Raw genomic sequence first — 55628 nt, forward strand, 5'->3', positions numbered from 1 at the left:
CAGCGGGTTGGCCGCGGCCCGGTCGTGGAACTCCTCGAACTCCGGGTGACGGAACTCCGCGTTGTCGTCCAGCGACACCTTCCCGTCGAGGGCGACGATCTCGCCCTCGCCGGACCTGACCAGCGGGTTGACCTCGACCAGCAGCGCGTCGGAGGCGACGAAGGCCTGCCACAGCAGCCGCAGGACGCCGGCCACCTGGTCGGCGACGTCGGCCGGGAAGGCGGCCTTCTCGACGATCTCGCGGGCCTTCTTCTCCGTCACGCCCTCGTTCGCGTCCACCGGGACCTTCGCCAGGGCCTCGGGCTTGGTCGCGGCGACCTCCTCGATGTCCATGCCTCCCTCGACGGAGGCCATGGCCAGGAAGGTGCGGTGGGTGCGGTCGAGGAGGAACGAGACGTAGTACTCGTCCCGGATGTCGGCCGTGGGGGCCAGCATCACCTTCTGGACCGTGTGGCCCTTGATGTCCATGCCGAGGATGTCCGCCGCGCGCGCGACGGCCTCGTCCGGGGTGGCGGCCGGCTTGACACCACCGGCCTTGCCGCGGCCACCGACCTTCACCTGGGCCTTGACGACCGCCCGGCCGCCCAGCCGCTCGGCCGCCGCGCGTGCGGCCTCGGGCGTGTCGACGACCTCGCCGGCCGGCACCGGCACACCGTGCTTGGCGAAGAGATCTCGTGCTTGGTACTCGAACAGGTCCATTGAAGTGGCCTCCCAGCCACTGGCGCGGCTCATGTCAGCGGGCGAACCGGTCGGGAGCGCGCGAGTGGGAACCAGACGACGGAGCCGCTCACGGAAGCGTCGGCGGCACAGCGAGCATAGGGTCAACAGAATACTGTATGCAATAGTTGGGCATGAGCCCCGGTCCCGCGCGAGCCGTGGGCCGCGAGCCGCCCCCTGACTCTGGACACCCACCATCGCATTGCATACAGTATCCAGCCTCCTACTGAGAGGAGTCCATCGTGAAGATCGCAGTCCTCGGAGCCGGTGCGATCGGTGCGTACGTCGGGGCGGCTCTGCACCGGGGCGGCGCCGAGGTGCATCTGATCGCCCGCGGTGATCACCTGCGGGCCATGCGGGCCGACGGAGTCCGGGTGCTGAGCCCCCGCGGTGACTTCGTCGCCCGGCCGCACGCCACGGACGACCCGGCCGAGATCGGTCCGGTCGACTACGTCTTCCTCGGGCTGAAGGCCCACTCCTACCCGTCGTGCGGGCCGCTCATCAAGCCGCTGCTCGCCGACCACACCGCCATCGTGGCCGGCCAGAACGGCATCCCGTGGTGGTACTTCCACCAGCTCGCCGGGCCCTACGAAGGCCGGCGGGTGGAGGCGGTCGACCCGGGCGGCGCGACCAGTGCCGTCCTGCCGCCGGAGAGGGCCATCGGCTGCGTCGTCTATCCGGCCACCGTCATCGAGTCCCCCGGAGTGATCAGGCATCTGGAGGGCACCCGGTTCTCCCTCGGTGAGCCCGGGGGCCAAGTCTCCGAACGCTGCTCGGCGTTGAGTGAGGCTCTGATCGCCGGCGGGCTGAAGGCCCCGGTCGAACCGAACCTGCGCGACGACATCTGGATCAAGCTGATGGGTAACGTCGTGTTCAACCCGCTCAGCGCGCTCACCAGGGCGACGATGGTCGAGATCTGCCGGCACACCCAAACCCGGCGCCTGGTCGTCCAGTTGATGGAGGAGACCCTCGACATCGCGGCCCGGCTAGGCAGTACGCCGGACATATCGATCGAGAAGCGACTGCGCGGCGCCGAGGGGGTCGGGCACCACAAGACCTCGATGCTCCAGGACCTGGAGGCCGGCAAACCGCTCGAGCTCGACGCCATCGTGACGGCGGTGGTGGAGCTCGCCGACATCACCGGTGCGGAGGCGCCCACGCTGCGCGCCGTCCACGCGGCCACCGACCTGCTGGCGCAGTGCAGTACACAGGGCAGCACCGCAGCACGGAACGGTGCCACGCCTGGAGCCGTACCCGCCTGAGCCGGGCCGCCACCACTGGCTCCGCCCCGCGGCACCGCACACAGGCCACCGCCTCGTCTCCCCGTCGCCACGAGGGGAGATGAGGCGGTGGTGTGTGGAACGGACCGGTCAGTCGCCGGCTGTCTCGTCCCGCCGGCCGGCCGGCCTCAGCGCGGCGACGATCACGGGAGACAGGCCTTCCGCTCCCCCGTCGACGAACTCGGCCAGCCTCGCGCGCATCCTCGGGTCCCAGAACCGCTGGATGTGTCCCGCGACCGCCTCGGCGGCCTGCTCGTCCGGCAGGTGCCCGAAGGCCGCGGCGATGTCGTTCGCCATCCGGTGTTCCGGCGGCACGCCGCCCGCCATCTCAGTCCACCACCGCGTGCCGGTCGTCCCGGAGCCGATCGGCGGCGTGCCCGGCGAGCGGGCGGGCGAGTCCCACCTGCACGGCGGTCACCTTGTACTCCGGGCAGTTGGTCGCCCAGTCCGAGTTCTCCGTGGTCACCACGTTGGCGCCGGTCACGGGATGGTGGAACGTGGTGTAGACGACCCCCGGCGGCATCCGGTCGGACACCTGGGCACGCAGTGTCGTCTCCCCGACACGGCTGGTCAGCGTCACCATGTCCCCGTCGCCGATGCCGCGCACCTCGGCGTCGTGCGGGTGCAGTTCCAGCAGGTCCTCGGGGTGCCATGCCACGTTGCCCGTACGTCGGGTCTGCGCCCCGACGTTGTACTGGCTCAGGATGCGCCCCGTGGTCAGTACGAGCGGGAAGCGCGAGGTGGTCCGCTCGTTGGTCGGCAGATAGGCGGTGACCACGAACTTCCCCTTGCCCCGGACGAATTCGTCGACGTGCATGGTCGGCGTCCCCTCCGGCGCCTGCTCGTTGCACGGCCACTGGATGCTGCCGAGCTTGTCCAGGGAGGCGTAGGAGATACCGCGGAAGGTCGGGGTGACCTGGGCGATCTCGTCCATGATCTCGCTCGGATGGCCGTACGCCATGGGGTAGCCCATGGCGGCGGCGATCTCGCAGACGATCTGCCACTCGTGCTTGCCGGTCTTCGGCTTCATCACCGCGCGCACCCGGTTGACCCGGCGTTCGGCGTTGGTGAAGGTGCCGTCCTTCTCCAGGAACGAGGCGCCCGGCAGGAAGACGTGGGCGAACTTGGCCGTCTCGTTGAGGAAGAGGTCCTGTACCACGACCAGTTCCATGGCCTCGAGCGCGGCGGTGACGTGCTTGAGGTTCGGGTCGGACTGGGCGATGTCCTCGCCGTGCACGAACAGGCCGCGGAAGGAGCCGTCGATCGCCGCGTCGAACATGTTGGGGATCCGCAGTCCGGGCTCGGCGAGGATCGTGCGGCCCCACAGGTCCTCGAAGACGGTGCGGACCGCGTCGTCGGAGACATGGCGGTAGCCGGTGAACTCGTGCGGGAAGGAACCCATGTCGCAGGAGCCCTGGACGTTGTTCTGCCCGCGCAGTGGGTTCACACCGACGCCGTCGCGGCCGATGTTGCCGCACGCCATCGCGAGGTTCGCCATACCCATGACCATGGTGGAGCCCTGGCTGTGCTCGGTGACGCCGAGCCCGTAGTAGATGGCCCCGTTGGGCGCCTGCGCGTACAGCCGGGCGGCAGCCCTCAGTTCCTCGGCCGGCACACCGGTGATGGGCTCGGTGGCCTCCGGGCTGTTCTCCGGGCGGGAGACGAACTCCGCCCAGTCGTCGAACCCTTCGCAGCGGTCCGCCACGAAGGACTTGTCGACCAGGTCCTCGGTGACCACCACGTGCGCCATGGCGTTGATGACGGCGACGTTGGTGCTCGGCGTGAGCTGCAGGTGGTGTGCCGCTTCGATGTGCGGCGAGCGCACCAGGTCGATGCGGCGCGGGTCGACCACGATGAGCTGCGCGCCCTCGCGCAGCCGGCGCTTCATCCGCGAGGCGAAGACCGGATGGCCGTCGGTGGGGTTGGCGCCGATCACCATGATCACGTCGGCCTGGGCCACCGAGCGGAAGTCCTGCGTGCCGGCGGACTCGCCGAAGGTCTGCTTCAGTCCGTATCCCGTCGGGGAGTGGCAGACCCGGGCGCATGTGTCGACGTTGTTGTTGCCGAAGGCCGCGCGCACCATCTTCTGGACGACGTAGACCTCCTCGTTGGTGCAGCGCGAGGAGGTGATGGCGCCGATCGCGCCGGAGCCGTGGCGCTCCTGGATGGAGCGCATCCCCCGGGCGACCGTGCGGATGGCCTCGTCCCACTCGACCTCGCGCCACGGGTCGTTGATCCTCTCCCGGACCATGGGCTTGAGGACGCGGTCGGGGTGGGTCGCGTAGCCGAAGGCGAAACGGCCCTTCACGCAGGAGTGCCCCTCGTTCGCCCCGCCGTCCTTGTAGGGCACCATCCGCACCAGTTCGTCACCGCGCAGCTCGGCCTTGAAGGAGCAGCCGACGCCGCAGTACGCGCAGGTCGTGATCACCGAGCGGGACGGCATGCCGAGCTCGACGACCGACCGCTCCTGGAGCGTCGACGTCGGGCAGGCCTGGACGCAGGCGCCGCACGAGACGCACTCGGAGTCCATGAACAGCTCGCCCGCCCCGGGTGAGACCTTGGAGTCGAATCCGCGGCCCTCGATGGTCAGCGCGAAGGTGCCCTGCACCTCGCCGCAGGCCCGCACGCAGCGGGAGCAGACGATGCACTTGGACGGGTCGAAGTCGAAGTACGGGTTGCTCCGGTCGGCCTCGGCGTCCAGGTGGTTCTCGCCCTCGTACCCGTACCGGACCTGGCGCAGCCCGACGACCCCGGCCATGTCCTGCAACTCGCAGTCGCCGTTGGCCGGGCAGGTCAGGCAGTCCAGCGGGTGGTCGGAGATGTACAGCTCCATGACACCCTGGCGGAGCTTCTCCACCTTGGGCGTCTGGGTGCGCACCCGCATGCCGTCGGCGACCGGCGTGGTGCAGGACGCCGGGGTGCCCCTGCGTCCGTCGATCTCCACCACGCACAGCCGGCAGGATCCGAACGCCTCGAGGCTGTCGGTGGCGCACAGCTTGGGTATGTCGATGCCGGCGAGCGCCGCCGCCCGCATCACCGACGTGCCCTGGGGGACCGTCACGGGCAGTCCGTCCACTTCCACCGACACGGTCGGCTCCCCGGGCCTTTCCGGGGTTCCGAAGTCGGGTTCCTTGAGAAGGCTCATGCCGTGTCCTCCGTCCTCGCGCCGCTCGTCCGTGCGGAGCGCACCGCCGCGCGTGCGTCGCGGGCGAGGAAATCGTCAGAGAAGTGTGTGATGGCGCTGCGCACCGGCATCGGCGTCAACCCGCCCATGGCGCACAGCGAACCGTCGGTCATCAGCTCGCAGAGGTCTTCGAGCAGGGCCAGGTTGTCGTCCCGGTCCTCGCCCGCCACGATCCGGTCGATCACCTCGACACCGCGCACCGAACCGACGCGGCACGGCGTGCACTTGCCGCACGACTCCACGGAGCAGAACTCCATCGCGAAGCGGGCCTGCGCGGCCATGTCCACGGTGTCGTCGAAGACCACGACGCCGCCGTGGCCGAGCATCGCGCCGGCCTCGGCGAACGCCTCGTAGTCCATCGGCAGGTCGAACATGGACGTCGGCAGATAGGCGCCCAGCGGTCCGCCGACCTGCACCGTGCGCACGGGGCGTCCGGAGAGCGTGCCGCCGCCGTAGTCCTCGACCAGCTCGCGCAGGGTGACGCCGAACGCCGTCTCCACGATGCCCCCGCGCGCGATGTTGCCGCCGAGCTGGAAGACCTGGGTGCCGCGCGAGCGCTCCACGCCGAGTTCCTGGTACTCCTTCGCGCCGCGCGCCAGGATCACCGGCACGGTGGCGAGGGTGAGGACGTTGTTGACCACGGTCGGTCTGCCGAAGAGACCCTCCACCGCCGGGATGGGCGGCTTCGAGCGGACCATGCCCCGCTTGCCCTCCAGGCTCTCCAGCATGGAGGTCTCCTCGCCGCAGATGTACGCGCCGGCGCCGACCCGGACGTGCAGGTCGAAGGTGAGGCCGGAGCCGAGGATCCGTTCTCCGAGCCAGTTGTTCCCGCGCGCGATCTCGATCGCCGCGCGCATCGTGGCCACGGCGTCGGGGTATTCCGACCGGATGTAGACGTAGCCCTCACGTGCTCCGACCGCGTGCGCGGCGATCGTCATGCCCTCGATCAGCATGAACGGGTCGCCCTCCATGACCATGCGGTCCGCGAAGGTCCCGCTGTCGCCCTCGTCGGCGTTGCAGCAGACGAACTTCAGCTCGTCGGAGCACTCGGAGACGGTCTTCCACTTGACGCCGGCCGGGAATCCCGCGCCGCCCCGGCCGCGCAGGCCGGACTCGGTGACCTCGGCGATCACCTCGGCGCGCGGCAGCCCCAGCGCGCACCGCAGCCCGGCGAGGCCACCGTGTCGCAGATAGTCCTCGGTGGAGAGGGGATCGGTGATCCCGATCCTGGCGAACGTGACCCGCTTCTGCCGGGCCAGCCACGGCAGTTCGTCCACGACGCCGCGCCGCAGCGGATGGTCCCCGCCGTCGAGCAGGCCCGCGGCGAAGAGGCCCTCCACGTCCGAGGGGGCCACCGGTCCGTAGCCGACCCGGCCGGCGGGTGTCACCACCTCGACGAGCGGCTCCAGCCAGAGCATGCCGCGGGAACCGTTGCGCACCACCTCGACCGGCCGGTCCTGGCCGGCGGCGGCCCGCCGGACGGCGTCCGCGACCGCGTCCGCTCCCACGGACCGTGCCGCCGAGTCGCGGGGGACGTACACCGTCACCGGAGTGTTCGAAGCCACCGTCACGACGACACCGCCTCGTCGAGGATCGAGCGCAGGCGATCCGCGCTCACTCGTCCGTACATGTCCTCGTTCACCTGGATGGACGGCCCGAGCGCGCAGTTGCCGAGGCAGAAGACCTGTTCCACGGTGACCGAACCGTCCGCCGCCGTCTCCCCCGGTGCGAGGCCGACCCGGTCGCGGGCGCAGGCCACCAGGGCGTCCGCGCCGAGGGCCTGGCAGGCTTCGGCACGGCAGATGCGCACGGTGGTGCGGCCCGCCGGTTCGCGGCGGAAGTCGTGGTAGAAGGAGACCACTCCGTGCACGTCCGCCCGGGACAGGTTGAGTTCGTCGGCGAGCAGCGCGACGCACTCCTGCGGCACATGGCCGAGTTCCGCCTGGATGGCGTGCAGTATCGGCAGCAGCGCGCCGCGTTGGCCGCGATGGGCGGCCACGATCGCGCTGATCGCGGCGCGCACCGGTGCGTCACTCACGCTCGTGGTCATGATCGCCCCCAGTCACCGGCGTGCGCGGAAGTCGAGCGCGAGGCCCTCGCCGCTGTCGTACGAGTTTGGTTTCGCGAACACATGAACCCTTGCCCCTCGTCCTGCGGATGCGCAGAGGCGGTGACCAGCGGCACAGCCGCTTCCAGCGACCCGGTCGATGCACGGACAACGCTCTGCAGCATAATCACATACTTGCAGTTTGTATACAGTGTTCAGGTTCGTGGAGCATGCCCTTCCGCGCCCCACGAAGCACGGCGCGCCGGCCCTACGCGCGCACCTCGGCCCCGACCGGCTGGGCGAGTGCCGCGCCGGGGGCCGGCAGTGCGGCGAGCCACGGCAGCACCGCACCCAGCACGGTGCTGATCCCGCCGCCGCTCGGCCCGAGCATCGCACCCGCCGGCACCAGGACGGGGTCGGCGCAGACGGTGGACGACGCGCTGCCGCGCGGGCCCTCCCCGTCCGGCCGTGCGGGTACGAACAGCCCGGGGGCGTCCGCCGGCACCAGCCAGAGGGTCAGCCCGTCGCGCCCGTCGGCCGGCCGGGAGGACCACACGTAACTGTCGGCCTCCCCCGCCGCGACCACGTTGTGCTTCCGGGCGCGCAGCGCCACCACGTCCCCCGTGCGCGTCGCCGTCGAGGGCGGACCGGGAGGCGCGCCGTGCCCACCGGACTCGACGACCTCCGCCAGGGCGAGGGTACTCAGGTGGTGCCCGGTGGCGATCTTCCGGCGCACCCAGTGGATGCCGTGGGCCTCGATGACCGCGACGGCCGCGTAGTGGGACCTGAGCACGGCACCGGTGGCCGGGCAGGCCCGGGACACCTCGGCCACCACCTCGGCGGCCTCCGTCAGACCGAGGCCCTGGCCGCCGAGGCCGGCGGAGAGGGTGAGCGCCAGCAGCCCGGAGTGCCCCAGCGCGGCGACCGAGGCCCGGGGGAAGGCGCCGTGCGTGCGGACCCGTTCGGCCCCGGGCTCGATGACGCTGCTCATGACGTGGGAGAGAGCGGTGCGGTACGACATGGGGCGGCCCCTTGAAGTCACATCCAACGCAGATTGCATACAGTATGCTCTCTACGGCGAGAGTCGACCACCCTCGAGTGCGCGAATCCACCCCCTGGGCAAAATCACGCGCAGGCGACTGGACAGCCACCGCCCGATCAGCCGATGATTGCATACAGTATTCGTTGCCTGTATGCAGGACGTCTGTGTTCGGGACACCCGTATTCAGGACGGGGAGCTCGGCGACTCCCGTACGGCCAGACGCACCAAACCGTGTACAAGTGAGGTGATCCCCATGACCAGGGCTCTTGAGGGCGTGCGCGTCCTCGACATGACACACGTCCAGTCAGGCCCCTCCGCCACCCAGTTGCTCGCCTGGCTCGGTGCGGACGTCGTCAAGCTGGAGGCGCCGACCGGCGACATCACCCGCAGGCAGCTGCGGGACCTCCCCGACGCCGACTCCCTCTACTTCACGATGCTCAACTGCAACAAGCGGAGCATCACCCTCAACACCAAGACCGAACGCGGCAAGGAACTCCTCACCGAGCTGATCCGGCGCTCCGACGTCATGGTCGAGAACTTCGGACCGGGCGCCGTCGACCGGATGGGCTTCACCTGGGACCGCATCCAGGAGATCAACCCGCGGATCGTCTACGCCTCCATCAAGGGGTTCGGTGAGGGCCCGTACACGACCTTCAAGGCGTACGAGGTCGTCGCGCAGGCCATGGGCGGCTCGATGGCGACCACGGGCTTCGAGGACGGGCCGCCGACGGCCACCGGCGCGCAGATCGGCGACTCGGGGACCGGGGTCCACCTGGTCGCCGGCATCCTCGCGGCGCTCTTGCAGCGCGAACGCACCGGGCGCGGCCAGCGGGTCAACGTGGCCATGCAGCACGCGGTGCTCAACCTCTGCCGGGTGAAGCTGCGCGACCAGCAGCGCCTGGCGCACGGCCCGCTCGCCGAGTACCCGAACGAGGACTTCGGCGAGGAAGTGCCGCGCTCGGGGAACGCCTCCGGAGGCGGCCAGCCCGGCTGGGCGGTCAAGTGCGCGCCGGGAGGCCCCAACGACTACGTGTACATCGTGGTGCAGCCGCCCGGCTGGAAGCCCATCACCGAGCTGATCAACCGCCCGGAACTGGCCGAGGACCCCGACTGGGCCACCCCCGAGGTCCGGCTGCCCAAGCTGGACAAGATGTTCCAGCTGATCGAGGAGTGGAGCAGCACCCTGCCCAAGTGGGAGGTGCTAGAGGCCCTCAACGCCCACGGCATCCCCTGCGGCCCGATCCTGTCCACCAAGGAGATCATCGAGGACCAGTCGCTGGCCGCCAACGAGATGATCGTCCCGGTCGAGCACCCCGAGCGCGGCACCTTCAAGACCGTCGGTTCGCCGCTGAAGCTGTCCGACTCCCCCGTCACCATCACCAGCTCCCCGCTGCTCGGCGAGCACAACGAAGAGGTCTACGCCGGCGAACTGGGCCTCGACGAAGAGGAACTGAAGCTCCTCAAGACGAACGGAGTGATCTGAGCGATGCCCCTGAACCATGCCTCAGCCGACCGCGACACCGTGGCGAAGGTGCTCGCCACCGTGCGCGCCGAGGGCCGCAGCGCCCTGACCGCGCCCGAGGGCAAGCGGATCGCCGACGCGTACGGCATCGCCACCCCCGGGGAGGCCCTGGCGCGCGACGCGGACGAGGCGGTGGCCCATGCCGGCGCCTTCGACGGGCCGGTCGTCCTGAAGATCGTCTCCCCCGACATCCTGCACAAGACCGACGCCGGCGGTGTGGTCGTCGGTCTGCACACCGCGGAAGAGGTGCGTGCGGCGTTCGACCAGATCATCGCCAACGCCAAGGAGTACGACCCGAAGGCCCGGATCACCGGTGTGCAGGTGCAGCAGATGCTGCCGCCCGGTCAGGAGGTCATCATCGGGGCGGTCACCGACCCCACCTTCGGCAAGGTCGTCGCCTTCGGCCTGGGCGGGGTGCTGGTCGAGGTCCTCAAGGACGTGACCTTCCGGCTGGCGCCGGTCGCTGAGGACGAGGCCGCCTCCATGCTGGACTCGATCGGGGCGGCCGAGATCCTGCGCGGCGTGCGCGGCGCGGCCGCGGTGGACCGCGAGGCGCTGGCCCAGCAGATCCGCAGGGTCTCGCAACTGGTCACGGACTTCCCGGAGATCGCCGAGGTGGACCTCAACCCGGTGATCGCCACCCCCGAGGGCGCGCTCGCGGCCGACATCCGCGTGATCCTCGCCGAGAACGCGCCGGCCCCGCGGGCGACGTACAGCCGTGAGGAGATCCTGACCGCGATGACGCGGCTGATGCAGCCGCGATCGGTGGCGGTGATCGGAGCCTCCTCCGAGGCCGGCAAGATCGGCAACTCGGTGATGCGCAACCTCATCGACGGGGGATTCTCGGGCGACATCCACCCGGTCAACCCGAAGGCCGACGAGATCGAGGGCCGCAAGGCCCACGCCTCCGTCCTGGACATCCCGGGCGAGGTGGACGTGGCCGTCTTCGCGATCCCCGCGAAGTTCGTACCCGCCGCGCTGGAGGAGGTCGGCGCCAAGCACATCCCCAACGCCGTCCTGATCCCGTCCGGGTTCGCCGAGACCGGCGAGCACGAACTCCAGGAGCGGATCGTCGCCATCGCCCGGGAGCACGGCGTACGGCTGCTGGGACCGAACATCTACGGCTACTACTCGCCGTGGCAGGACCTGTGCGCCACGTTCTGCACGCCGTACGACGTCAAGGGCCCGGTGGCGCTGACCTCCCAGTCCGGTGGCATCGGCATGGCGATCCTCGGCTTCGCCCGCACCACCAAGACCGGTGTCTCCGCGATCGTGGGCCTCGGCAACAAGTCGGACATCGACGAGGACGACCTGCTCACCTACTTCGGCGAGGACCCGAACACCAAGTGCATCGCGATGCACCTGGAGGACCTCAAGGACGGCCGGGCGTTCGTCGAGGCCGCCCGCGAGACCGTGCCGAAGAAGCCGATCGTGGTGCTCAAGGCCGGGCGCACCTCGGCCGGAGCGAAGGCCGCCGGCTCGCACACCGGAGCCCTGGCCGGCGACGACGCCGTCTACGACGACATCCTGCGGCAGGCCGGCGTGATCCGCGCGCCGGGCCTGAACGAGATGCTCGAGTACGCGCGGGCGCTGCCCGTCCTGCCCACCCCGCAGGGCGAGAACGTCGTCATCATCACCGGCGCCGGCGGCTCCGGCGTGCTGCTCTCCGACGCCTGCGTGGACAACGGGCTGAGGCTGATGGAGATCCCGGACGACCTCGACGAGGCGTTCATGCGGTACATTCCGCCGTTCGGCGCGGCCGGGAACCCGATCGACATCACGGGCGGCGAGCCGCCCTCCACCTACGAGGCGACGATCCGCCTCGGTCTGGAGGACCCGCGGGTCCACGCCCTGATCCTCGGCTACTGGCACACCATCGTCACCCCGCCGATGGTCTTCGCCGAACTGACCGCGCGCGTGGTCGCCGAGGCGCGGGCCAAGGGGATCCACAAGCCGGTGGTGGCCTCGCTCGCCGGGGACACCGAGGTGGAGGCGGCCAGCGCCTACCTGTTCGAGCGCGGGGTCGTCGCCTATCCCTACACCACCGAACAGCCGGTGGCCGCTCTCGGCGCCAAGTACCGCTGGGCCAGGGCCGCCGGACTGCTTCCGGCCGACGGGTAACCGCCCGGCGGCCGACGGGTTGCGACGGTCAGGGGGCGCCACCTTCGCGGTGGCGCCCCCTGACCGTTGCCTGCGTACGGGTGCGGTGCGTGGCCACGCCCGGCGTCACTCCCCGGAGCCGGCGCGCTCGTGGTAGGTGACGCGGGTCTGCTCCGTGTGCGCCCGCATCAACTGCTGCGCGCGCTGCTCGTCCCCCGCCTCGATCGCGTCGATCAACTCGCGGTGCTCGCGCCAGGAGCGCTCGCCGCGGGTCCGCGCGATGGGCGTGTAGAACCAGCGCATGCGGCGGTCCACCTGCGCGGACAGTTCGGCGAGCACGGAGTTCGCCGCGAGTTCCATGACGTACGAGTGGAAGGCGGCGTTGGCGGCGACCACCGCGTCGACGTCGTCGGACCGCAGGGCCCGCTCGCCCTCCTCGCACAGCTCGCGCAGCCGCGCCGGTGCCTCGCCCCCGGCGCCGGCCGCCGCCAGCCGGGCCGCCTCGGCCTCCAGCAGGCCGCGTACGACGAGCAGTTGGTCGGCCTCGTCCTCGGTGGGCTCGTGCACGAACGCGCCCTGCGCCGGGCGCAGGTCCACCCATCCCTCGGTGTTGAGCCGCTGGAGCGCCTCGCGCACGGGCTGGCGGGAGACGCCGAGCTGCCCGGCGAGCTCGGTCTCGACCAGGTGCTGACCGGGCTTGAGCACCCTGGTGATGATGAGTTCGAGGAGGGCCTCGTAGACCCGCTCGCGCAGCGGACCCGGCCGCTCCAGCTTCGGCACGGTTCCGCTCGGCAAACCCGCGGACAGCATGGCTTCCATCCCCTGATCAGCGGCCCGACCGAGCCTGGGAGTGAGATTGACTTTCGTCTACAGTCTACCGACGCACCGCCGCGCACAGGACTCACATCGACTGTGACCCAGTTCACATCACACAGGCGTCGCGGAATTCCGGAACGGCGTCGGCGCCACCGGGTGCCCACCCTCACGACGGGCGGTTTTCGCCTCGGAGACGCGGGCAGGCGGGTGGTTGAGCGCCAGGGAAAGGACCGACATGAGCGCCGCAGAGAAGGCCAGGGCCACCACCGAGCAGGTGGTCGGGAAGGCCGTGAGGAAGGTGGCGCACGCGCTGCACAACGAGACCACGGCGGCCAAGGGAGCCGCGCTGGAGGCGCGGGGCAAGGCCCGCGCCGCCAAGGAACGGTCGAAGAGCGGCCTCGGAAGCTGAGCACGCGCGCACACGCGCACGGACGGGGGCGCGGCGCGCTGCCGCGGGTCCGGCACGCCGGACGGAGCGCGACGCGATGAACCGGACAGGATCCACGACACGACGCCGTCCGACGCGACGGCACGACCGAGGGGGCCGGCAGCCCAAGCCGCCGGCCCCCTCGGTCATGCCGCGAGGGCGCTCGTCCGCAGGGGGCGGCGCGGCGCGACCGCGGTGTCCGCGGGTCCGACGCGGTAGGTGGTCCTGGTGGAGTCGACGAGGGGCTCGCCGAACGTGATCCGTCCGCTGGAGTGCAGCATGTCGCACAGGTCGGTGGGCAGCGCGACGTAGCAGCTTCCCCGGCCGGTGCGGGGGTCGAACGGCTGCCAGTAGCTGTACCTGCGACGTCCGCCCGCGTGCACGGTGAGGAACACCAGCGTGCCCGGGTCGGAGACGATGCGCAGCAGGTCAGCACCCGTGGGGCTGAGGGGGGCACCGGCACGGCCGTGGTGGTGCAGGACGACGGCGTGGGCCGGGCCGGGTATGGACTGCATCAGCGGTGGCCTTCCTCGAGGCTGGGACTGAAGATCACTTACCCAGCTCGGGCGATGTTGATCTCTCTTTCCCGCGGCATTTTCCAGCATGTCACTGACAATGCGGCCGCGACACGCCGTACCGGCGTGCGGTCCGCCACGGCTCGCGATCACGCGACGCCCCCCGGGGGACACGGGCCGGGAACACCGCCCACTCGAATCCTTGCTAGTGCATCCGGCATCGGGGATACTGAATACAGTATTCCCGAAGCCACTCGTGACGTTCAGGGAGGATCCCGACCATGACCAACGCTTCGTTGCCGGAAACAGGGCTGGGGGACGCTGACGATCCGGCCGCTCTCACCGACGGGATCCACCTGGTCGCCGAAGCGCTCAGGCGCAACGGCGTCCAGAACATCTACGGCGTCGTCGGCATCCCGATCACCGACCTGGCGCGCGTGGCACAGGCGTCGGGCATGCGTTACATCGGCTTCCGCCACGAGAGCGACGCCGGGCACGCGGCGGCGGCGGCCGGGTTCCTCACGAAGAGGCCGGGCATCTGTCTGACGGTCTCCGCCCCGGGCTTCCTCAACGGACTCGTGGCCCTCGCCAACGCCACCACGAACTGCTTCCCCATGGTCCAGATCTCCGGGTCGAGCGAACGGCACCTCGTCGACCTCCAGCGGGGCGACTACGAGGAGATGGACCAGCTGGCGGCGGCGAAACCCTTCGTCAAGGCGGCCTACCGGGTCCACCGGGCCGAGGACATCGGCCGCGGGGTGGCCCGCGCGATCCGCACCGCGGTCTCCGGGCGCCCCGGCGGTGTCTATCTCGACATCCCGGCCGCGGTTCTGGGAGAGGTCATCGACAAGGAGCGGGGCGCCGCGTCGCTGTGGGAGGTCGTCGACCCGGCGCCGCGTCAGCTGCCCGAACCGGCGGCCGTGGACCGCGCGATCGACCTGCTCGCCGGCGCGGAGCGGCCCCTGGTCGTCCTCGGCAAGGGCGCGGCGTACGCGCAGGCGGACGAGCAGATCCGGGAGTTCGTCGAGACGACCGGCGTGCCCTACCTGCCCATGTCGATGGCCAAGGGCCTGCTGCCCGACGACCACCCGCAGTCGGCGGCCACCGCCCGGTCACTGGCCCTGCGCAGGGCCGACGTCGTGATGCTCGTCGGCGCGCGCCTGAACTGGCTGCTCGGTCACGGCGAGGCACCGCAGTGGGACCCGTCCGCCAAGTTCATCCACGTGGACATCGCGGCCACCGAAATGGACAGCAACCAGCCCATCGCGGCCCCGCTCGTCGGCGACGTCGCGTCCGTGATGGAGGCCCTGATCGAGCGGAGCAAGCCCGGCCGGATCTCGGCCGCCCAGCAGTGGCGGGAGGAACTCGCGGCGCGCTCCGCGCAGAACGCGGCCAAGATGGCCAAGCGCCTGGAGGCCGCGAAGACCGCGCACCCGATGAAGTTCCTCGGCGCGCTCCAGGCGATCCGCGACGTGCTGCGTGAGAACCCCCGGGCCTACGTCGTCAACGAGGGCGCCAACGCGCTCGACCTGGCCCGCAACACGATCGGCATGCGGATACCGCGCCACCGGCTGGACAGCGGTACCTGGGGTGTCATGGGCATCGGCATGGGCTACGCCATCGCCGCCGCCGTCGAGACCGGAGAACCCGTGGTCGCCATCGAGGGCGACAGCGCCTTCGGGTTCAGCGGCATGGAGATCGAGGCCGTCTGCCGCTACAACCTGCCCGTCGTCACCGTCGTCCTCAACAACAGCGGCGTCTACCGCGGCGACGAGGCCTCCACCTCCGCGGACCCCGCGCCCACCGCCCTCAAGGCCCGCCACGACCTCATGATCCAGGCGTTCGGCGGCAAGGGCTACCAGGCGACGACGCCCGACGAGGTCGCCACCGCCCTGCGGGAAGCCCTGGCCTCGGGCGCCCCGGCGCTCATCGACTGCGTGATCGACCCCTCGGACGGAACCGAGAGCGGCAACATCGCCCACCTCAACCCCAAGGGCATCACCGTCCAGCGCTGACCGCCCCCCGCAAACCCCCGCATCCACAGTCCCGTCGCGGTCTTCCGGGACATTGAACAAGGAATGCCACCGCACCCCGTGCTGACCCGCGCCCCGGCGGGTCAGCAGGGGATCCTCCATGTTCGGACACCCCCTCAGCGCCTGACCCACACCAGGGCGTCGTCGGTGACGGCGGCGGTGATCACCCGCTTCCCGGCCGGCCGGACGCTGATGGCCGGCACTCGCCACCGGAACGCCTTCAGCTTCACCGTGGACTCCCGTGACCGGGGCCTGACCGGCAACGCGGCGAGGAGCTGACCCGTGCTGGCTGGAGCACTACGTGGTCAGGGGCCCCGCTGCGCCGTTCGGTGGGGTGAGGAGCCGGTCCGGGGCACGAGGGCGGTCATGACGGTCTGCCCGCGGCTCGGGCTCAGGGACGTGGGCCTCGCCCTGTCGGCGGCGCATCAACGCGACATGGCCCTGCCCACCGGCAGCCTCGTGCGGGACGCCCTGCGCGAAGCCGTCGCGGCGGGCTGGTCCGAGCGCGACTGGGCCACGCTCGCCGAGGTCGCCCGGCGAAGGGCTGGCCGCTGATACACACGGCAGCCCAACCCGTGGTCGCGCCGCACCATGGTCACGTGAGGGGCGACGTCGCTCGCGGCGTCGGGCAGAACGGCCGGGCTGGTGGCACCTGGGGTCCGTCGGAGTGGTTGTGCCGCATCGACCGGTCCGGGCCGGTGCCATTGGTGGAATACGGCTCGGGATACGCGACCCGGTCTTCGGGACACGCGACCCGTTCTGACGCCGAGGCACCGGTCCGGCACAGCGAGGAGTGAAGGCTCATGGCAGTGTGCGAGGTCTGCAACAACGACTACGAGATGGCGTTCGAGGTGCGCGCGAGCGACGGCGTCCACATCTTCGACAGCCTCGAGTGCGCGGCCCAGCGGATCGCCCCGACCTGTGACAACTGCGATTGCCGCATCCTCGGTCACGGGCTTCAGGCCGACGGGCGCTTCTTCTGCTGCGCCAACTGCGCACGCCAGCGCGGAGTCGCGCAACTCGTCGACCACGCCTGACAGTCCCCTCGGAGGGAGGAACCCGTGGATCTGCCACTCAAGGCCCACCACATCGTTCCACGGCTGGCGACCGGGGCGTTCATCCTCCATGCGGGACTGGGCAAGCTCTCGGCGGACGAGCAGACGGAGCAGGGCCTGCACGCGATGGCCATCCAGGCCTACCCGTTCCTGGGCAGGCTCTCTCCCCACCGCTTCACCCGGCTGCTCGGCACCGCGGAGGTGACACTGGGCGCGGCGCTGCTGGCACCACTGGTGCCCAGCGCCGTCGCCGGGGCGGGGCTGACAGCGTTCTCCTCGGGCCTGGTCGGGCTCTACCTGCGTACGCCCGGCGCCCACGCCAAGGGCAGCCCGCTGCCCACCCAGCAGGGCATCCCGCTGGCGAAGGACACCTGGCTGCTCGCCATCGGCCTGGGTCTGCTCACCGACCGCGCGTCCTGGTCATGGCCGCGCCTGCGCGCCCGGCGACGGTGTGCCCGCCGCAGGTAGCCGCACCGCTCAGAATGCGGCTCCCCGAGCATCACGCCCACGTCGGGACCGGGCGGTGACGTGCCGTCCGGCCACTACTGTGGGGGTATGCGCGGCGGCGTGGTGACGCTGTTCCTGTGCGGCGACGTGATGCTCGGCCGCGGCGTCGACCAGATCCTCCCGTGCCCCGGCGATCCGGCCCTGCGGGAGCCCTGGGTCCGCGACGCCCGGTCCTACGTCGAGCTGGCGGAGACGGCGAGCGGCCCGATTCCCGCCCCGGTCCCAGCGGCGTGGCCGTGGGGCGAGGCCCTGCCGGTGCTGGCGGCCGCCGCCCCGGACGTACGGATAGTGAATCTTGAGACGTCCGTGACACGCAGCGACGCGTTCGCGCCGGAGAAGGAGGTCCACTACCGGATGCACCCGGCCAACCTGCCCGCCCTGGAGGTGGTCCGGCCCGACGTCTGCGTCCTGGCCAACAACCACACACTGGACTTCGGCCGTGCGGGGCTGCTGGAGACGCTGGACTCCCTGACGGGCGCGGGACTGCCGGTCGCGGGCGCCGGCCGGGACGCGGAGTCGGCGTACGCGCCCGTGGTGTGCCCGGTCGCGGACGGGGTCCGGGTGCTGGTGTTCTCCCTGGGGATGACGTCCAGCGGCATACCGCGGAGCTGGGCGGCGACGGCGGACCTCGCCGGTGTCGCGTACGTCCCCGCGGCGACGGCGGAGGCGGCCGCGGCGGTCGTCGAGCACGTACGGCGGGTGCGGTCTCCGGGCGACATCGTGGTCGTCTCGGTGCACTGGGGGTCCAACTGGGGCTACCACGTCCCCCGGGAACAGATCCGCTTCGCTCGCGCGCTGGTCGACGGCGGTGTCGACGTCGTCCACGGGCACTCCTCGCACCACCCCCGTCCCGTCGAGGTGTACCGCGACCGGCTGATCCTTTACGGCTGCGGCGACTTCATCGACGACTACGAGGGCATCTCCGGCTACGAGCAGTACCGCGACGACCTGCGGATCGCCTACTTCCCCTCGCTCACGGCGGCCACGGGACGGCTCGCGGACCTGCGCATGGTGGCACTGCGGGCCCGGCGGATGCGGCTGGAGCCCGCCACCGCGGAGGACCGCGCATGGCTGCGGGCGACCCTTGGCCGGATGAGCACGGGCGTGGCCATCACCCGGGAGCCGGACGGCACGCTCAGGGCGGCACGCACGACGACGACCGCGCAGGAGCCGTAAGGGCCCGTGCGGCAGGGGAGCACTCCCGGACGCGCGTCCCCCACCAGGAGTGGCCGGCCGGCGTCCGCGCCGACCGGCCACGACCGGGCGCCGGACGTACCGTCGGACGTATGGACGATATGCCCCGGCGCATCGACCCCTCGACGGACCGGACCGCCGCGGCGATCCTGCTCGGCTGCCTCCCCGACGAGGTCGGCTACTGCCCCCGCTGCCACGGACTGACCCACCGCTACGGGCGCGACGCCCAGGTCCTGTGCCCTGCCTGCAGGACGGCCGAGGGCACGGCCTCCAAAGGCTCTACCGACTGACCCGGCCGTGGTCCTTCCGGTAGACGGCGAGGAGGAAGAGCCAGATCCCGCTGACGGTCGGGAAGCAGGCGACCGCGTGCCTGAGCCGCTTGAGCGGAATCTCACCGGCGACCGCGACGGTGGCCGAATGCAGCAGCTCGCCGACCCCGGGGCCGAGGATGGCGACCCCCCGGGAGGACTTCACGGTCGAGGTCGGCCACCATCCGGGCGTGGCCCTCGTAGTCGTCGGCGTAGAGGTCGGTGCCCTGGGCCGCGTCGAAGTCGAGGTCGACGGTCTTGACCACATCGCCCATCTGATCCCCGACCCACCGCGGCCACACCGCCGTCTGCCCGGGCCGCCGAGGCGGTGCCGCTGTCCGGCCCACGGCCCCGGGGCCACACCGCCATCCGATCCCCGACCCGCCGTGGCGACACCGCCCATCCGATCCCCGACCCGCCGGGGCGACACCCGTCTAATCCCCCGCCCACCGGGGTCGGGCCGCCATCTGACCCACGGCTCCCGGGGCCGCACCACCGTCCGATCCACGACCGGCCGGGGCGACACCGTCAGTCCGATCCCCCGCCCACCGGGGTCGGGCCCGCTGCCCTCCGGGGGTCGCACGGCCGTCTGCCGCGGCCTCCGGGGCTGCACCGCCGTCGGTCCCCCGCCCACCGGCTCGGGCCGCCGTCGGCCCCGAGAACACGGGCCGGCGGCGGGGCGTCACCCGATCAGGTTCCGCGGCGGGGCCGGGCGCCTGTCCGGGTCAGCGGAAGACGCCGCTGTAGGCGTTGAGGGCGGGCTGACCGCCCAGGTGGGCGTACAGGACGTTGGAGTCCTTGGGGATGTCCCCGCGTCGGACGAGGTCGATGAGTCCGGCCATGGACTTGCCCTCGTAGACGGGGTCGATGATCATGCCTTCGAGGCGTCCGGTGAGGCGGATGGCGTCCAGGGTGGACTGGACGGGGATGCCGTAGAAGTCGCCGGCCCAGCCCTCCAGGAGGGTGATCTCGTCGTCGCGCAACTCCCGCCCGAGGCCGATGAGTTCGGCGGTGTTGCGGGCGATCTTCTCCACCTGGACGCGGGTCTCGTCGATCTTGGCCGAGGCATCGATGCCCAGCACGCGGCGGGGCCGGTCCTGGCCCGCGAAGCCGGCGATCATGCCCGCGTGCGTGCTGCCGGTGACGCTGCACACCACGATCGTGTCGAAGAAGACCCCGAGTTCACGTTCCTGCTGCTGGACCTCGTAGGCCCAGTTGGCGAAGCCGAGGCCGCCCAGGGGGTGGTCGGATCCTCCGGCGGGGATCGCGTACGGAGTGCCGCCGGCGGCGCGGACGTCCTCCAGGGCCTGGTGCCAGCTGTCCTTGAACCCGATGCCGAACTCCGCCTGAACCAGGCGCACATCGGCGCCCATGACGCGGGACAGCAGGATGTTGCCGACCTTGTCGTTGACCGCGTCCGGCCAGTCCACCCAGCTCTCCTGGACCAGGACGGCCTTCAGACCCACCTTCGCGGCGACCGCGGCCACCTGCCGGGTGTGGTTGGACTGGATGCCGCCGATGCTGACCAGGGTGTCCGCGCCCTTTTGGAGCGCGTCGGGGACCAGGTACTCGAGCTTGCGGGTCTTGTTGCCGCCGAAGGCCAGCCCGCTGTTGCAGTCCTCCCGCTTGGCCCAGATGCGGGCACCGCCGAGATGGTCACTGAGCCGGTCCAGCGGGTGGACGGGGCTGGGGCCGAACAGCAGGGGGTGGCGCTCGAAGGACTCGAGGGTCATCTGTGGCTCCTTGCGGGGTGCGTCCGCCGTGGGGATGTGGGTCCTGCATGGGTCGTTCATGGGTCGTACGGAGTGTGGGTCGTACGGAGTGCTGGGTCAGCGCGGGAAGGCATCGCCGCCGGGTCCGCCGTCCGGCTCGTCGGCGTCGGCGTCGGGGAGCACGGTGTCGAGCAGCGGCAGCAGCGTCTGCCAGTTGGTGCGAGTGGCGGCGACGGCCCCCTCGACGTCTCCGGTCTCGCACAGCGCGATGATCCGTTCGTGCTGGGCGACCGAACCGCGGCCGCTCAGCGAGGAGAAACGCAGTCTCTCCACCCGCCGCAGCACCGGCGTGAACTGCTCCAGGACGGTGCGGACGGCCGGGTTGGCGCAGGCGGTGACCGCGACGCCGTGGAAGGCGTCGTCGGTGTCGATCGCCGCGTCGACGTCGTTGCGGCGCAGAGCGTCGGCAAAGCGCGCGTTGGCGTCGCGCATGGCGTCCAACTCGGCGGCGGACAGGTTGGGCATCGCCTCGCGGACGGCGAGTTCGTGCATGGCCGCCGTCACCGACTGGGCCGCACGCGCCGCACGGACGTCCAGGGGGCTGACCATGGTGTAGCGGCCGGGCTTCGTCCGCACCAGGCCGGCCTGCTCCAGACGCGCCAGGGCCTCCCGCACCGGGGTGCGGCTGACACCCAGCCACTCCACCAGGTCACCGTCGTTGAGGCGCTCCCCAGGTGCGAGCGTGCCGTCGACGATGGCGTCCCGGATGGCCCGATAGGCGTTGTCGCGGAGAAGCGACCTGGAGACGAGCCCGCGGCTCTGTGGCACCGGCATGCAACATATTGCACGCTGCATGACAGAGCGCTGTCAAGAGGGCGCTGCTGCGGATCCTTCCGAGACGGGCGCCGCCGTCGCGCGAAGGCTTGTTAGCCCACCTGGCTGGACTGACGGAGCGGGTCACCGGTCCGCACCAGCTCGCGTGCTTCCATCGTCAGCAAGGCGGCCCTGGCGCCCGCACTCACCGGGGTGCCGGCTGGCGCGCGCTCCGTCCGCCGTCCCGGCCCGGTGTTGATCGCCGACGAAGGCCGGCCCGCCTCGTCCCCCGCTGGGCGGCCGGCGCTGCCGTGAGGCTCGCCGGGAGCCATCGCCGGGCCGTGGACACCACCGACGTCGTACCCGATGCCCAAAAGGAACCGACTGATGACCACGGACAACGAGACGGCCATGTGCCCGTTCGACTTCAGCGAAGCCCTGGAGTTCGATCCCGCCCTCGCGGACCTGATGTGTCGCGATACCCCCACCCGGATCCGCCTGCGCTACGGCGACGCGGACGCCTGGCTGGTCACCGGCTTCGACGCCGTCAAACAGGTGACCACCGACCATCGGTTCAGCCGGGCGGGCATCATCGGCCGCGACTACCCCCGGATGACGCCGGAGCCCATCGTGTCGCCCGAGTCGATCAACGTGATGGACCCACCGCACAGCAGCCGTGTCCGCCATCTGGCCTCACAGGCCTTCACCCAGCAGCAGGTGGAGGGCATGCGGCACCGGATCGTCCGGCTCGCGGACGATCTGCTGAACCGCATGGAGAAGGAGGGCTCGCCGGCGGACCTGGTCCGGCACCTCTCCGACCCGCTTCCCCAGCACACCGTCCTGGACCTCCTCGGCATCGAGCGGGAGGAATGGCCCCGGATCCAGAAGGCCGTGCACCAGCTGCTCGTCGTCGGCCCGGACACCAAGGAGGCCGCGGCGGGCGCCAAGGCGGATCTGACGGCCTACTTCGGCGAACTCGTCGCACAGCGGCGGAAGTCGCCCGGCAGCGACCTCATCAGCGCGATGGCCGCGGCGCGGGACGGCAAGGAACAGCTGGACGACAGGGAACTGGCGGTCATGACGCTCATGCTGGCGCTCAGCGGCCAGGACACGGCGACGTGCGAGATCAGCAATATCGTGTACCTGCTCCTGACCCGGCCCGAGCTGGCGGAACGTGTCAGGAGCCGGCCAGAGACCCTGACCGACGTGCTGCACGAGCTGCTCCGCCACATCCCGTTCCGCAAGGGGGTCGGAATCCCCCGGGTGGCTCTCGAGGACGTGGAGCTGGGCGGTGTGCGGATCCGGGCGGGCGACTACGTCCACGTGTCGTACCTGACGGCCAACCGCGACCCGGAGCGCTACACGGACCCGCACGCCATCGACGTCGACCGGCCGAACTGCCCGCACATGACGTTCGGCTGGGGCGGGCACCGGTGCATCGCGATGCCGTTGGCCATGGCAGAGCTCGAAGTGGCCATCGGGCGGCTCATGGAGCGCTTTCCGGAGCTGCGGCTCGCGGTGCCACCGGATGAGGTGCGCTGGGACACGAAAACGATCAGGCGGTTTCCCCTGGAGCTGCCGGTGGCCTGGTAGGTACGCCCACCAGGCAGGGCAGCGCGGAGGCCGCACGGGCCTCGGCGGATCGGACCGCGGGGGCTCGGTGCCGCCTCGCGACAACCTCGGGCTCGACTACCAGGACCTGGGCAACATCATCGGAGTTCTCGGTCTGGCCTGGGGATCGCTTCTCATAGGCGGCCTCTCCGACCGGCTGGGCCGGCGCAGGATCCTGGCCGGCTCGATCGTGTTCTTCTCGGTCTGCTCACTGCTGACCGGACTCCTCGGCGGACTCGCCAGCCTCCTGATGGTGCGGATCGTCATGGGCGTCACCGAGGGCGCCTCCACCCCGACCGCGGTGACCGCCACGGCGGAGGCGTCCCGGCCGGGCTGCGGACCCGTTGCGACCCGCTGGGACCTCGAGGCGGAAGGACTTCTTCCGGCCCGTGTGGCCGGCCGGGGCGGCCGTCACCCGTGATCGGCGCAGCAGGGCGTGGGGTCGGGCACCTCGAAGGGGGCGAGGAGGCCGCCCGCGGCGGGCACGAGCGGAAGCACGAGCTGTCCGCCCTGCCACAGGGGGCGCACGTGATCGCGAGTCGTCACCGAGGTGTCCGGCTCCGGGCCGCTGCCGGGGCCGGACGGCGCGCCGACGACGGTGACCCGGTCGATCGCGGTGTGCTGAAGGAGGTGGCTGAGCGGAACCGTGCCGACGAGGTGCCGCACACCGGGGTAGACGACGGCACGTCCCTGCTCGCGGGTGTGCTGCTCGGCCGCCGCCAGCGCGGCGCCGTCCGCGTACGGCGCCGGGCCGTGCCGCAACGCGCCGAGGGCCGCGCCGGACGGTGGCCGGTCCTCGTCCGAGAGGAGGGTGACGAGCCGGTGCCACACCGAGGCCGCGGTGTCCGCGTCCGGCAGCGCCAGGGAGACGGCTATGTGCGGCCGGTCGCCGTCGCGGACCGGGTGCGTGCAGGCGACGGTGGCGTCCGGCAGGCCGAGCCGCGCCACCAGGTCCTGGGCGAGGTGATCGGCGCCGCGCAGGTCCGCCGACCCGGCGTCCACACCGATCACGGTGGGAACGCCGGGTCCGCCGGGCGTACCGGTCATGCGGGCAGGACCCACATCGGGTTGGAGTAGAACCACAGGTCCTTCCACGGATCGGCGTCGCCGACCACGTCCATCGCCGGTCCGGCCGGGTCCACGGCGGCACCGCGCAGACCGACCGCCGTGCGGTTGCCGTCAGTGCCGCGCAGCCGCACGTACACCGGCTTGTCCACGCGGCCGAGGGAGTACGTCAGACGCACCGAGCCGGTGGACTTGTTCACCTCGAAGGACTTGACGACCTTCGTGTCCGGGGTGATGAACGCGTCCTTGTCGGAGACCCGGCCGGTGACGTCACCCTGGATCACGTCGACCCGGGCCAGCTTCGGCACGAACTGCGCCCAGTTCGGGCCGTTGGCGAGGCTGATCTCGACGACCAGGTCGACCTGGCTGCCGCGGCGTACGTGCAGCACGTCGCCGAGGGTGACGGCCTTGCCGCCGGAGCGCAGCTGGGCGTCGAGGCCGCTGATCAGCCCGCCGTGGTCGACCCAGACGCGGCCGGCGCGGATGCCGTCCATGACCGCCTGGTAGGAGAAGGAGGCGGCACCGACGTGAGTGCGGGAGTACTGGCCGGGCCAGTAGTCACCGTCGCTCAGGTTCAGTCCGCCGCCGTGGACGGGGTCCTCGTAGCGGCCGTTGGCGTTGAAGTCGCTGCCCGGCCCGCGGACCGAGGAGTCGGCGTAGACGCTGTGGGAGTCGGAGTTGGCGGTGATCCACCAGGGCTTGCCCTCGGCCAGCAGGCTGTCCCACAGACCGCCCACGGTCGCGGTCATCCAGTCGAAGCCGCCCCAGGTGCGGTAGCTCTCCAGCGGGTAGCCGGAGAAGGAGCCGGCGCCGGGGCTGTTGTCGTAGTAACCCCGGCCCGAACCGGGGCCGTTGGGCGCGGGCAGGCCGGCGGCCTGGTGGCCGGGGGCGCCCTCCATGCCGACGGCGATCGTCGGCTGCGCGTCGCGCCAGGCACGGATCTCGTGCGGGGAGTCGATGCCCTTGCGGGCGGGGTGGTTGGCCAGGAACAGGGCGTCCTTGACCTTGCGGCGCTGGACTTGCTCGGCGAGGAAGTTGACGCCCGCGATGGCGAGCGCCTCGTTGGCGGGGGTACTGGCGGTGGCCTTCTTCACTGCCCCGTCGAAGGAGTTCTCGAACTCCTTCAGCACGGCGACCTCGTTCGAGCCGGGGTGGACGAAGACGGTGCCGTGCTCGGCGGCCGGGATGTTCCACTCCAGGCCCTGGAAGACCAGCGTGTCGGTGATCTGCCCGCGGGCGGCGACGATGTCCGGGTTGACCTTCTCCACGCCGATCTTGGCGTGCTGCTCGCTGCCGTGGTCGGTGATGACCATCCAGTCGAGGCCGTGCGCGTTGGCCTGGCGCACGTGGTCGACGACCCGGTACTTGCCGTCCGAGCTGTACTGGGTGTGGATGTGGTGGTCGCCGGCCAGCCACAGGTATCCCCCGGACCGGGCGGGCTGCGAGGACTGCCGGCTCTGGCCCTGGTCCTGGCCCTGGGACGCGGCCGCCTGCCCGGCGCCGGCGAGCACGCTGCCCGCCGCCAGTCCTGCGCCGAGCAGACCGGTACGGCGCAGCATGGACCGGCGGGACAGCTGGTCGGGCGTCAACTCGGTGTCGGGGACCTCCAGGTCGAGCGCCGGCGGGAGGGACCGGCCGCCCGTGCCGTGCCCGTGGTCGTGGTGGTGATGCCCGTGGGCGTGACTGTGGCCGTGGCCCATGTCCGAACTCCTGCCGTCTGTACGTTCAAAGCGTGTCCGAGCGGCGCCCATGCTGGGCCCCTGCCGCCAACACGGTGAGAACGGCCGGTGACATCGACGGGTACGGCGGGCGGCACCCGAACATGGGAGGGGGCCGACAGCGGTGGCGGCGCCTGCTCCGGCGCCGTCGGACCGATCGGAACAGGCCATGTCCGGGGTCGAGGACGCACGACGGTCACGCGGTGGTCGCCCGACGGCCGGCGCCCGGGCCTATCGGGTGCCCGCCAGCCGGGAACCCGCCGGGGTGCGGTGGTAGAGCACCGCGCGTCCGGAGCGGGCGCGGGCGACGAGACCCGCCTTGTGCAGTACGCCCAGATGGTACGAGACCGTGGCGGGGCTGAGGAAGTGACGTTGTGCCAGCTGCGCGGTGGAGGCCGGGCGCGCCAGCGCGGTGAGCAGTCCGGCACGGGTGGGACCGAGCAGTCCGGCCAACTCGGCGGACACAGGCTCCGGAGCGGTGACCCGGTCGCGCACGGGACAGGCGACCATGGGCGGCCTGCGTCCGCCGCGCACCGGGTCCACGGCCACGGCCGGCTGTGCCACCACCAGTGACGGCACCACGATGAGCAGGGGCACGGCCAGCTCCACGGTGAACCGGCTGTCGACTCGCAGCGTGCCGTCGGACCACGCGATGCCTGGATGCAGGGAGTTGAAGAGCGCGGCGGCGCCGTGCCGGGCCAGCACACCGGCGCAGCGGTCGACCTCCGCTTCGAGGACCGCCCGTGCGGCCTCCCAGTACGGGGCGAAGGCCAGGTCCCAGTAGCGCCCCAGTTCCTCCGCGACCTGCCGGGCGACGTATCCGCCGCCGCGGGCCATGGCCCGTCCCACCCGCGGGGGCACCTGCGCACCGGCCAGGCCGTTGTGCGGACGGCCGTCGCGCAGCGTCTCCAGTTCGAACAGGACCCGATCGGGCGGGGTGTTCCGGACCCGCTCCAGTTCCTCCTCGACGGTGGGCGAGGGTCCGGTGGGATGCGGGCTGAGGAAGTCCGGCACGTAGCCGCCGCCGTCCAGGGCCAGTTCCGACAGCAGCGGCAGCCGTGCCCTGCGCAGCACGCGTCTGGCGCGCGCGACCCACGGATCGGTGTCCGTGGCCGGGCGAAGGCCCCACGGGAGCAGCGTCGCCGCGACCTCGTGCAGCGGCGAGACGGCGAACCGGGTGCGGGCCAACCCCCCGGCATCCACGATGAGTTCGATCACGACCCCGCCCCCTGCCGCCGCATCGTGCCTCTTCCGTTCTGCTTCCGTTCCGATTCGGTTCTGCTTCGAACGTGCTCGAATCCTCGCACGGAAGCTCGCACCGGCAGGCCTGTTCGGCGCAGGCTGGTGCGGCACCGAACGCCGGACACCGGATGCGGAGGAAACCGGATGCCGGGAACACGGGGGACGCGGGGGACGCCGGGGACGCCGACGACACGGGCCGACGACACGGGGGTGCGGGGAATGCGGGGTTGGCGGGGGATGCGAAAGGTCCCGAGAGGGCGCGGGAACGGGAGACCCGCGAGGCTGGGGACGGCCGTACTGGCCGCCGTCAGCCTGCTGATGGTGTCGGGGACGTGCACGTCCGCGGCACAGGACCGGGCAGCCGCGGCGCCGGCCGGGGAGAGCGGGGGACTCTCCGGCGCCGCGGCCTGCCCGGGCCTGAAGGGCTTCACCTGCGCCACGCTGACCGTCCCGCTGGACCACAGCGGCGGTGTGCCGGGCCGGCTGGGCCTGAAGGTCGCGATGGCGGACAACGTCAAGGCCCCGAAGGGCGTGCTGCTCTTCCTCACGGGCGGTCCGGGGCAGCCGGGCGTGCCGTTCGTCGAGCGACTGAGCCAGAAGCTGACGCCGGTCCTGAAGGACTACCGGTTCGTCATGATCGACCAGCGCGGCACCGGCGACGCCGCGTTGCAGTGCCCGCAGTTGCAGGCGGAGATGGGCTCGTCCGACCTGACGCCGCCCACGGCCCGGGCGGTGACGGACTGCGCCGCGGCCATCGGTCCGAACCGCCGCTTCTACAGCACCCGTGACACGGTCGCGGACCTTGACCTGCTGCGCCGGGCCCTGGGCGTGCGCAGGATGACGCTCGACGGCGTGTCGTACGGCACGTACACCGCGGAACGGTACGCCCTGGCCCACCCGCAGCACGTGGCCCGGCTGGTCCTGGACTCGGTGGTGCCGCAGACCGGTTACGACCCGATGGACCGCGCCGCCCTGCGCGCCGCGCCGGGCGTGCTGACGGCGGCCTGCCGGGCGACGGGCTGCACCACGGACCCGGCGGCGGACCTGGCCGAGGTGGTCGCCCGGTACGGCAACGGCGTCGACGTGATCGACGCGCTGACCACCTGGGAGTTCGTGGACCCGGACTACGCGGCGATGATCGACGCGCTGCACAAGGCGGCGAACGGCGACCCCGGACTGCTGCGGGGCCTGATCGCGGGTGTGCGGGAGGGAAGCGCGGCGAGCGCCGAGGAGCTCAGCCAGGGGCTGCACGCCTCCACGCTGTGCCTGGACGGGCGTTACCCCTGGGGCAGGGCGGACGCTTCGGTGGCCGGACGCCAGCAGGCCCTGGAGAAGGCCGGTGCGGAGCTGACACCGGCCGACTACGGCCCCTTCGACGCCGCCACGGCGACCGGCCTCGGCTCGATGCTGAGCTGTCTGCACTGGCCGCGCACGCCGGTGCCGCCGCTGCCGCCGGAGCACCGCAGGCTCCCGGGCGTGCCGGTCCTGCTGCTCGGCGGGGACCGGGATCTGTCGACCCCGCTGGAATGGCTCCACGACCAGAAGAAGCTGACGCCTCGGGCCCAGGTCGTGGTGGTGCCGGGTGCGGCGCACTCGGTGCAGAGCCGGGCGGCCGACGACAGGGGCCGCCAGGCGGTGTTCGACTTCCTGCTGGACCGGCGCTGACAGCTGTGCCCGTACGACGGCGAAGGCCCCGGCCGGGAACCGGTCGGGGCCATCCCGTGCTCAGATGGCGCCGGTGAAGGTGTCGCACTGGGCCGGGGAGCCCGTGGTGTACCCGGTGGACCCGCTGCTGCGAGCTGCCGTGGGTCCAGCCTTCCCGGTCGACGCGGCCCTGGGTGCGTTCCTGGACAAGATCCAGGTCATCGCGGAATTCCATGGGTCGTTCGTCTCCCGGGGATTGGTGATCGCCCATTCCGCCCGGTGTCGTGGACTGGTCGTGTGAGGGTGGGCGGCGGCGCCCCACAGACGCCCCACAGACCGTCAGTTCCGCGGCCCGCGGGCGGACCAGGACCCTACGGCTCAGCGCGCCGCGGGGCCTTCGGCCGGTCCGCGGCGCCGCCGGCTGGTGCCGCGGCAGGCAACGTTCGCCCGTCAAGGAGCGGCCTCCGGCGCGTGCTCTGGAGGTCCCCCCTGCTCGAAGGGCTTGGAGCGTGCCGGCCGGAAGCCCTCGTACTGGACGTACTTGGGCTCTCGGCCGGTGCGGCGAGTGGGGGTCCCTCCTGCTCGAAGAGCTCGGGGGGCGTGCCGGGCGTCGCGGCGGGGCACGTTGTCCGTCGGGGCACTAGAGACTGAGCGTGACCGCGGCGGCCACGCCACCCAGGCCCAGGGCGACGGCCGCCTCGCTCCACCCGCCCGAGCCCCATCGGAAGAACCGGTCGACGGCCAGCCGGCCCGGGCCGATGGCGGCGATCCCCAGGGCGACGACGGCGATGCACACGTTGTATTCCACGCCGCCCTCCGTGTCCCAGAGGCCGTGGACGACGGTGACGGTCGCCATCGCGTTGATCATGACTCCGATCAGGGCGGCGGCCGCGAGTGGGATCAGCAGCCCGCAGGCGAGACCGAGGCCGCCCAGGAACTCCGACAGACCACCGATCGCGGCGAACAACTTTCCCGGGCGGTAGCCGAGGGCGGCGAACCCCTGGCCGGTCGCGGTCAGGCCGCGCCCCCCGAAGAGCCCGAACAGTTTCTGCGCGCCGTGCCCGGCCATCAGCAGGCCGAAGGTGAGCCTGATGAGCAGCAGACCGCAGTCGGCGGCGGTCACCGTGCCCGCGGCGGCCTGCTGCCCCACTGGTTCCGCGGAACGAGAGAGACGGTACAGAATGCGGTTCGTCAACATGGGAGTGCTCCGGTAGGAACGCCGGAACGGGCATTGGCCCCCAACTCGGACGCGCCGAGGCACCGGTCACGGGCGAGCCGCGCCCAGCGGCGCGCGTCCGCCCAACCCCCTGTTCCGATCCTTCCGCAGCGGGCACGGTCGTGCATCCGGGCCTGTCCGCACGTCGCCGTGCGGTGATTCCTCGCAGTACGCCCCGGCTGTCCGCGGTGACAAGTCGGGCGTTCCGGTGGCTTCCGGCCAACCACTGGGGAAACGCTTGCCCCTTGGGCGGTCCCACATCTTGTTGCAGGGCAATCTACGCGCGTATCTTTCCAGCCGACCCACGAGTCTCCTCTCACCTCCCACGGTTCAGTCGCGTCTTCTTTTCTCAACTCCACGAAAGAGCCCACGTGTCTTCACACATACCGCTGTCCCTGCGCGGCAGAGCCGCCAAGGTCGGCCTCGTCGCACTTCCCCTCGGTATCGCCGGTTCGCTGATCGCCCTTCCTCTCACCGCCCAGGCGGCGTCCCCGGACGCCGTCATCTCCGAGGTCTACGGCGGCGGCGGCAACTCCGGCGCGCCCCTCACCCACGACTTCGTCGAGCTGGGCAACGCCGGCAACGGATCGTTCGACCTGAGCGGCTGGTCCGTCCAGTACCTCAGCGGCTCGCCCTCGGCCAGCACCAAGTGGCAGGTCACCCCGCTCACCGGGGCCATCCCCGCGGGCGGCACCTATCTGATCCAGGAGGCCAAGGGCACCGCGGGCGACGCCGCCCTGCCGACGCCCGACGCGACCGGCACCATCAGCATGTCGGCGACCAGCGGCACCATCGCGCTGGTCCACTCCACCACCGCGCTCACCTGCCTGACCGCCGAGGACTGCGCGGCCGACGGCAGCATCAAGGACCTGGCGGGCTTCGGCACCGCCGTGGTGCGCGAGGGCAACCCCGCCACCGGTGCGGGCAACACCACCTCCGTCTCGCGCGACGCCGCCTTCACCGACACGGACGACAACTCGGCCGACTTCACCGGCTCCGCGCCCAGCCCGCGCAACAGCACCGGTGAGGGCTCCGGCGACCCGTCGCCCTCCCCCACCCCGTCGCCCACCGACACCGCGCCCGGCAGCCTGCGCGTCCACGACATCCAGGGCACCACCCGGGTCTCCCCGCACAACGGCGAGTCCGTCACCAACGTGCCCGGCGTGGTGACCGGCGTGCGCAGCACCGGCACGAAGGGCTACTGGATCCAGGACCCCGACGCGGACGCGAACCCGGCCACCAGCGAGGCCCTCTTCGTGTACACCGGCTCCGCCACCCCCGTCGTCAAGGTCGGCGACTTGGTGCTGGTCTCGGCCAAGGTCAGCGAGTACTGCCCCGGCGGCCAGAGCGGCGGTGCGCAGTCCGTCACCGAACTGACCAACCCCAAGGCCGTCGTTCTGTCCTCCGGCAACCCGCTGCCGGAGGCGGAGGCCGTCGACTCCACGACGCTGCCCGACGCCTACGCCCCACAGGTCCAGGACGGAAGCATCGAGTCCCTGGAGCTGACACCCGACAAGTACGCCCTGGACTGGCTGGAGTCCCGTGAGGGCATGCTGGTGCAGATCGGCGACTCCCGTGTGGTGGGCGCCAGCAACGCCTACAACGAGACGTGGATCACCACCAAGCCCCAGCAGAACCCGTCCTACCGCGGCGGCACCGTCCTCACCGGCTACGCCGACCCGAACTCCGGGCGCCTGCTCGTCACCTCCCTGACCGGTGACAAGCTGCAGGCCAACGTCGGCGACACCCTCACCGGGACGACCTCCGGCCCCCTGGACTACTCCAACTACGGCGGCTACAGCGTCCAGGCCACCAAGCTCGGCAAGACCGTCTCCGGCGGGCTGACCCCGGACGTGGCGAAGCCGGGCAAGGCGGACGAGCTGTCCGTCGCCACCTACAACGTCGAGAACCTCGCCCCGTCGGACCCGCAGCGCAAGTTCGACCGGCTGGCCCAGGCCGTCGTCAAGAACCTGGCCACCCCGGACATCCTGAGCCTGGAGGAGATCCAGGACAACAGCGGCGCCACGGACGACGGCACGGTCGCGGCCGACAAGACCGTCGCCAAGTTCGTCGACGCCATCAAGGCGGCGGGGGGCCCGGCGTACGACTGGCGCTCCATCGACCCGGTCAACGACCAGGACGGCGGCCAGCCCGGCGGCAACATCCGCATCGTCTACCTCTTCAACCCCGAGCGGGTGACCTTCGTGGACCGGCCGGGCGGCGACTCCGCCACCGGCGTCCAGGCGGTCGCCGAGGGCAAGAAGGGCGTCCGGCTCTCGGTCTCGCCGGGCAGGATCAACCCCACCTCCAGCGCCTGGAAGAGCAGCCGCAAGCCGCTGGTCGGCGAGTTCACCTTCCGCGGTGAGCAGGTCTTCGTCGTGGCCAACCACTTCAACTCCAAGGGCGGCGACCAGCCGACGCACGGCGTCTTCCAGCCGCCGACGCTGAGCTCCGAGGTCCAGCGCACGGCGCAGGCCAAGGAGGTCAACGCCTTCGTCTCCGACCTGCTGTCCAAGGACAAGAAGGCCAAGGTCGTCGTCCTGGGCGACCTGAACGACTACCAGTTCTCCAAGCCGCTGGCCACGCTGACCTCCGGCGAGATCCTCACGGATCTGATCAACGCCCTGCCGGCGAACGAGCGGTACAGCTACGTGTACGACGGCAACTCGCAGACGCTGGATCACATCCTGGTCTCGCCCAACATCAAGAAGCCCTCCTACGAGGTCGTCCACATCAACGCTGAGTTCTACGACCAGATGAGCGACCACGACCCGCAGGTGGTCCGGTTCAAGTAGCCGCTCCCCCCGGCACGTTCGGGTCACGGACCCGGCACCTCGCGATGAGGTGCCGGGCCCGCGTCGTGAGATCATGAGGGCCCGAACTACTACAGCCCCGTAGAGGAGCGGCACTCGCATGTTCGACCAGCTGAAGAACCTGAAGGGCAAGGTCGAGGGCATCGCCGAAGCCCACGGCGACAAGATCTCCGACGGCCTGGAGAAGGTCGGCGACTTCATCGACGGCAAGACCGGCGGCAAGCACAGCACCACGATCGACACCGTCGTCGACAAGGCACAGGACGCCGTGGACAAGCTGGGCAGGCACAAGGACTGAGCGCACGGCGGCACCCGCCCGTGTGACCTCTGGTGCGGTCCGTGCGCTTGGCTGGTGGCACCTGTGACTCGGGTGCCGAGAGCCGGCGACCTGGCGGCCGGCACACCCGGGGCGTCGGACGGCGCCGGCGCCGTGACGGTCCTCCCGGGCGGCCTCGACGGACCGGCCGCCGCCTCGAAGGTGACGATCACCAGGACAGTCCCGGGGTCCCCGATTCCTCCGGGCCCGGAGACGACTTCGGCGCCTCGACCGCGTGGGGCGACGTCGACGGCGACGGCCACGCCGACCTCGCGATCGGCCGGCCGTACGACCAGGAATCCGGCGGCGCGGCAGGGGCCAGGTCACCATGGTCCGCGGCGGTGCGGCGACCGGGCTCACCACCACCGCTGTGAAGGTCGTCCGCCAGGACGGTGTGGGCGTGGCGGGCGCCGACCGGGCCGTGACGGCTTCGGCGAGGCGGTCTCCGTGGGGGACCCCGGCGGCTACGCGGACGTTCTTGTCAGCGCCCCCTGGCGAAGGCCTCGCCCCCGTCGCCCTGCGCGACACCGCCCTGGGCACACCCGCCGGCGCCCGCCTCGGGCAGAACCTGGCGCCCTGACGGTCACGCCGCGACCGGTGGGCGTGTTCACCGGCCGCGGCGGCCAGGGCCGGTGCTCATCCCTTGCGCAGATCCCGGACCCGGCGGATCTTGCCCACCGAGCGCTCCAGGCTCTCCGGCTCGACCACGCACACCTCGACGCTGATGCCGACGGAGTCCTTCACACCCTTGGTGATCGTCCTGGCGGCCGTCTCGCGCTGCTCCGGGCCGGCGCCGGGACGGGCCTCGATGTGGACCGTCATGTGGTCCATGCGGCCGCGCTGGGTGAGCTGGATCTGGAAGTGCGGGGCAACACCGGGCACGCGCAGCACGACCTCCTCGATCTGACTCGGGAAGACGTTCACACCCCGCAGGATGATCATGTCGTCGCTGCGGCCGGTGATCTTCTCGATGCGGCGGAAGGCGGGGCGTGCGGTGCCGGGCAGCAGGCGGGTGAGGTCACGCGTGCGGTACCGGATGATCGGCAGGGCTTCCTTCGTCAGCGAGGTGAAGACCAGTTCGCCGCTCTCGCCGTCGGGCAGCACGTCACCCGTGATCGGGTCGACGACCTCGGGACAGAAGTGGTCCTCCCAGACGTGCAGTCCGTCCTTGGCCTCCACGCACTCCTGTGCCACACCGGGACCCATGACCTCCGACAGGCCGTAGATGTCGACGGCATGGATGTCCATGCGCTCCTCGATCTCGCGGCGCATCGCCTCCGTCCAGGGCTCGGCGCCGAAGATGCCGACCTTCAGGGAGCTGGTGCGCGGGTCCACGCCCTGCCGCTCGAACTCGTCGAGCAGGGTCAGCATGTAGGAGGGCGTGACCATGATGATCTCGGGCTCGAAGTCCCGGATGATCTGCACCTGACGCGCGGTCATGCCACCGGAGGCGGGAATCACGGTGCAACCGGCGCGCTCGGCTCCGTAGTGCGCGCCGAGGCCGCCGGTGAACAGGCCGTAGCCGTAGGAGATGTGGACCTTGTGGCCGCGCCGGCCGCCCGCGGCGCGGATGGAGCGGGCGATGAGGTCGGCCCACGTCGACAGGTCGTTCTCGGTGTAGCCGACCACGGTGGGGCGGCCGGTGGTGCCGCTGGAGGCGTGGATGCGCCGGACCTCGGACATGGGGACGGCGAACATCCCGAACGGGTAGGTGTCGCGCAGGTCGGCCTTGGTGGTGAAGGGGAAGCGGGCCAGGTCCTCGAGGGAGCGGCAGTCGTCGGGCGTCACGCCGGCCTCGTCGAACTTCCTGCGGTACAGCTCGACGTTGTCGTAGGCGTGGCGGAGGGTCGCGCGGAGCCGGCCGAGCTGCAGTTCGCGGAGCTGCTCGCGGGTCAGGCGCTCGCCACTGTCCAGCAGCTCGTCCGGGAGGGGCTGTCCCAGCCGGGGCCCCTCATCCACCGGGGCCGTGACTTCGCTGCTCATTGCGACTCCTTCGTCTTCTCGCTTCGTAGGCTGCGGCTGCGCCCGCGGAACTCCGCGATCACCTCGCCCGCCCGTCTCCCGCCGCCACCCTCGACGGACCGCGCTTCGCGCGGGCTGTCGCTGATGCGCCGGACGCTCACGTCGTAGATCCCGCTGCGGCCGTACCGGGTGCGCTCGCAGGCTGTCGCCACGAGGACGTCGCCCTCATGGGCAGGGGCGATGAAGACGATGTCGGCCGCCGCCGCGACCGTCACGGGCCCGTGGCTGTTGCAGGCGCAGGCGAACGCCGTGTCGGCGAGCAGGAAGAGATAGCCGCCGTGGGCGATCCGGTGCCCGTTGACCATCGCCGGCGTCACGGTCATCCGCACCTCGGCGGTCCCTTCGCCGTGGTGCGTCAGCTCGATGCCGAGATTCCGGGATGCCAGGTCCGCGGCGAACATCTTCTCCACCGGACCAGGATCGACGTCAGTGGCCTGCGTCACGATTTCCACCACCTTGTGTACCGACCGAACATTCGGTTAGCGTCGGCAAAGCCAAGTAATCAAGCATCACCACTGCCTGTCAAGAGGTGGACCGCATGCCCCACACCACTCCCGAGCCCGTCGACTTCTTCGCCCGCCACCGTGAGCTGCTGGAGACGGCGGTCGCGGCCACCGGGAGCCGGGACCACTGGACTCCGTACCCGGAGTCACCCAGCAAGTCGGTGTACGGCGAGGAGGCCCCGAAGCTCGGTGAGGCCGCTTTCCGGGACCAGTTGGGCAAGCCGTTCGAGCTGCCCGGGCACCCCGGGGAGGGGACCGTGCAGGCCTCCGAGACCTCCCCCTACGGCTTCGCGCTCGGAATCAGCTACCCCAGGGTCTCGCCCGAGGAGGCGGTGGCCGCCGCCAAGGCCGCCACGGGCCCGTGGCGCGAGGCAGGCCCCGATGTACGCGCCGGCGTCGCGGTCGAGATCCTGGCCCGTCTGAACGCCGCGAGCTTCGAGAACGCGCACGCCGTACAGCACACCACCGGACAGGCCTTCGTCATGGCGTTCCAGGCGGGCGGCCCGCACGCGCAGGACCGCGGTCTGGAGGCCGTCGCCTACGCCTGGGCGGAGCAGAAGCGGCACCCGCGCTCGGCGCGCTGGACCAAGCCCCAGCGCAAGGGCGGGGACCTGGTGATGGACAAGAAGTTCACGCCGGTCGGACGCGGTGTCTCGCTGCTGATCGCCTGCAACACCTTCCCCACCTGGAACAGCTATCCTGGTCTGTTCGCCAGCCTGGTCACCGGCAACCCCGTGGTGATCAAGCCGCACCCGGGCGCCGTGCTGCCGCTGGCGCTCACCGTGCGCACCGCGCGCGAGGTCCTGGCCGAGGCCGGCTTCGACCCCGATGTCGTGGTCCTGGCCGCCGAGGAGCCCGGCGAGCGGACCGCGGGCTTCCTCGCGCTCCACCCGGACGTGCGCATCATCGATTTCACCGGCTCCACGGAGTTCGGCGACTGGCTGGAGACCAACGCCCGCCAGGCGGCCGTGTACACCGAGAAGGCGGGCCTCAACACGGTCGTCCTGGACTCCACGGGCGACTACCGCGGGCTGCTGGGCAATCTCGCCTTCTCGCTGTCCCTGTACAGCGGTCAGATGTGCACCACCCCGCAGAACCTGCTGATTCCCCGTACCGGCATCGCCACCGACCGGGGCGTCAAGAGCGCCGACGAGTTCGCCGACGATCTGGGGGCCGCACTGGACAAGCTGCTCGGCGACCCGGCCCGGGCGGTCGGCACGCTCGGCGCCATCGTCAACGACGGCGTGCTCGACCGGCTGGAGAAGGCGGCGGCGCTGGGCACCACGGTGCACGGCTCGCAGCCGGTGGAGCACCCCGACCACCCGCGGGCCACCGTCCGTACGCCGCTGGTGGCGCGCCTGGACGCGGGGGCGGACGAGGAGACGTACACCCGCGAGTGGTTCGGGCCCGTCTCCTTCGTCATCGCCACCGACTCCACCGAGCACAGCCTGCGGATCTTCCGTGAGACGGTGCGCGCGCACGGCGCGCTGACCGCCGCCGTGCACTCCACGAGCGAAGAGGTCCTCGCCGCGGCCGAGTCGGCGGCCCTGGACGCGAGGGTGCACCTGTCGGAGAACCTCACCGGCGGGGTGTTCGTCAACCAGTCCGCCGCGTTCAGCGACTTCCACGGCAGCGCCGCCAACCCCGCGGCCAGCGCCACCCTGTCCGACCCCGCGTTCGTCACCGGCCGCTTCGCGACGCTCCAGTCGCGCCGCCCCGTCGCCATCGAGGAGAGCACCCATGCCTGACGAGGTCTATCTGATCGACGGGGCCCGCACCCCGCAGGGCCGCTACGGCGGCGCGCTGGCCTCCGTGCGCCCCGACGACCTGGCGGCGCTGGTGGTCGGTGAGGCCGTGCGCCGCGCCGCGATCCCGGCCGAGGCCGTGGACGAGGTGATCCTGGGCGCCGCCAACCAGGCCGGCGAGGACAACCGCGACGTGGCGCGCATGGCCGTCCTGCTCGCGGGGCTCCCGCACACCGTGCCCGGCTACACCGTCAACCGGCTGTGCGCCTCGGGCCTGACCGCGGTCGCGTCGGCGGCCCAGGCGATCCGGTCCGGCGAGGCCGACCTTGTCGTCGCGGGCGGCGTGGAGTCGATGACCCGCGCGCCGTGGGTGATGGAGAAGCCGGGCACCCCGTGGGCCAAGCCGGGCGAGCTGCACGACACGTCCCTGGGCTGGCGCTTCACCAACCCGCGTTTCGCGGCCGCCGACCGCGCGGTGCCCGCCGGGGCAGGCCCTGAGACGGTGAAGACGACCCTGTCGATGGGTGAGACGGCCGAGGAGGTCGCCACCCTCGACGGCATCACCCGCGCCGACTCCGACGCCTTCGCGCTGCGCAGCCACCGGCGGGCCGTCGCCGCGCAGGAGGCCGGGCACTTCGACCGCGAGATCGTCCCGGTCCCGGTGAAGGACGGCCTGGTGGAGCGCGACGAGGGGCCGCGCCCGTCGACCACGCTGGAGAAGCTGGGCTCCCTGCGCACCATCTTCCGCAAGGACGGCATCGTCACCGCGGGCTCGTCCTCCCCGCTGTCCGACGGGGCGGCGGCCCTGGTCGTGGCGAGTGCGGCGGCCGTCGACCGGTACGGGCTCACCCCGCGCGCCCGTGTCGTCACCTCCGCCTCGGCCGGGGTGCAGCCCAACCTCATGGGCCTGGGCCCGGTCCCCGCCACGCGGAAGGCGCTGGACCGCGCCGGCTGGCAGACCGCCGACCTCGACGCCGTGGAGCTCAACGAGGCCTTCGCCGCGCAGGCCCTGGCCGTCGTACGCCGGCTCAAGCTGGACGAGGACAGGGTCAACGCCGACGGCGGTGCCATCGCGCTCGGCCATCCACTGGGCTGCTCCGGCGCCCGCATCCTGCTCACGCTGCTCGGTCGCCTGGAGCGCGAGGACGCCCGCCGTGGCCTGGCGACGCTGTGCGTGGGCGTGGGGCAGGGCGTGGCGATGCTGGTGGAGCGGGTATGAGCCGGGACGCCTACGAGACGCTGCTCGTCGAGGAGCGCGAGGACCGGGTCGTGGTGACCCTGCACCGCCCCGAGGCGCGCAACGCGATCAGCGGGCTCATGATCCGTGAACTGCACGCGGTCTGCGACCTGTTGGAGGACGACCCGAAGCTGCTGCTGCTCACCGGCCACGGCAACGTGTTCGCGGGCGGCGCGGACATCGCGGAGCTGCTGCGGCGGGGCCGGGACGAGGCGCTCCAGGGGATCAACAGCCGTCTGTTCGAGCGGGTGCGCAGGCTGCCGATGCCGACCGTGGCCGCCGTCGACGGCTGGGCGCTGGGCGGCGGGGCGGAACTGTCCTACGCCTGCGACATCCGTATCGCGGGACCCGACGCCGTCTTCGGCAATCCGGAGCCGGGGCTCGGCATCCTGGCGGCGGCCGGGGCGTGCTGGCGGCTTCCGGAGCTGGTCGGCGAGTCGGTCGCCAAGCAGGTGCTGCTCGCCGGGCGGAACCTGGACGCCCGGGCGGCCCTGGCCGCGGGCCTGGTCATCGACGTCGTTCCGGCGGAGAAGCTGCTGGACGAGGCGCACGCGCTGCTGGACCGCATGGCGCGGTCCTCCGCCACCGCGCTGCGTCTGACCAAGCTCGTCGTCGACGCGCCGGGCGCGCACCCGGTGGCCGACGACCTGGCGCAGGCCGTGCTCTTCGAGGGTCAGGACAAACAGGACCGCATGACGCGTTTTCTGGCGAAGAAGAACAGGAGCAAGGCATGAGCAGTCCGAGCGTGCCCGCCGTCGTCGGTGTGATCGGCGGCGGCCGGATGGGAGCCGGCGTCGCGCAGTCGTTCGCCGCCGCCGGCTCGTCGGTGACCGTCGTGGAGAACGGCGCGCAGGCCGCGGCCGCCGCCGTGGACCGGATCGCCACCGGGCTGCGGCGCGCCGCCGAGCGCGGCCGCCTGGCCGAGCCCGCCGAGCAGGTGCTCGCCCGGGTCACGGCCGTGGAGTCCGTGGACGGGCTGGCGCCGGGCACCGAGCTGGTCGTCGAGGCCGTGCCCGAGAACGTGGCGCTGAAGGCCGGGCTGCTCGCCGCGGCCGAGGCGGCGGTGGAGGGCACGACCGTGCTGGCCACCAACACCAGCTCCCTGTCGGTCACCGAACTGGCCTCGGCGCTGAAGGCGCCGGGCCGCTTCCTGGGCATGCACTTCTTCAACCCCGTGCCCGCCTCGAAACTGATCGAGATCGTCGTGGCGCCGGACACCTCGCCCGAGGTCGTACGGGCCGCCCTGGACTGGACCCACGCGCTGGGCAAGAAGGACGTCGTCGTCAAGGACTCCCCCGGCTTCGCCAGCAGCCGTCTCGGCCTGGCGCTCGGCCTGGAGGCGATCCGCATGGTCGAGGAGGGGGTGGCGGAGCCGGAGGCGATCGACGACGCGATGAGCCTCGGCTACAAGCACCCCATGGGTCCGCTGCGCCTGACCGACCTGGTCGGGCTCGACGTCCGCCTGGCCATCGCCGAATACCTGCACGCCACGCTCGGAGAGCGGTTCGCCCCGCCGCAGCTGCTGCGCGACAAGGTCGCCCGGGGCGAACTGGGCCGCAAGTCGGGGCAGGGGTTCTACACATGGCAGTGACCCCGCCGGAAGCGGCCTCGCCCGACGCGGCGGGGCAGGGTGTCGGCTACCGCGTCGAGGACGGCGTCGCGGTCATCGAACTGCGCAGGCCCGCCGCGGGCAACGCGCTCGACGCGGCCCTGCGGTCCGGGCTCCTGGCCGCCGTCCGCCGGGTGGCCGGCGACGGGGACGGCGAGCCGGTCCGCGCGGTGCTGCTGACCGCCCAGGGCCGGAACTTCTGCGTCGGACAGGACCTCAAGGAACACGCCGAGGCCCTCGAGCACGGCCCGGAGTCGGCGTTCGCCGTGGTGCGCGCCGAGTACAACCCGCTGGTGGAAGCGCTGCACGCGCTGCCCCTGCCGGTGGTCGTGGCGGTCGAGGGAGCGTGCGTCGGGGCCGGGCTGGGGCTCGCGCTGTGCGCCGACGTGCGGGTGGCGTCGGAAGGCGCGCGCTTCGCGACCGCGTTCACCGGGATCGGACTGGCCGCCGACAGCGGTCTGAGCCTGTCGCTGTCCCAGGCGGTCGGCCCGTCGCTTGCCGCCTTCCTCATGCTGCTCGACGACCGGTTGGAAGCCGAGGTCGCACAGAGGCTGGGGCTGGTGCACCTGGTCGTGCCCGACGGGCAGGCGGCGACCGAGGGGCTGGCGCTGGCTCGGCGGCTGGCGGCGGGGCCCACCGCCGCGTACGGCGAGGTCAAGGCGTTGCTGCGGCACGCGGCGACCGGGGCGGGGCTGAGCGCGGTGCTGGAGCGTGAGGCGGCGGCCCAGGAGCGCCTCGGCGCCACCGCCGACCACCGCCGCGCCGTGCGGTCCTTCCTCGCCAAGGAGAAGCCGTCCTTCGAGGGCCGCTGAGCAAAGGCTCGCTGCGCCGAGGACCGCTGAACGCGGCGGCGGCCGCCGTACCGCCGACGGCCGCGTCCCGGTCCCGGCGATCCCCGATCAGGGGTTGCCGGGACCGGGAAAATTCGACAGACTATTACCCGAACGAATGGTCGGTAGGGAAGCTGGTATCGATGACCACGTCACACGGCGCAGTGTCGAGCGGCGACAGCGCGGAGCAGCGGCTCCAGGAGCAGTTCGACGCGACGATCGCGAAGGACCAGCGGATCGAGCCCCGGGACTGGATGCCCGAGGGCTACCGCAAGACGCTGATCCGCCAGATCGCGCAGCACGCCCACTCGGAGATCATCGGGATGCAGCCCGAGGGCGAATGGATCACCAGGGCGCCCTCGCTGCGCCGCAAGGCCATTCTCTTCGCGAAGGTCCAGGACGAGGCCGGCCACGGCCTGTACCTGTACTCGGCGGCCGAGACCCTGGGCGCCGACCGCGCGGACCTCACCGACCGCCTCATCGAGGGCCGGCAGAAGTACTCGTCGATCTTCAACTACCCGACGCCGACCTTCGCGGACGTCGGCGTGATCGGCTGGTTCGTCGACGGCGCGGCGATCTGCAACCAGGTGCCGCTGTGCCGTAGTTCGTACGGCCCCTACGCCCGCTCCATGGTGCGGATCTGCAAGGAGGAGTCGTTCCACCAGCGGCAGGGCTACGAGCTGCTGATGACGATGATGCGCGGCACGGACGCCCAGCGCGAGATGGTGCAGGACGCGGTGAACCGCTGGTGGTGGCCGTCCCTGATGATGTTCGGCCCGCCCGACGGCGACTCCCCCAACTCCGCCGCCTCGATGGCCTGGAAGATCAAGCGGCACAGCAACGACGAACTGCGTCAGCGCTTCGTCGACATGACCGTCCCGCAGGCCGCCAAGCTGGGTGTCACCCTGCCCGACCCCGAGCTGCGCTGGAACGAGGAGCGCGGCCGCCACGACTTCGGCACCCCCGACTGGTCCGAGCTCAAGCGCGTGATCAGCGGCGACGGGCCCTGCAACGAGCAGCGCGTGGCACGGCGGAGGGCCGCGCACGAGGACGGCGCCTGGGTGCGTGAGGCGGCGTCCGCGCACGCGGCCAAGCGGGCCGCCCGGTCCAGGGCCACCAGGGACGCCCGGAACAACGAGGAAGGAACGGCGGCATGAGCAACACCGAGGGCACGAAGGACAGCTGGCCGCTGTACGAGGTGTTCGTCCGCGGCAAGCGGGGCCTGAACCACGTGCACGTCGGCTCGCTGCACGCGGCTGACGACGCCATGGCGCTCAGCCACGCCCGCGACCTGTACACCCGGCGCAACGAGGGCGTGAGCATCTGGGTGGTGCGCTCGGAGCACATAGCCGCCTCCACCCGCGACGAGAAGGACCCGTTCTTCGCGCCCAGCGCCGACAAGGTCTACCGGCACCCCACCTTCTACGACATCCCCGACGATGTCCCCCACATCTAGGAGCAGGACGGACATGAGCGACGTCACCGACGACCACGTCTACCTGTCCCTGGCCGAGGACCACGGGGAGTCGGACGCCCGCTGGGCCTTCGGCACCGGTTTCGAGGACCCGCTGCACGGCGTCGACACCACCGTGCCGGACACGGTCGAACCCGCCGAGCTGGCCGCGTACTGCCTCGCCCTCGGGGACGACGCCCTGGTCGGCGCGCAGCGCCTGGCCCAGTGGTGCACCCGGGCCCCGGAGCTGGAGGAGGAGGTCGCCCTGGCCAACATCGGCCTCGACCTGCTCGGCCAGGCACGGCTGCTGTACGCACGCGCCGGCCAGGTCGACGGCACCGGCCGGGACGAGGACGCCTACGCCTACTTCCGGGACGCGGCGGACTTCCGCAACGTCCGGCTCGCCGAACTCCCCAACGGCGACTTCGCGTTCTCCGTCACCCGGCTGCTGGTCCTGTCCTGCTGGCGCCTGGCCCTCTTCCAGCGGCTCGCCGCCACCACGCAGGACCCGGTCCTCAAGGCGATCGCGGCCAAGGGCGTCAACGAACTCGCCTACCACCGGCAGTTCGCGGCGGACTGGGTGGTGCGCCTGGGCGACGGCACGGAGGAGTCCCACCGGCGGATGCGGGCGGCGCTGGCCGCCGTCGCCCCGTACACGGCCGAACTCTTCGCGCCGCGACCGGGCTTCGGCGTCGACCCGGCGGACGTGCGGGAGGAGACGACGGCCGTGCTCGGGCAGGTCCTCGACGCCGCCGGGCTGGAGCTGCCGCAGACCGAGGCGCTGCCCGGTCGGGGCAGGGAAGGCGACCACACCGAGCACCTGGCCCCTCTGCTGGAGGAACTGCAGAGCGTGGCCCGCGCGCACCCGGAGGCGACATGGTGACAGCACTGGACGAGAGGCGCGCGCGGCACGTGGCCGAGCAGGTTCCGGACCCGGAGCTGCCCATGCTCACCCTGGCCGACCTCGGCGTGCTGCGCACCGTCGAGCTGCGGCCGGACGGCACGGTCGTCGCCGGGCTGACCCCCACCTACTCCGGCTGTCCCGCGATGGCGGAGATGCGGGCCGACGTGGCCGCGCGGCTGCGTGCGGCCGGCTTCACGCAGGTGGAGATCCGTACCGTCCTCGACCCGCCGTGGACGACGGACTGGATCACCGCCGAGGGCCGGCGCAAGCTCACCGAGGCCGGCATCGCGCCTCCCGGCAGCGCGCCCCGGCGTGCCGGCGGACCCGTTCCGCTGGAGCTGGCCGCCACCCGGCGCGCGGTGGCGTGTCCGCGCTGCGGGTCGTCGGACACCGAGGAGACGTCCCGCTTCGCCGCCACCTCCTGCAAGGCACTGTGGCGCTGCCGCAGCTGTCTCGAGCCGTTCGAGTACGTCAAGGAGATCTGATGGCCCCGACCACCACCGCGACGGAGACCGAAGTGTCCGCCGCCCCCGCGCGGCGCCGCCGTCCGGCCTTCCACCCGCTGCGGGTCGCCGCGGTGCAGCCGCTGTGCGCGGACGCGGCCGCCATCAGCTTCGACGTACCCGAGCAGCTGGCGCAGGAGTTCGCCTACCGGCCGGGCCAGTCGCTCACGCTGCGCCGCGAGGTCGACGGGCGCGACGAGCGCCGGTCGTACTCCATCTGCTCCCCAGTCGGCGCCCGCCCCCGCATCGGCGTGCGGGTGGTGCCCGGCGGCCTGTTCTCCTCCTGGCTGGTCGACGAGGTCCGCCCCGGCGACACCATCGAGGTGATGGCCCCCACCGGCGCCTTCACCCCCGACCTCGCCGAACCGGGCCACCACGTCCTGATCGCCGCCGGTTCCGGCATCACCCCGATGATGTCCATCGCCGAGTCCGTCCTGGCCGCCGACTCCCGCTCCCGGGTCACCCTCTTCTACGGCAACCGCCGTACCGACACCGTGATGTTCGCCGACGAACTCGCCGACCTGAAGGACCTCTACCCCACCCGATTCCAGCTCGGGCACGTCCTGTCCCGCGAGCCGCGCGAGGCCGAACTCCTCTCGGGGCGCCTGGACACCGAGCGTCTGACCGCGCTGATCGACGGGCTCGTCGACGTGAAGGGCGCGGACCACTGGTGGCTGTGCGGCCCGCACGGCATGGTCCGCGACGCGCAGAAGCTGCTCGGTGACCTCGGCGTCCCGGCGGACCGCGTCCACCAGGAACTGTTCTTCGCCGACGACGAGCCGATCCGCACGGTCCGCCACGAGGACGCCACGGGCGACGGCCCGGTCAGCCAGGTCACCATCACGCTCGACGGCCGCTCCACCACGTCCCCGCTCTCGCGCGAGACGACGATCCTGGACGGGGCGACGCGGGTGCGCCCGGACATGCCCTTCGCCTGCAAGGGCGGTGTGTGCGGCACCTGCCGTGCCCTGGTCACCGACGGCGAGGCCGACATGCGCCGCAACTACGCGCTGGAGCCCTCCGAGGTCGACGCCGGCTACGTCCTGACCTGCCAGACGTTCCCCGTGTCCGACTCCCTGACCGTCGACTTCGACAGCTGAGGCGCACCTGAGCGGACCCGGCCGGACCGCGCCGACTGGTCGTTTTCGCCCTGTACGGACGGGTACGCGGGGGTGCATGACGGGAACGACGTGCCCTCGTGGCGACGGTCCGCAGGCCGCCACCGTCACCGTCCGTCCGTACGGCAATCCCCTGCCGCTGGGATTCTTCTCCTTCGGCATCGGCATGGCCCTGCTGGCCGGGAGCGGGCTCGGTCTGATCACCGGCGATCAGGTCCGCGCGGCCGGCATCGTCCTGGCGGTGTTCGTGTTCCCGCTGGAGTTCCTCGCCGCGGTGATGGCCTTCCTGACCCGGGACACCAAAGCGGCGGCCGCGCTCGGACTGTTCGCCACGTCGTGGGCGGCGCTGGGGACCCTGCACATCGTCGCTCCCGCCCAGCAGACGAGCGTCACGCTCGGCATCTACCTCAGCGCCTTCGCCCTGATGCTCCTGCCGCTGGCGGCGGCCGCCTTCATGGGCAAGACACTGCTCGGCGTGGTCCTCACCGTCTCGACGGTGCGCTCGGCGGTGGCGGCGGCCTACCAGCTGGGCGCCCCGCACGCGTTCGAACTCGCCGACGCCGCGGCCGCGTTGCTGTTGGTGGGGCTCGCCCTCCACGCCGGATCCGCCTTCCTCATGGAAGACCTCCGCCGGCGCTCGGTGCTGCCGATCCTGCGCCGCGGCGACGCCAGACACTCCTTCGAGGAGGACCCGGCCGACCGGCACTCACGTCCGCCGCAGGAACCCGGTATCCGTGGGCAGTTGCAGCAGCGCCGTCCGGGCGGCTCACGCACGGTGCGAGTCTGAACCGATGTCAATCACTCCCCGGGAACGGGAAGGGCCGCCCGCACCGCCCCGTGAACGGCGCGCGCCAGGCGGGCGCCCCAGAGCGAGCGTGGCCCGGCGAAGGTGTGGAGTTCGTCGTCGGCGCCCGGGGTGCGGGCGGCCACGCACACGGCGTCGGTGGGGGTGCCGGAGCAGTCGTAGCCCGCCTCCAGCAACGCCTGGACCTTGGCCTCGGTCGCGGTGACCACGGCGTTGACCAGTGCGGCGTCCGACAGGGCGGCCGGGAGCGCGGCGACGACGTTGATCGTGCCCGGCGCGTTCGGGCCGTCGGTTCCCGGTGACGGGGAAGCGGCCCAACCCCGCACCCGGACGCCCGCGGTGGCGACCGCGGTGGCGCCACCGTCGGCCGCGCTGCCGTGAGCCGTGATGTCGGCGGCGGTCATCAGGCCCACTCCCGCGCCGTGCAGTCCTGCCGCGTCGGCCAGGTCGGCGAGGTGGCGTTCGGGATCGGTGCGCCGATAGCCGTGGGCCACCTGCGCGTTGAGGACCCAGCCGCGCTCTCCGAGGCCGCCGCCGAGCACGGCGTTGCTGATCATCCGCCATCCCGGGCCGGCGTCCCACAGCAGCGCGGGCAGCCGCAGCCCGTCCTCGGTACGGGTCAGCCACCCCGGGGCCGGCAGACCGGCAGCCGTGGACGGCGCGACGACGGAGGTCACGGGCTCGGGACTCCTTGCTGACGGGACGGGCCCGCTGATGGTACGCGGAGGGGCCCGGGCCCCTCGGGCCGGGTCCGGGCCCGGCTGCCCGCACGCCCTGGCTTCCGGGGGCCGGTGACGAGCCGTCTCGCGCCGGCCGGTCAGAACTTGGGCACCGGGGCCTGGCTCTCGACCAGTTCCGCGGCTTCCTCCGGGGTCGCCACGGACGGCGGGGAGCCCTCCAGCGGTCGGCGTGCCGTCTCCTTCATGCACGCCACCGAGATCACGCCGACGAGCGCCGCGGCCATGGAGTAGTGGGCGGGCATCAGGTCGCTGCCCGTGACCGAGATCAGCGCGGTGATCACCAGAGGGGTCGTGATGCCGAAGTCGAACCACTCCATGGCGTTGCCGAGCGAGGCGGCCTTCACGGCCCGCTGCACGGCGGCCTCGTCGGTGACGGTGATGTCCGTGCGCCGCAGTGGAGGGTTCCGGCGCCGTCTGACGGCCCTGAACAGCGTGCGGTGGCGCTTGAGAGCCTCGGGATCGGCATCCGCCGCGGCGGCGCCGGCTTCCTTGTCCACCATCTGGGTCTCCTCTCTCCCGGGCGTCTCCTGGGCGTCTCCTGGCGTCTCCTGGGCGCGCAGACGTCCCTGGGACCGCTTGCTCACTCATGTCAGCAGCAAACGGTTCACCCGGGAGAGAGCGACATTCCCCACACGGACACCGCGGTGCCCGCGACCGGCCGGCCCGGGGTCAGCGCAGACCGATGTGGACCGGGCCTCCGGTGGACGAGACGTCGCCGAGCAGTCCGGCGGGGACGCGGAAGACGCGGCCGGGGGCGGCCGGCCACGCGAGGGTGCGGCGGGCGAGGGTCCGTCCGTCCTGGCGGACGGTCACTTCGGGGAAGCGGACGAACTCGTCGGTCCACAGCAGCAGGCGCCCGCGGGCGGGTGCGGGGTCGTTCGGCCGCAGGATCTGGGGGGCGACCCAGCGGAAGGGGGCGTCGGCGATCAGACGGACGCCCTCGGCCGGCCGGTCCTCGCCGTTGAGGTGGTGGACGACCTGCCGGGCGACGTGCCTGCCGTCGAGGGCGGCGACGTCCGCGGTGTCGACGGGGTGCAGCAGGTTGCCGGCGGCGAAGACGCCGGGGCGGCTGGTGCGCAGCGCGGTGTCGGTGAGGGGACCGAGGGTGCCTTCGTCGAGGATGATGCCGGCGGAGCGGGCGAGTTCGTGGTCGGGGATCCAGTCGCCGGTGAAGACGACGGTGTCGCAGGCGACCGTGCGGCGCCGGCCGGTGTCGAGGTGCTCGATCTCCACGGCCTGGCAGCGTCCCTTGCCGATGACGCGGGTGACGCGGGTGCGGGTGGCGACAGGGACGCGCAGAACGGTGCGTCCGGCCGCGTTGAAGGCGGCGTAGGACTCCGCCTTCGGGTACTGGCTGACCATGAGGGCGGGGGTGCAGCCGGCCTCGCGCAGGGTGACGGCCGCGGACCAGCTGACGAGTTCGCCGCCGACGATGACGGCCCGCTTGCCGACGGGCTGGTGGTGCAGGTGGACGAGGTTCTGCAACTGGCCGGTGGTGTAGACGCCGTGGGGGCGGTCGCCGGGGATGCGGCGTGCGGTGCGGGGCCGTTCGCGGGCGCCGGTGGCCAGCACGATGACCCGCGGCCGGATCCGGTAGCGGCCGTCGGGGCTGGTGACGTCGACGGTGTGCTCGTCGGCCCAGCCGGTGACCATGGTGCGGGTGCGGATCTCGGCTCCGGCCCCGGTGGCCTGGCGCACGAGGTGGCGGGCGTAGGCGGGGCCGGACATCACGCGGCGCAGGTCGCGCAGGCCGTAGCCGGTGTGGTCGCTGTGCCGGGGGATGCCGCCGGCGTCCTGCTCCCGGTCTACGACGAGGACACGGCAGGCCTGGCGTCCGGCCAGTTCGGAGGCGGCGGTCAGGCCCGCGGGCCCGCCGCCGATGATGAGGACGTCGGGCGTGGTCAGGGGCGGCTGGTGGGTCATCGGTTGTCCTTGTGCTGGCTGCGGCAGCCGTCGTTGGTGTGGTGCTTCTCGCGCAGGGCCGCGACGGCCGCGCCGCAGAAGAAGCCCTGGCAGCGGCCGTTCATCGCGCGGGTGCGACGGCGCAGTCCCTCCAGGCTGCGGGCGGGTACCGGGGCGTGGCAGGCGTCGCGGATCTCGCCCTCGGTGACCCGTTCGCAGAAGCAGACGACGGTGCCGTAGGCGGGGTCGCGGGCGATGAGGTCGGCGTCCTGGTAGGGGCGCTGGGTGGCTTCGCCGATGTTGGGCATCCGCGGTGGCTCGGGCAGGTCGCCGCGCGGACGCAGGGCCAGGCCGGCCTCCTCCAGCAGGGTGCGGGCGTGTTCGGCGATGGCGATGCCGGCGGTCAGGCCGGTGGAGCGGATCCCGCCGACGAGGAGGTACCGCTGCTCAGGACTGGCCTCGATGAGGTAGTCGGAGCGGTCGATCGCGGCGCGCAGCCCGGCGTAGCTGGCGGTGACCTCTTCGGCCAGCAGGCGCGGCATGAGGCGTTCGCCCTTGGTGAGCAGGAAGTCGAAGCCGTCTTCCGATGTGGCGGTGTCGGTGCGGTCGGTGAGGTCCTCGGCGGTCGGGCCGAGCATGACGTTGCCGTAGATGGTCGGCGAGATCAGTACGCCCTTGCCCCGGGAGGTGGGCACCGGAAGCACGATCTTGTTCACCATGGGACGGGCGAGCTTGTCGAAGACGAACAGCTCACCGCGGCGTGGCGTGACGGTGAAGCGGTCGTGGCCGAACAGCCGGTCGAGGTGGTCGGCGCCGAGACCGGCGGCGTTCACCACCCAGCGGGCCCGCACGTCACCGGCCGGCGTGTGCAGTGTGGTCGCCTCGGCCCCTTCGTCGACGCCGGTCACGGCGTGTTCGAGCAGGATCGTGGTGCCGCGCTGCCGGGCGTCGGTGGCCAGGGCGAGGTTCGTGGTCCAGGTGCAGATGATGGACTCGTCCGGCACGGTCAGCCCGCCCAGCGCTCCCTCGCCGAGGTCGGGGACCAGTCGGTAGACGTCGTCGGCGTCGATGATCCGGCAGCGGGTGTAGCCGTTGGCCTCGGCCTTCTCCTTCAGGCCGGGCAGCGCGTGGAGTTCTTCGTCGGTCCAGGCCACCAGCACGGCACCGGTGTGTTCGACGGGGATGCCGGTGGCTTCGGCGTAGGCGCTCAGCAGGTGGTAGCCGCGGGCGACCAGACGGGATTCGAGCGTGCCGGGTTTGGCGTCGAAGCCGGTGTGCAGGATCGCGGTGTTCGCCTTGCTGGTGGCGTCGCCGACGTCGTCGCGGGCGTCGAGCAGCGCGACGCGGACGTCGTAGCCGGACAGTTCGCGTGCGATCGCCGCGCCGACGATGCCTCCGCCGATCACCGCGACGTCGAAGACGCCGTCGTGGGGGCGGTGCGGGGTGGCGGTCATGAATGGTCTCCCTCGGCGGCGCGGGCCGTCGCGGCCTGCGCCCATGCGGTGCGGAACTCCTGGGCCCGGTCGGCGGACCAGCGGGGTTCGTAAACGGTGGTCGGCTGCCAGTCGCCGACGGCTTCTTCGAGCCCGAGCGCCGGATCGAGGGCGCAGCGGGCCAGTGCGGCCGCCCCCAGGGGGGTGGCGTGGGCGTGGGGGTAGATGTCGACCGGCATCTGCGCGATGTCGGCCTGGGCCTGCATGAGGACGGCGGAGTTGGTCAGTCCGCCGTCCGCGCGCAGTCGGGTCAGGGGCCGGCCGAGGTCCTTGGCGACCAGGGTGCCCAGCTCGGCGACCTGCGCGGCGATTCCCTGGAGCACGGCCAGGACGAGGTGTTCGCGTCGGGTGGCCAGGGTCATGCCGGTGAAGGAGGCGGTGGCCTCCGGTGTCCACCAGGGCGCGGCGAGGCCGGCGAACGCGGGCACGCACAGCACGCCCTCGGCGTCGGCCGCCGCCAGCGTGTCCAGGTCGGTCGGGGACTGGATGAGGCCGAGGTCCTGGAGCCAGCGCACCGCCGAGGCGACGGTGTAGACCTGGCCGTCCACGCAGTACGGCGTCCGTCCGGCCGCCCGCCAGGCCACCGAGGTGGTCAGGCCGGCGCTGGAGCGCACCGGGTTGAGACCGGTGTTCGCCAGCAGGAAGGCGCCGGTGCCGTACGTGCATTTCGCGGTGCCCGGCTCCAGGCAGCGCTCCGCGACCAGGGCCGCCTGCTGGTCGACGATCAGCCCGGCCACCGGCACCTCCTGGCCGAAGGCCCGGGTGGTGCCGACGATCTCGTCGCAGGCGGCGATGCGGGGCAGCCGCTCGTCGCCGAGACCGAACAGGTCCAGGAGTCCTTGGTCCCAGGCGGCGGTGTCCAGGTCGAGGACGAGTGAGCGGCTGGCGGTGGAGGCGTCGGTGACGAACTCCCCCGTGAGGTGGTGCACCAGCCAGGTGTCGGTGGTCGTCACCACCCCGTCGCGGGTGAGGTTGCGCCGCAGCCAGGCCATCTTGGGTGCGGAGAAGTACGGGTCGAGGACGAGGCCGGTGCGCCGGGCGATGCTCTCGGCGTGCTCGGCCAGTTCGTCGCAGACACTCTCCGCGCGCCGGTCCTGCCACACGAGCGCCTGGGTGAGGGGTGTTCCGGTCGCCGGGTCCCAGGCCAGGACCGTCTCGCCCTGGTTGGCGAGGGCCACGCAGGCGATCGGACGGCCGGCCGCGCTCACCGCGCGGCGACCGGCGTTGAGGACGGAGTCGAGCAGCTCGTGCGGGTTCTGCTCGACCCCTCCGCCGTTCAGGTAGGTGGGGCGGACGGTCTCCTCCGCGATGGCGACGGTGCCTTCCTCGGGGTCGACGACGATGGCCTTCGTGCCCGAGGTGCCCTGGTCGATGGCGAGGATCGCGGTCACCGTGCGCTCCCTTCCGTGGCGGGGCCCGCGGACGTCGGGTCGGCGGCGTCCAGGGCGCGGTCGACGTCGGCCATGTCCGGCATGGTCAGCCCGTCCCGTCCGCGCCGGACCAGCAGACCGGCGAAGTAGACCGCACCGATCGCGAACAGCACGAGAACGTAGGTCCACGGTGCACGGAAGGAAGCATCCCGGAAGATCAGCAGCTCGTACACCAGCCAGACACCCGCGACGACCAGCACCGGTACTTCCCAGCGGCCCAGTGAGAAGCCCTGGGACGCGGGCAGCGAACGGCGCTTGATGGCGTACATCGCGACGGTTCCGGCGTAGATGAGGGCGGGCAGCAGGGTTCCGGCGGAGAACAGCTGGAACAGCGCGTCGGTGGAGCGGGAGAAGACCGCGAGGATGATCTGCGCGATGAGCATCATGAATACCGAGGCGTTCAGGGGCGTGGCGGTGCGCCGGTCGAGGCGCCCCAGCAGCCGCCAGCCGGGGAACCGCTCGTCGCGGGACATCGCGTAGACCAGGCGGGTGCCGCTCAGGGTGATCACCAGTCCGCAGGAGAAGATCGACACGACGACCAGGACCAGCAGGATCTTCCCGACGACCGAGCCGAGCACGGCGGTGATGACGGTGGCCACGGGAGTGGCCGACGCGCCGACACCGTCGATCCGGCCGGCCGCCGCGGTGACCGCGACCAGGAACAGGAAGCCGAGCACGCCCAGCGAGAGCACGGCCTGGACCATGGCCTTGGGGATGACCCGGGCGGGGTTCTTGGTCTCCTCGGCCAGGTTGGCGGCCGACTCGAAGCCGACGATGGTGAACGCGCCGAGCAGGAACGCCAGGGCGAACGGTCCGGCCGTGGTGCCGCCGCCCAGGGCGTAGTAGCCGCTCTCGGGGACGGTACCGGTGTCGAAGAGGTGCCCGAGGTCGAGCTTGCCGGTGATGGCGCCCACCGCGAACAGCAGCACGGTCAGGGCGATCATGCCGACGAGCTGCACCGTCACGGCCACATTGTTGACCCGGTGGGTGGTGCGTGTGGAGGCGGCGACGAGGAGGGCCTGGAGCAGTACGACGCCGGCGGTGATCACCCAGGCGTTCTGCGTGGTGCCGACGTAGCGGAACAGCTCCGGAAGGATGGTGGAGGCGATCGTGTAGTCGACGGCGACCAGGACCACGCCCAGGAAGGCGAACGAGATCCATCCCATGATCCAGCCCCATACCGGGCCCACGATCCGTGACACCCATTGGTACGAGTAGCCGCTGATCGGGATGCGGGCGGCGAGGGCGCCGAAGACCAGGGCGATGGAGAGCTGGCCGATCACGGAGATCGGCCAGGCCCAGATGCCCCGCGGGCCGGAGGTCGCGAGCACCGAGCCGTACGTGGTGAAGATGCCGGTGGCGATGGAGACGAACCCGAAGGCCACGGAGAACGAGGCGTACCAGCCGAGCTCCCGCGCCATCTGCGGCTTGGACTCACCCTTGCCCGGGGCGACTGTTCCTGATCTGTGGGGACCTGCTTCTGCGTGTGCCATGACTCTTTTCCCTGCTTCAGAGTGCCCCGCCGTGGAGTGCGAGAGCCAGTGAACGTGAGCAACCGAACTCGGTCGGCTGTGCGGCACGCCCCGCGCGGGGTCTGCCGGGGCCTGTCCGCTGTGGGGCGGCGGGGCCTGCGATGGTGCACAGGACCGTGGCCGAAGCGGTCTCGGCAACCCACCCGCCTGACCGTTCTTGTGGATTGTTGACTGAATGTTGCTGGAATTGTGGAGCCTTGCCCGTCTCTCGTCAAGGCCCTTTACCGTGCACGGCGACTACGCGGGACCGAGGGAGCTTGGCCTGACCCGGCATCGGCCGACCGTAGAATGCAGTCACAGGTCCACAGAAACGGTCACTTCTCCAAGGAGGTGGGACGTGCTCGCCGCCGAGCGCCACCGCAGAATCGTCGCCGAGATCGCCCGGCTGAAGTTCGTCACCACCGACGACCTGACCACGCTGCTCGGTGTCTCCCACGAAACGGTCCGCAGGGACCTCGCCCTGCTCGAGCGGCGCGGCGAGCTGTCCCGGGTCCACGGCGGCGCCACCAGCGCCCAGGCACCGGTCGGGGAGGAAGCGCCCTTCAGCGAACGCAGCGGCAGCCTCGCCGCGGAGAAGGAGACCATCGGCCGGGCGGCTGCGGCGCTCATCGAGCCGAACCAGACCGTCGTCATCGACGTCGGCACCACGGCTCTGGAGGTGGCCCGCGCACTGCCCGCCGACCACGCCGGGGTCATCGCCACCCCGTCCCTGCTCGTGGCCGCGGAGGTCAGCACACGCCCCCGGGTGGAGGTCCTGGTCAGCGGCGGACGGCTCAGGGCGGGCGACCTCGCCTGCTCCAACGCCCAGGCAGTGGAGTTCTTCGGCAACCTGCGCGCGGACGCCGTCTTCCTCGGATCCGGCGGGATAGCCCCCTACGGCCTCACCGACTTCCACCTCGACGAGGTCGCCACCAAGCGGGCCATGCTCGCCAACGCCTCCCACCGCTATGTGCTGGCCGACTCGAGCAAGTTCGGCCGCACGGCCGCCCACCGCGTGTGCGGGTTGGACGGCTTCGACACCCTGATCACCGACAAGCCCTGCCCGTCCGACCTGCGCACCGCCCTCACCCGGGCCGGCGCCACGGTCGTCGTGGGGTGATCCGCTCGGGGTTCGGCCGGCCCGCACGGCAGGGGCCGGCGAGCACGGGCCGCCGCCACGGGCGCCAGGGATGGGGCGCCCGGAGCGAAAGGCGGTGCCGGACTACTTGCAGAGCTCCAGGCAGCGGTTGACGACCGCGCCGAGGGAGATGTTCTTGCCGGGGTTGTCGGGGTCGCCGGCCCAGATGGGGTCGGGCCCGGGGTGCCTCTGCCGGGCGCGGGCGTTGAGACCGTAGGTACCCTCGGCGGTGACGAAGGTGACGGCCTGGTCGGCGCAGGCGAGGTTGCCGGAGGCGACGGTGAACGGCCAGGGGGTGATGGCCCGTTCGGTGATGTGGCCCGTCGAGTCGCCGTCGCCCTGGGTGGTGGCGGGCTCGGCGTTGTCGGTGGTTTCGCGGTCGGCGGCGCCGGTGCAGCCGGTCAGGGCGAGACAGCCGAAGACCGCGGCCGCAACGGCGGTGACACGGATGCGCATGATCCCCCTTGGACATGTGGTGGGGTCGAAAGCAACACCATCTGGCCGGGTTGACAGCAACGGCAGATGCCGCGTCGGCCCTGTGGTGGGATCGTGACGGTCAGTTGGGGCGGCAGAGCGCGGCCCAGGGGTCCGCGTTGGAGCCGGACGACGGAGACGGCGCAGGACGATTGGCGGCTCGGGGCGCGCGATGGCTCATCTTTTGCGGTGCCGCACCGATCCATACAGGACAAAAGCGTGTGATTTGGTGCGGCGTCGAGCCATGACGGACCATGGGGCCCGTCCCGGCCACCCCGGGCACCAGTTCGAAGAGAGGCGCACCACCCCATGCACGTCACCGGAACCGTCCCGTCGGCTCCGGCACCGCGGGAGACCCCCGCGGACCACACTCCCGCCGAAGACCCCACCGAAAACTCCGGCCGGCACGCTCGGCGCTTCGGGCTGCCCGTCGCCACGGCCCTGGTCATGGGCAACATCATCGGCGGCGGGATCTTCCTGCTCCCGGCCTCCGTCGCCCCGTACGGCACGGTCAGCCTGGTCGCCTTCGGTGTGCTGACCCTCGGTGCCATCGCCCTGGCGCTGGTCTTCGGCCGCCTCGCGGAGCGGAACCCGCGCACCGGTGGACCCTACGTGTACGCCCGCGAGGCCTTCGGCGACTTCGCCGGCTTCCTCGCCGCGTGGGCGTACTGGATCACCACCTGGGTGTCGAACGCGGCGCTCGCCGTCGCCGCCGTCGGCTACCTCGACGTGCTGGTCCCGGTGGGCGGCCACCGCTGGACGGCGTGCCTGGCCGCGCTCGCCCTGCAGTGGCTGCCCGCGCTCGCCAACTTCGCGGGCACCCGGTACGTGGGCGCCGTGCAGTTCGTCGCCACCGTGCTGAAGTTCGTGCCACTGCTGCTCGTCGCCGTCGGCGGGCTGTTCTTCTTCGACCCACGCAACCTCGGCCCGTTCCACGCGGGCGGCGGCAGCGCGATCGGCGCGGTGTCAGCCGCCGCCGCGATCCTGCTCTTCTCCTACCTCGGCGTGGAGTCCGCGGCGGTCAGCGCGGGCGAGGTCAAGGACGCCCGGCGCAACGTGGGACGGGCCACCGTGATCGGCACCACGGGCGCGGCACTCGTCTATCTGCTCGGCACGCTCTCGGTGTTCGGCACAGTGGCGCACGATCGCCTGGTGCGGTCCACCGCGCCCTTCTCCGACGCCGTGAACGCCATGTTCGGCGGTTCCTGGGGCGGGTGGGCCGTCGCGCTCGCCGCGCTGGTGTCGATGACCGGCTGCCTCAACGGCTGGACGCTGCTGAGCGCGCAGACCCCGTACGCCGCGGCCCGGGACGGC

At 71.8% G+C, this 55628-nt stretch carries 55 protein-coding genes (1 of these 55 running past the window's edge); 31 read left to right on the top strand and 24 right to left on the bottom strand.

The features are described from left to right. Window positions 1–699 (bottom strand): ATP-grasp domain-containing protein (locus tag ACFY4A_RS24990; protein WP_390831687.1); only part of this gene is annotated, 699 nt, incomplete at its 3' end. A 260-nt stretch (window positions 700–959) separates the two neighbouring features. Here ACFY4A_RS24990 and ACFY4A_RS24995 point away from each other — a divergent pair. Then, complete coding sequence (locus ACFY4A_RS24995) at window positions 960–1979, top strand: 2-dehydropantoate 2-reductase (protein WP_390831582.1); 1020 nt, start codon at window positions 960–962, stop codon at window positions 1977–1979. A gap of 108 nt (window positions 1980–2087) precedes the next feature. Here the strand turns inward: ACFY4A_RS24995 and ACFY4A_RS25000 are convergent, their stop codons facing one another. The 5 genes from ACFY4A_RS25000 to ACFY4A_RS25020 all read right to left on the bottom strand — a co-directional run bounded on the left by ACFY4A_RS25000 (window position 2088) and on the right by ACFY4A_RS25020 (window position 8249). Next, entirely contained in the window at window positions 2088–2294 is a 207-nt protein-coding gene (locus ACFY4A_RS25000) for a formate dehydrogenase subunit delta (RefSeq protein WP_390831583.1), read from the bottom strand. Window positions 2295–2325: 31 nt separating this feature from the next. Next, the gene (fdhF, locus tag ACFY4A_RS25005; protein WP_390831584.1) at window positions 2326–5142 is read right to left on the bottom strand and encodes a formate dehydrogenase subunit alpha; all 2817 of its coding nucleotides are present in this window, start codon (window positions 5140–5142) and stop codon (window positions 2326–2328) included. Beyond that, window positions 5139–6752 (bottom strand): formate dehydrogenase beta subunit, encoded by a 1614-nt coding sequence (locus ACFY4A_RS25010; protein WP_390831585.1) that lies wholly within the window; start codon window positions 6750–6752, stop codon window positions 5139–5141. The genes fdhF and ACFY4A_RS25010 overlap by 4 nt, the downstream gene beginning before the upstream one ends. Beyond that, window positions 6749–7219, bottom strand: coding sequence for a formate dehydrogenase subunit gamma (locus ACFY4A_RS25015; protein WP_390831586.1), 471 nt, complete (start codon window positions 7217–7219; stop codon window positions 6749–6751). The genes ACFY4A_RS25010 and ACFY4A_RS25015 overlap by 4 nt, the downstream gene beginning before the upstream one ends. Window positions 7220–7496: 277 nt before the next feature. Then, window positions 7497–8249 carry an acyl-CoA dehydrogenase family protein gene (locus ACFY4A_RS25020; protein ID WP_390831587.1) on the bottom strand — a complete coding sequence of 251 codons (753 nt, stop codon included), beginning with the start codon at window positions 8247–8249 and terminating at the stop codon, window positions 7497–7499. A gap of 274 nt (window positions 8250–8523) precedes the next feature. Here ACFY4A_RS25020 and frc point away from each other — a divergent pair, with 274 nt between their 5' ends. Together frc and ACFY4A_RS25030 are read left to right on the top strand one after the other, a co-directional pair. Further along, window positions 8524–9753 carry a formyl-CoA transferase gene (gene frc / locus ACFY4A_RS25025; protein WP_390831588.1) on the top strand — a complete coding sequence of 410 codons (1230 nt, stop codon included), beginning with the start codon at window positions 8524–8526 and terminating at the stop codon, window positions 9751–9753. Window positions 9754–9756: 3 nt separating this feature from the next. Then, complete coding sequence (locus tag ACFY4A_RS25030) at window positions 9757–11913, top strand: acetate--CoA ligase family protein (protein ID WP_390831589.1); 2157 nt, start codon at window positions 9757–9759, stop codon at window positions 11911–11913. A 105-nt stretch (window positions 11914–12018) separates the two neighbouring features. On the opposite strand, the gene ACFY4A_RS25035 is transcribed toward ACFY4A_RS25030, so the two are convergent. Next, window positions 12019–12702 (bottom strand): GntR family transcriptional regulator, encoded by a 684-nt coding sequence (locus tag ACFY4A_RS25035; protein WP_390831590.1) that lies wholly within the window; start codon window positions 12700–12702, stop codon window positions 12019–12021. A gap of 241 nt (window positions 12703–12943) precedes the next feature. Here ACFY4A_RS25035 and ACFY4A_RS25040 point away from each other — a divergent pair, with 241 nt between their 5' ends. Further along, window positions 12944–13117 (top strand): hypothetical protein, encoded by a 174-nt coding sequence (locus ACFY4A_RS25040; protein ID WP_390831591.1) that lies wholly within the window; start codon window positions 12944–12946, stop codon window positions 13115–13117. Between the two features lie 164 nt (window positions 13118–13281). Here ACFY4A_RS25040 and ACFY4A_RS25045 read toward each other — a convergent pair whose 3' ends face one another. Next, the gene (locus tag ACFY4A_RS25045) at window positions 13282–13650 is read right to left on the bottom strand and encodes a hypothetical protein (protein ID WP_390831592.1); all 369 of its coding nucleotides are present in this window, start codon (window positions 13648–13650) and stop codon (window positions 13282–13284) included. Window positions 13651–13931: 281 nt separating this feature from the next. Between ACFY4A_RS25045 and oxc the strand changes: the two genes are divergently transcribed. From oxc to ACFY4A_RS25080, 7 genes are all read left to right on the top strand, one after another. Continuing rightward, on the top strand, window positions 13932–15665 hold the full coding sequence (gene oxc, locus ACFY4A_RS25050; RefSeq protein ID WP_390831593.1) for an oxalyl-CoA decarboxylase: 1734 nt from the start codon (window positions 13932–13934) through the stop codon (window positions 15663–15665). A 63-nt stretch (window positions 15666–15728) separates the two neighbouring features. Next, window positions 15729–15962, top strand: coding sequence for a hypothetical protein (locus ACFY4A_RS25055; protein WP_390831594.1), 234 nt, complete (start codon window positions 15729–15731; stop codon window positions 15960–15962). Window positions 15963–16049: 87 nt separating this feature from the next. Further along, complete coding sequence (locus ACFY4A_RS25060; protein WP_390831595.1) at window positions 16050–16238, top strand: hypothetical protein; 189 nt, start codon at window positions 16050–16052, stop codon at window positions 16236–16238. A gap of 248 nt (window positions 16239–16486) precedes the next feature. Continuing rightward, a complete protein-coding gene (locus ACFY4A_RS25065) occupies window positions 16487–16720 on the top strand; it encodes a hypothetical protein (RefSeq protein ID WP_390831596.1) in 234 nt (77 codons plus the stop codon). Between the two features lie 24 nt (window positions 16721–16744). After that, window positions 16745–17206 carry a MauE/DoxX family redox-associated membrane protein gene (locus ACFY4A_RS25070; RefSeq protein WP_390831597.1) on the top strand — a complete coding sequence of 154 codons (462 nt, stop codon included), beginning with the start codon at window positions 16745–16747 and terminating at the stop codon, window positions 17204–17206. Window positions 17207–17293: 87 nt separating this feature from the next. Continuing rightward, window positions 17294–18421: a CapA family protein gene (locus ACFY4A_RS25075; protein WP_390831598.1), complete on the top strand. Its 1128-nt coding sequence runs from the start codon at window positions 17294–17296 to the stop codon at window positions 18419–18421. Window positions 18422–18531: 110 nt separating this feature from the next. After that, window positions 18532–18729, top strand: a complete 198-nt coding sequence (locus tag ACFY4A_RS25080; RefSeq protein ID WP_390831599.1) for a hypothetical protein — start codon at window positions 18532–18534, stop codon at window positions 18727–18729. Here ACFY4A_RS25080 and ACFY4A_RS25085 read toward each other — a convergent pair. The 3 genes from ACFY4A_RS25085 to ACFY4A_RS25095 form a co-directional block, all read right to left on the bottom strand. Continuing rightward, window positions 18719–18913 carry a hypothetical protein gene (locus ACFY4A_RS25085; RefSeq protein ID WP_390831600.1) on the bottom strand — a complete coding sequence of 65 codons (195 nt, stop codon included), beginning with the start codon at window positions 18911–18913 and terminating at the stop codon, window positions 18719–18721. The genes ACFY4A_RS25080 and ACFY4A_RS25085 overlap by 11 nt on opposite strands. Before the next feature lie 559 nt (window positions 18914–19472). Beyond that, entirely contained in the window at window positions 19473–20480 is a 1008-nt protein-coding gene (locus ACFY4A_RS25090) for a 1-aminocyclopropane-1-carboxylate deaminase (protein WP_390831601.1), read from the bottom strand. A gap of 96 nt (window positions 20481–20576) precedes the next feature. Then, window positions 20577–21293 (bottom strand): GntR family transcriptional regulator, encoded by a 717-nt coding sequence (locus tag ACFY4A_RS25095; RefSeq protein WP_390831602.1) that lies wholly within the window; start codon window positions 21291–21293, stop codon window positions 20577–20579. Between the two features lie 366 nt (window positions 21294–21659). Between ACFY4A_RS25095 and ACFY4A_RS25100 the strand changes: the two genes are divergently transcribed. Both ACFY4A_RS25100 and ACFY4A_RS25105 read left to right on the top strand, forming a co-directional pair. Further along, window positions 21660–22865 (top strand): cytochrome P450, encoded by a 1206-nt coding sequence (locus tag ACFY4A_RS25100; protein WP_390831603.1) that lies wholly within the window; start codon window positions 21660–21662, stop codon window positions 22863–22865. 67 nt (window positions 22866–22932) lie between these two features. Then, a complete protein-coding gene (locus ACFY4A_RS25105; protein WP_390831604.1) occupies window positions 22933–23304 on the top strand; it encodes an MFS transporter in 372 nt (123 codons plus the stop codon). On the opposite strand, the gene ACFY4A_RS25110 is transcribed toward ACFY4A_RS25105, so the two are convergent. The 3 genes from ACFY4A_RS25110 to ACFY4A_RS25120 all read right to left on the bottom strand — a co-directional run bounded on the left by ACFY4A_RS25110 (window position 23295) and on the right by ACFY4A_RS25120 (window position 26884). Next, window positions 23295–23930, bottom strand: coding sequence for a hypothetical protein (locus tag ACFY4A_RS25110; protein WP_390831605.1), 636 nt, complete (start codon window positions 23928–23930; stop codon window positions 23295–23297). The two genes, ACFY4A_RS25105 and ACFY4A_RS25110, sit on opposite strands and share 10 nt — an antisense overlap. Continuing rightward, window positions 23927–25648 carry a PHP domain-containing protein gene (locus tag ACFY4A_RS25115; protein WP_390831606.1) on the bottom strand — a complete coding sequence of 574 codons (1722 nt, stop codon included), beginning with the start codon at window positions 25646–25648 and terminating at the stop codon, window positions 23927–23929. The genes ACFY4A_RS25110 and ACFY4A_RS25115 overlap by 4 nt, the downstream gene beginning before the upstream one ends. A 249-nt stretch (window positions 25649–25897) precedes the next feature. Beyond that, a complete protein-coding gene (locus ACFY4A_RS25120; RefSeq protein ID WP_390831607.1) occupies window positions 25898–26884 on the bottom strand; it encodes an ArsR/SmtB family transcription factor in 987 nt (328 codons plus the stop codon). A gap of 342 nt (window positions 26885–27226) precedes the next feature. Here ACFY4A_RS25120 and ACFY4A_RS25125 point away from each other — a divergent pair, with 342 nt between their 5' ends. Beyond that, on the top strand, window positions 27227–28573 hold the full coding sequence (locus tag ACFY4A_RS25125; RefSeq protein ID WP_390831608.1) for an alpha/beta fold hydrolase: 1347 nt from the start codon (window positions 27227–27229) through the stop codon (window positions 28571–28573). Window positions 28574–28637: 64 nt separating this feature from the next. Continuing rightward, window positions 28638–28853, top strand: coding sequence for a hypothetical protein (locus ACFY4A_RS25130; protein ID WP_390831609.1), 216 nt, complete (start codon window positions 28638–28640; stop codon window positions 28851–28853). A gap of 339 nt (window positions 28854–29192) precedes the next feature. Here the strand turns inward: ACFY4A_RS25130 and ACFY4A_RS25135 are convergent, their stop codons facing one another. Continuing rightward, window positions 29193–29750 (bottom strand): DoxX family protein, encoded by a 558-nt coding sequence (locus tag ACFY4A_RS25135; protein WP_390831610.1) that lies wholly within the window; start codon window positions 29748–29750, stop codon window positions 29193–29195. Window positions 29751–30139: 389 nt separating this feature from the next. Between ACFY4A_RS25135 and ACFY4A_RS25140 the strand changes: the two genes are divergently transcribed. The 3 genes from ACFY4A_RS25140 (at window position 30140) to ACFY4A_RS25150 (ending at window position 33271) form a co-directional block, all read left to right on the top strand. Further along, a complete protein-coding gene (locus tag ACFY4A_RS25140) occupies window positions 30140–32563 on the top strand; it encodes a lamin tail domain-containing protein (protein ID WP_390831611.1) in 2424 nt (807 codons plus the stop codon). A gap of 118 nt (window positions 32564–32681) precedes the next feature. Beyond that, window positions 32682–32879, top strand: coding sequence for an antitoxin (locus tag ACFY4A_RS25145; protein ID WP_390831612.1), 198 nt, complete (start codon window positions 32682–32684; stop codon window positions 32877–32879). Window positions 32880–32920: 41 nt separating this feature from the next. Continuing rightward, a complete protein-coding gene (locus ACFY4A_RS25150; RefSeq protein ID WP_390831613.1) occupies window positions 32921–33271 on the top strand; it encodes an FG-GAP repeat protein in 351 nt (116 codons plus the stop codon). A 262-nt stretch (window positions 33272–33533) separates the two neighbouring features. On the opposite strand, the gene paaK is transcribed toward ACFY4A_RS25150, so the two are convergent. Together paaK and paaI are read right to left on the bottom strand one after the other, a co-directional pair. After that, window positions 33534–34880 carry a phenylacetate--CoA ligase PaaK gene (gene paaK, locus ACFY4A_RS25155; RefSeq protein ID WP_390831614.1) on the bottom strand — a complete coding sequence of 449 codons (1347 nt, stop codon included), beginning with the start codon at window positions 34878–34880 and terminating at the stop codon, window positions 33534–33536. Next, window positions 34877–35362 (bottom strand): hydroxyphenylacetyl-CoA thioesterase PaaI, encoded by a 486-nt coding sequence (paaI, locus tag ACFY4A_RS25160; RefSeq protein WP_390831615.1) that lies wholly within the window; start codon window positions 35360–35362, stop codon window positions 34877–34879. Before paaI ends, paaK begins: the two co-directional genes overlap by 4 nt. Window positions 35363–35457: 95 nt before the next feature. Between paaI and paaN the strand changes: the two genes are divergently transcribed. The 11 genes from paaN to ACFY4A_RS25215 all read left to right on the top strand — a co-directional run bounded on the left by paaN (window position 35458) and on the right by ACFY4A_RS25215 (window position 45608). Next, on the top strand, window positions 35458–37170 hold the full coding sequence (paaN, locus tag ACFY4A_RS25165; protein WP_390831616.1) for a phenylacetic acid degradation protein PaaN: 1713 nt from the start codon (window positions 35458–35460) through the stop codon (window positions 37168–37170). Beyond that, window positions 37163–38386 carry a thiolase family protein gene (locus ACFY4A_RS25170; RefSeq protein ID WP_390831617.1) on the top strand — a complete coding sequence of 408 codons (1224 nt, stop codon included), beginning with the start codon at window positions 37163–37165 and terminating at the stop codon, window positions 38384–38386. Before paaN ends, ACFY4A_RS25170 begins: the two co-directional genes overlap by 8 nt. Next, complete coding sequence (locus ACFY4A_RS25175; protein WP_390831618.1) at window positions 38383–39138, top strand: enoyl-CoA hydratase/isomerase family protein; 756 nt, start codon at window positions 38383–38385, stop codon at window positions 39136–39138. Before ACFY4A_RS25170 ends, ACFY4A_RS25175 begins: the two co-directional genes overlap by 4 nt. Further along, entirely contained in the window at window positions 39135–39995 is an 861-nt protein-coding gene (locus tag ACFY4A_RS25180; RefSeq protein ID WP_390831619.1) for a 3-hydroxyacyl-CoA dehydrogenase family protein, read from the top strand. The genes ACFY4A_RS25175 and ACFY4A_RS25180 overlap by 4 nt, the downstream gene beginning before the upstream one ends. After that, on the top strand, window positions 39986–40825 hold the full coding sequence (locus ACFY4A_RS25185) for an enoyl-CoA hydratase/isomerase family protein (RefSeq protein WP_390831620.1): 840 nt from the start codon (window positions 39986–39988) through the stop codon (window positions 40823–40825). The genes ACFY4A_RS25180 and ACFY4A_RS25185 overlap by 10 nt, the downstream gene beginning before the upstream one ends. Before the next feature lie 161 nt (window positions 40826–40986). Continuing rightward, entirely contained in the window at window positions 40987–42000 is a 1014-nt protein-coding gene (gene paaA, locus ACFY4A_RS25190) for a 1,2-phenylacetyl-CoA epoxidase subunit PaaA (RefSeq protein WP_390831621.1), read from the top strand. After that, entirely contained in the window at window positions 41997–42299 is a 303-nt protein-coding gene (paaB, locus tag ACFY4A_RS25195; protein WP_225080350.1) for a 1,2-phenylacetyl-CoA epoxidase subunit PaaB, read from the top strand. Before paaA ends, paaB begins: the two co-directional genes overlap by 4 nt. A gap of 13 nt (window positions 42300–42312) precedes the next feature. Then, window positions 42313–43179: a 1,2-phenylacetyl-CoA epoxidase subunit PaaC gene (gene paaC, locus ACFY4A_RS25200; protein ID WP_390831622.1), complete on the top strand. Its 867-nt coding sequence runs from the start codon at window positions 42313–42315 to the stop codon at window positions 43177–43179. Then, entirely contained in the window at window positions 43173–43685 is a 513-nt protein-coding gene (paaD, locus tag ACFY4A_RS25205) for a 1,2-phenylacetyl-CoA epoxidase subunit PaaD (RefSeq protein WP_390831623.1), read from the top strand. Before paaC ends, paaD begins: the two co-directional genes overlap by 7 nt. Then, the gene (gene paaE / locus ACFY4A_RS25210) at window positions 43685–44803 is read left to right on the top strand and encodes a 1,2-phenylacetyl-CoA epoxidase subunit PaaE (protein ID WP_390831624.1); all 1119 of its coding nucleotides are present in this window, start codon (window positions 43685–43687) and stop codon (window positions 44801–44803) included. Before paaD ends, paaE begins: the two co-directional genes overlap by 1 nt. A 76-nt stretch (window positions 44804–44879) precedes the next feature. Then, window positions 44880–45608: a hypothetical protein gene (locus ACFY4A_RS25215; protein ID WP_390831625.1), complete on the top strand. Its 729-nt coding sequence runs from the start codon at window positions 44880–44882 to the stop codon at window positions 45606–45608. 11 nt (window positions 45609–45619) lie between these two features. Here ACFY4A_RS25215 and ACFY4A_RS25220 read toward each other — a convergent pair whose 3' ends face one another. The 6 genes from ACFY4A_RS25220 to ACFY4A_RS25245 all read right to left on the bottom strand — a co-directional run bounded on the left by ACFY4A_RS25220 (window position 45620) and on the right by ACFY4A_RS25245 (window position 52684). Then, entirely contained in the window at window positions 45620–46303 is a 684-nt protein-coding gene (locus ACFY4A_RS25220; protein ID WP_390831626.1) for an adenosylcobinamide amidohydrolase, read from the bottom strand. A 140-nt stretch (window positions 46304–46443) separates the two neighbouring features. Then, window positions 46444–46866: a hypothetical protein gene (locus ACFY4A_RS25225; RefSeq protein WP_390831627.1), complete on the bottom strand. Its 423-nt coding sequence runs from the start codon at window positions 46864–46866 to the stop codon at window positions 46444–46446. Window positions 46867–47035: 169 nt separating this feature from the next. Then, window positions 47036–48289: an NAD(P)/FAD-dependent oxidoreductase gene (locus ACFY4A_RS25230; protein WP_390831628.1), complete on the bottom strand. Its 1254-nt coding sequence runs from the start codon at window positions 48287–48289 to the stop codon at window positions 47036–47038. Further along, on the bottom strand, window positions 48286–49722 hold the full coding sequence (locus ACFY4A_RS25235; protein WP_390831629.1) for an NAD(P)/FAD-dependent oxidoreductase: 1437 nt from the start codon (window positions 49720–49722) through the stop codon (window positions 48286–48288). Before ACFY4A_RS25235 ends, ACFY4A_RS25230 begins: the two co-directional genes overlap by 4 nt. Next, window positions 49719–51152 carry an FGGY family carbohydrate kinase gene (locus tag ACFY4A_RS25240; protein ID WP_390831630.1) on the bottom strand — a complete coding sequence of 478 codons (1434 nt, stop codon included), beginning with the start codon at window positions 51150–51152 and terminating at the stop codon, window positions 49719–49721. The genes ACFY4A_RS25235 and ACFY4A_RS25240 overlap by 4 nt, the downstream gene beginning before the upstream one ends. After that, the gene (locus tag ACFY4A_RS25245; RefSeq protein ID WP_390831631.1) at window positions 51149–52684 is read right to left on the bottom strand and encodes an APC family permease; all 1536 of its coding nucleotides are present in this window, start codon (window positions 52682–52684) and stop codon (window positions 51149–51151) included. Before ACFY4A_RS25245 ends, ACFY4A_RS25240 begins: the two co-directional genes overlap by 4 nt. Window positions 52685–53060: 376 nt before the next feature. On the opposite strand from ACFY4A_RS25245, the gene ACFY4A_RS25250 reads away from it, so the two are divergent. Then, complete coding sequence (locus ACFY4A_RS25250) at window positions 53061–53822, top strand: DeoR/GlpR family DNA-binding transcription regulator (protein WP_390831632.1); 762 nt, start codon at window positions 53061–53063, stop codon at window positions 53820–53822. Window positions 53823–53924: 102 nt separating this feature from the next. Here ACFY4A_RS25250 and ACFY4A_RS25255 read toward each other — a convergent pair whose 3' ends face one another. Continuing rightward, window positions 53925–54296, bottom strand: coding sequence for a DUF2511 domain-containing protein (locus tag ACFY4A_RS25255; RefSeq protein ID WP_390831633.1), 372 nt, complete (start codon window positions 54294–54296; stop codon window positions 53925–53927). A gap of 327 nt (window positions 54297–54623) precedes the next feature. Here ACFY4A_RS25255 and ACFY4A_RS25260 point away from each other — a divergent pair, with 327 nt between their 5' ends. Beyond that, window positions 54624–55628, top strand: the 5' portion of a protein-coding gene (locus tag ACFY4A_RS25260) for an amino acid permease (RefSeq protein ID WP_390831634.1). It continues 417 nt past the right edge of the window; 1005 of the gene's 1422 nt are visible here — the first part of the coding sequence; the start codon lies at window positions 54624–54626; the stop codon falls past the right edge of the window.

The sequence above is a fragment of the Streptomyces sp. NPDC001292 genome (genome assembly GCF_042896465.1).
Classification (GTDB): Bacteria; Actinomycetota; Actinomycetes; order Streptomycetales; family Streptomycetaceae; genus Streptomyces.

Excerpts from the sequence above, each read along its gene's own strand:
- ACFY4A_RS25000 (WP_390831583.1), bottom strand. The coding sequence starts at position 2,294 with ATGGCGAACGACATCGCCGCGGCCTTCGGGCACCTGCCGGACGAGCAG.
- fdhF (WP_390831584.1), bottom strand. The coding sequence starts at position 5,142 with ATGAGCCTTCTCAAGGAACCCGACTTCGGAACCCCGGAAAGGCCCGGG.
- ACFY4A_RS25020 (WP_390831587.1), bottom strand. The coding sequence starts at position 8,249 with ATGTCGTACCGCACCGCTCTCTCCCACGTCATGAGCAGCGTCATCGAG.
- frc (WP_390831588.1), top strand. The coding sequence starts at position 8,524 with ATGACCAGGGCTCTTGAGGGCGTGCGCGTCCTCGACATGACACACGTC.
- ACFY4A_RS25030 (WP_390831589.1), top strand. The coding sequence starts at position 9,757 with ATGCCCCTGAACCATGCCTCAGCCGACCGCGACACCGTGGCGAAGGTG.
- ACFY4A_RS25035 (WP_390831590.1), bottom strand. The coding sequence starts at position 12,702 with ATGCTGTCCGCGGGTTTGCCGAGCGGAACCGTGCCGAAGCTGGAGCGG.
- ACFY4A_RS25040 (WP_390831591.1), top strand. The coding sequence starts at position 12,944 with ATGAGCGCCGCAGAGAAGGCCAGGGCCACCACCGAGCAGGTGGTCGGG.
- ACFY4A_RS25045 (WP_390831592.1), bottom strand. The coding sequence starts at position 13,650 with ATGCAGTCCATACCCGGCCCGGCCCACGCCGTCGTCCTGCACCACCAC.
- oxc (WP_390831593.1), top strand. The coding sequence starts at position 13,932 with ATGACCAACGCTTCGTTGCCGGAAACAGGGCTGGGGGACGCTGACGAT.
- ACFY4A_RS25055 (WP_390831594.1), top strand. The coding sequence starts at position 15,729 with ATGCCACCGCACCCCGTGCTGACCCGCGCCCCGGCGGGTCAGCAGGGG.
- ACFY4A_RS25060 (WP_390831595.1), top strand. The coding sequence starts at position 16,050 with ATGACGGTCTGCCCGCGGCTCGGGCTCAGGGACGTGGGCCTCGCCCTG.
- ACFY4A_RS25065 (WP_390831596.1), top strand. The coding sequence starts at position 16,487 with ATGGCAGTGTGCGAGGTCTGCAACAACGACTACGAGATGGCGTTCGAG.
- ACFY4A_RS25075 (WP_390831598.1), top strand. The coding sequence starts at position 17,294 with ATGCGCGGCGGCGTGGTGACGCTGTTCCTGTGCGGCGACGTGATGCTC.
- ACFY4A_RS25080 (WP_390831599.1), top strand. The coding sequence starts at position 18,532 with ATGGACGATATGCCCCGGCGCATCGACCCCTCGACGGACCGGACCGCC.
- ACFY4A_RS25090 (WP_390831601.1), bottom strand. The coding sequence starts at position 20,480 with ATGACCCTCGAGTCCTTCGAGCGCCACCCCCTGCTGTTCGGCCCCAGC.
- ACFY4A_RS25095 (WP_390831602.1), bottom strand. The coding sequence starts at position 21,293 with ATGCCGGTGCCACAGAGCCGCGGGCTCGTCTCCAGGTCGCTTCTCCGC.
- ACFY4A_RS25100 (WP_390831603.1), top strand. The coding sequence starts at position 21,660 with ATGACCACGGACAACGAGACGGCCATGTGCCCGTTCGACTTCAGCGAA.
- ACFY4A_RS25110 (WP_390831605.1), bottom strand. The coding sequence starts at position 23,930 with ATGACCGGTACGCCCGGCGGACCCGGCGTTCCCACCGTGATCGGTGTG.
- ACFY4A_RS25115 (WP_390831606.1), bottom strand. The coding sequence starts at position 25,648 with ATGGGCCACGGCCACAGTCACGCCCACGGGCATCACCACCACGACCAC.
- ACFY4A_RS25125 (WP_390831608.1), top strand. The coding sequence starts at position 27,227 with ATGGTGTCGGGGACGTGCACGTCCGCGGCACAGGACCGGGCAGCCGCG.
- ACFY4A_RS25130 (WP_390831609.1), top strand. The coding sequence starts at position 28,638 with ATGGCGCCGGTGAAGGTGTCGCACTGGGCCGGGGAGCCCGTGGTGTAC.
- ACFY4A_RS25135 (WP_390831610.1), bottom strand. The coding sequence starts at position 29,750 with ATGTTGACGAACCGCATTCTGTACCGTCTCTCTCGTTCCGCGGAACCA.
- ACFY4A_RS25145 (WP_390831612.1), top strand. The coding sequence starts at position 32,682 with ATGTTCGACCAGCTGAAGAACCTGAAGGGCAAGGTCGAGGGCATCGCC.
- paaK (WP_390831614.1), bottom strand. The coding sequence starts at position 34,880 with ATGAGCAGCGAAGTCACGGCCCCGGTGGATGAGGGGCCCCGGCTGGGA.
- paaN (WP_390831616.1), top strand. The coding sequence starts at position 35,458 with ATGCCCCACACCACTCCCGAGCCCGTCGACTTCTTCGCCCGCCACCGT.
- ACFY4A_RS25170 (WP_390831617.1), top strand. The coding sequence starts at position 37,163 with ATGCCTGACGAGGTCTATCTGATCGACGGGGCCCGCACCCCGCAGGGC.
- ACFY4A_RS25175 (WP_390831618.1), top strand. The coding sequence starts at position 38,383 with ATGAGCCGGGACGCCTACGAGACGCTGCTCGTCGAGGAGCGCGAGGAC.
- ACFY4A_RS25180 (WP_390831619.1), top strand. The coding sequence starts at position 39,135 with ATGAGCAGTCCGAGCGTGCCCGCCGTCGTCGGTGTGATCGGCGGCGGC.
- ACFY4A_RS25185 (WP_390831620.1), top strand. The coding sequence starts at position 39,986 with ATGGCAGTGACCCCGCCGGAAGCGGCCTCGCCCGACGCGGCGGGGCAG.
- paaA (WP_390831621.1), top strand. The coding sequence starts at position 40,987 with ATGACCACGTCACACGGCGCAGTGTCGAGCGGCGACAGCGCGGAGCAG.
- paaB (WP_225080350.1), top strand. The coding sequence starts at position 41,997 with ATGAGCAACACCGAGGGCACGAAGGACAGCTGGCCGCTGTACGAGGTG.
- paaC (WP_390831622.1), top strand. The coding sequence starts at position 42,313 with ATGAGCGACGTCACCGACGACCACGTCTACCTGTCCCTGGCCGAGGAC.
- paaD (WP_390831623.1), top strand. The coding sequence starts at position 43,173 with ATGGTGACAGCACTGGACGAGAGGCGCGCGCGGCACGTGGCCGAGCAG.
- paaE (WP_390831624.1), top strand. The coding sequence starts at position 43,685 with ATGGCCCCGACCACCACCGCGACGGAGACCGAAGTGTCCGCCGCCCCC.
- ACFY4A_RS25215 (WP_390831625.1), top strand. The coding sequence starts at position 44,880 with ATGACGGGAACGACGTGCCCTCGTGGCGACGGTCCGCAGGCCGCCACC.
- ACFY4A_RS25225 (WP_390831627.1), bottom strand. The coding sequence starts at position 46,866 with ATGGTGGACAAGGAAGCCGGCGCCGCCGCGGCGGATGCCGATCCCGAG.
- ACFY4A_RS25230 (WP_390831628.1), bottom strand. The coding sequence starts at position 48,289 with ATGACCCACCAGCCGCCCCTGACCACGCCCGACGTCCTCATCATCGGC.
- ACFY4A_RS25235 (WP_390831629.1), bottom strand. The coding sequence starts at position 49,722 with ATGACCGCCACCCCGCACCGCCCCCACGACGGCGTCTTCGACGTCGCG.
- ACFY4A_RS25245 (WP_390831631.1), bottom strand. The coding sequence starts at position 52,684 with ATGGCACACGCAGAAGCAGGTCCCCACAGATCAGGAACAGTCGCCCCG.
- ACFY4A_RS25255 (WP_390831633.1), bottom strand. The coding sequence starts at position 54,296 with ATGCGCATCCGTGTCACCGCCGTTGCGGCCGCGGTCTTCGGCTGTCTC.